General features: G+C 41.1%; 29 protein-coding genes (1 of these 29 running past the window's edge). 10 read left to right on the top strand and 19 right to left on the bottom strand.

The features are described 5' to 3' along the window. The 5 genes from C7972_RS16470 to C7972_RS16450 all read left to right on the top strand — a co-directional run. Nucleotides 1-945, top strand: partial view of a TonB-dependent receptor gene (locus C7972_RS16470; protein WP_110357273.1) — the 3' portion only. The gene continues 2,382 nt to the left of window position 1, outside the view; the window shows 945 of its 3,327 coding nt (coding positions 2,383-3,327); the start codon falls outside the window, past its left edge; its stop codon occupies nucleotides 943-945. Nucleotides 946-956: 11 nt separating this feature from the next. Next, nucleotides 957-2,636: a RagB/SusD family nutrient uptake outer membrane protein gene (locus tag C7972_RS16465; protein WP_110357272.1), complete on the top strand. Its 1,680-nt coding sequence runs from the start codon at nucleotides 957-959 to the stop codon at nucleotides 2,634-2,636. Nucleotides 2,637-2,775: 139 nt separating this feature from the next. Beyond that, nucleotides 2,776-5,265, top strand: coding sequence for a glycoside hydrolase family 2 TIM barrel-domain containing protein (locus tag C7972_RS16460; protein WP_110357271.1), 2,490 nt, complete (start codon nucleotides 2,776-2,778; stop codon nucleotides 5,263-5,265). Between the two features lie 26 nt (nucleotides 5,266-5,291). Next, nucleotides 5,292-7,739, top strand: coding sequence for a glycoside hydrolase N-terminal domain-containing protein (locus C7972_RS16455; RefSeq protein ID WP_110357270.1), 2,448 nt, complete (start codon nucleotides 5,292-5,294; stop codon nucleotides 7,737-7,739). Next, nucleotides 7,736-10,186 (top strand): glycoside hydrolase N-terminal domain-containing protein, encoded by a 2,451-nt coding sequence (locus C7972_RS16450; protein WP_110357269.1) that lies wholly within the window; start codon nucleotides 7,736-7,738, stop codon nucleotides 10,184-10,186. The genes C7972_RS16455 and C7972_RS16450 overlap by 4 nt, the downstream gene beginning before the upstream one ends. Before the next feature lie 90 nt (nucleotides 10,187-10,276). Here the strand turns inward: C7972_RS16450 and C7972_RS16445 are convergent, their stop codons facing one another. The 19 genes from C7972_RS16445 to C7972_RS16355 all read right to left on the bottom strand — a co-directional run bounded on the left by C7972_RS16445 (nucleotide 10,277) and on the right by C7972_RS16355 (nucleotide 50,265). Further along, the gene (locus tag C7972_RS16445; protein ID WP_110357268.1) at nucleotides 10,277-11,785 is read right to left on the bottom strand and encodes an alkaline phosphatase; all 1,509 of its coding nucleotides are present in this window, start codon (nucleotides 11,783-11,785) and stop codon (nucleotides 10,277-10,279) included. A 119-nt stretch (nucleotides 11,786-11,904) separates the two neighbouring features. Continuing rightward, entirely contained in the window at nucleotides 11,905-13,434 is a 1,530-nt protein-coding gene (locus C7972_RS16440; protein WP_220020920.1) for a sulfatase, read from the bottom strand. Between the two features lie 40 nt (nucleotides 13,435-13,474). Beyond that, nucleotides 13,475-15,010 (bottom strand): sulfatase, encoded by a 1,536-nt coding sequence (locus C7972_RS16435; protein ID WP_110357267.1) that lies wholly within the window; start codon nucleotides 15,008-15,010, stop codon nucleotides 13,475-13,477. A gap of 71 nt (nucleotides 15,011-15,081) precedes the next feature. Next, on the bottom strand, nucleotides 15,082-16,611 hold the full coding sequence (locus C7972_RS16430; protein ID WP_220020919.1) for a sodium:solute symporter: 1,530 nt from the start codon (nucleotides 16,609-16,611) through the stop codon (nucleotides 15,082-15,084). A 90-nt stretch (nucleotides 16,612-16,701) separates the two neighbouring features. After that, nucleotides 16,702-17,664, bottom strand: coding sequence for an aldo/keto reductase (locus tag C7972_RS16425; protein ID WP_110357265.1), 963 nt, complete (start codon nucleotides 17,662-17,664; stop codon nucleotides 16,702-16,704). Between the two features lie 6 nt (nucleotides 17,665-17,670). Next, nucleotides 17,671-18,708, bottom strand: coding sequence for an L-idonate 5-dehydrogenase (locus C7972_RS16420; RefSeq protein WP_110357264.1), 1,038 nt, complete (start codon nucleotides 18,706-18,708; stop codon nucleotides 17,671-17,673). Next, a complete protein-coding gene (locus C7972_RS16415) occupies nucleotides 18,705-21,167 on the bottom strand; it encodes a glycoside hydrolase N-terminal domain-containing protein (protein ID WP_110357356.1) in 2,463 nt (820 codons plus the stop codon). Before C7972_RS16415 ends, C7972_RS16420 begins: the two co-directional genes overlap by 4 nt. Before the next feature lie 1,080 nt (nucleotides 21,168-22,247). After that, nucleotides 22,248-23,726, bottom strand: coding sequence for a SusD/RagB family nutrient-binding outer membrane lipoprotein (locus C7972_RS16410; protein WP_110357263.1), 1,479 nt, complete (start codon nucleotides 23,724-23,726; stop codon nucleotides 22,248-22,250). 17 nt (nucleotides 23,727-23,743) lie between these two features. Next, entirely contained in the window at nucleotides 23,744-26,920 is a 3,177-nt protein-coding gene (locus C7972_RS16405; protein ID WP_110357262.1) for a SusC/RagA family TonB-linked outer membrane protein, read from the bottom strand. Between the two features lie 364 nt (nucleotides 26,921-27,284). Beyond that, nucleotides 27,285-30,311 carry a DUF6797 domain-containing protein gene (locus C7972_RS16400; RefSeq protein ID WP_220020918.1) on the bottom strand — a complete coding sequence of 1,009 codons (3,027 nt, stop codon included), beginning with the start codon at nucleotides 30,309-30,311 and terminating at the stop codon, nucleotides 27,285-27,287. Nucleotides 30,312-30,897: 586 nt separating this feature from the next. Beyond that, nucleotides 30,898-33,360: a glycoside hydrolase N-terminal domain-containing protein gene (locus tag C7972_RS16395; protein ID WP_110357261.1), complete on the bottom strand. Its 2,463-nt coding sequence runs from the start codon at nucleotides 33,358-33,360 to the stop codon at nucleotides 30,898-30,900. Nucleotides 33,361-33,687: 327 nt separating this feature from the next. Beyond that, complete coding sequence (locus C7972_RS16390; RefSeq protein ID WP_110357260.1) at nucleotides 33,688-36,309, bottom strand: M60 family peptidase N-terminal accessory domain-containing protein; 2,622 nt, start codon at nucleotides 36,307-36,309, stop codon at nucleotides 33,688-33,690. Nucleotides 36,310-36,552: 243 nt separating this feature from the next. Next, on the bottom strand, nucleotides 36,553-38,208 hold the full coding sequence (locus C7972_RS16385; protein ID WP_110357259.1) for a M1 family metallopeptidase: 1,656 nt from the start codon (nucleotides 38,206-38,208) through the stop codon (nucleotides 36,553-36,555). 80 nt (nucleotides 38,209-38,288) lie between these two features. After that, nucleotides 38,289-39,833, bottom strand: a complete 1,545-nt coding sequence (locus C7972_RS16380; protein ID WP_110357258.1) for an arylsulfatase — start codon at nucleotides 39,831-39,833, stop codon at nucleotides 38,289-38,291. A 13-nt stretch (nucleotides 39,834-39,846) separates the two neighbouring features. Beyond that, nucleotides 39,847-41,319, bottom strand: coding sequence for an aminopeptidase P N-terminal domain-containing protein (locus C7972_RS16375; RefSeq protein ID WP_110357257.1), 1,473 nt, complete (start codon nucleotides 41,317-41,319; stop codon nucleotides 39,847-39,849). Nucleotides 41,320-41,541: 222 nt separating this feature from the next. Next, entirely contained in the window at nucleotides 41,542-43,134 is a 1,593-nt protein-coding gene (locus C7972_RS16370; RefSeq protein ID WP_146216341.1) for a sulfatase-like hydrolase/transferase, read from the bottom strand. A 194-nt stretch (nucleotides 43,135-43,328) separates the two neighbouring features. Next, complete coding sequence (locus tag C7972_RS16365; RefSeq protein WP_110357255.1) at nucleotides 43,329-44,780, bottom strand: SusD/RagB family nutrient-binding outer membrane lipoprotein; 1,452 nt, start codon at nucleotides 44,778-44,780, stop codon at nucleotides 43,329-43,331. Between the two features lie 39 nt (nucleotides 44,781-44,819). After that, the gene (locus C7972_RS16360; protein WP_110357254.1) at nucleotides 44,820-48,173 is read right to left on the bottom strand and encodes a SusC/RagA family TonB-linked outer membrane protein; all 3,354 of its coding nucleotides are present in this window, start codon (nucleotides 48,171-48,173) and stop codon (nucleotides 44,820-44,822) included. Nucleotides 48,174-48,690: 517 nt separating this feature from the next. Further along, nucleotides 48,691-50,265 (bottom strand): L-serine ammonia-lyase, iron-sulfur-dependent, subunit alpha, encoded by a 1,575-nt coding sequence (locus tag C7972_RS16355; protein WP_110357253.1) that lies wholly within the window; start codon nucleotides 50,263-50,265, stop codon nucleotides 48,691-48,693. A 220-nt stretch (nucleotides 50,266-50,485) separates the two neighbouring features. On the opposite strand from C7972_RS16355, the gene C7972_RS16350 reads away from it, so the two are divergent. The 5 genes from C7972_RS16350 (at nucleotide 50,486) to C7972_RS16330 (ending at nucleotide 57,495) form a co-directional block, all read left to right on the top strand. Beyond that, the gene (locus C7972_RS16350; protein ID WP_110357252.1) at nucleotides 50,486-51,367 is read left to right on the top strand and encodes an AraC family transcriptional regulator; all 882 of its coding nucleotides are present in this window, start codon (nucleotides 50,486-50,488) and stop codon (nucleotides 51,365-51,367) included. Between the two features lie 41 nt (nucleotides 51,368-51,408). Continuing rightward, a complete protein-coding gene (locus C7972_RS16345) occupies nucleotides 51,409-52,281 on the top strand; it encodes an AraC family transcriptional regulator (RefSeq protein WP_110357251.1) in 873 nt (290 codons plus the stop codon). A 225-nt stretch (nucleotides 52,282-52,506) separates the two neighbouring features. After that, complete coding sequence (locus tag C7972_RS16340) at nucleotides 52,507-54,744, top strand: S9 family peptidase (RefSeq protein WP_110357250.1); 2,238 nt, start codon at nucleotides 52,507-52,509, stop codon at nucleotides 54,742-54,744. A gap of 85 nt (nucleotides 54,745-54,829) precedes the next feature. Continuing rightward, entirely contained in the window at nucleotides 54,830-56,230 is a 1,401-nt protein-coding gene (locus tag C7972_RS16335) for an aminopeptidase P family protein (RefSeq protein WP_110357249.1), read from the top strand. 365 nt (nucleotides 56,231-56,595) lie between these two features. Next, nucleotides 56,596-57,495: a dihydrodipicolinate synthase family protein gene (locus C7972_RS16330; RefSeq protein WP_110357248.1), complete on the top strand. Its 900-nt coding sequence runs from the start codon at nucleotides 56,596-56,598 to the stop codon at nucleotides 57,493-57,495. Nucleotides 57,496-57,671: the final 176 nt, after the last annotated feature.

The following is a 57,671-nucleotide window of genomic DNA, read 5'->3' as shown; positions in this document are numbered from 1 at the left end:
ATCAGGGGTAATGTTGAATATTATGACAATTCTACCAAGGATATCCTATATGCCATCCAAATTCCATATACTACGGGTTTTACTACCATCAATACGAATATTGGAGAAGTTGCCAATCACGGTTTGGAAGTTTCATTGACCGGACAGATTGTAAAGAGTCCTGACTTTAAATGGGAAACATCATTTAGTTTTTCAAGGAACAGAAACGAAATAGTTTCTATTTTAGGAGCGGATAATGATGGGGATGGAGTTGAAGATGATTTGGTGGCCAATAGATTGTTTATCGGAGAGCCTACCGGTGTAGTTTTCGATTATGAAATTATTGGTATGTGGCAAGAGGCAGATGAGGAAGCCGATGTTATTCCAAACGGATTTTTCCCTGGCACCTATAAGATTGCCGACTTGGACGAGAGTGGGGATTATTCTGCTACTTTCGATAAAAAGATATTGGGATACACAGATCCCGATTACCGATTTGGTATAGCCAATACATTTACCTACAAGCAATTTAGCCTATATACTTTTATTAATAGTATTCAGGGTGGCAAGGATTATTACTACGGTACGGATGCTTTGATTTTTGGGGCAACCAATACACAAAACGAACGCTATATTTCTCAAAATGTGTTTAAAGGAGGCTGGGATTATTGGACACCGGATAACCCTGATGCTAGATTCAGAGGGCTGGAAGGTCCGGGTACTTATGAGCCCAACCGTTACTTGCAACGTAATTTTGTACGAATCCAGGATGTGAGTTTGTCCTATACCTTTGATAAAGATATCTTGAAAAAGACAGGGTTTAGTAATTTAAAGTTATTTGTAAGCGGTAAGAACCTTGCCACTTTTACAAGATGGAGAGGATGGGATCCTGAAACGGGCCAAGGCTATACTCAAGGGACTCCTTTGTTGGCTAATTACACAGTAGGTCTTAATGTTGAATTTTAAAAAAGAAGATTATGAAAACTAATAAATATATAATTTTATTGTCGGTTCTTTTTTTAGGTTTTTCTTCCTGTAATGAAGAAGAATGGTTAAAAGAGGAGGCCTACGATTTTTACAGTGCTGATAATTCCTTTAGAACAGAAAGTCAGTTTAACCAGGCCGTTGCAAGTCTGTATAATTTAACTGATTTATACACAGTATGGGGGGGTGCCACTTCCCACTTTATTTTCCAGTATACTACAGATATTGCCTATAATGCAATTGGCCCTAATAGTGAACTAAATTCATACGAAGATAGGTTAACACCTGAATATGTAAGGGTAAGAACCCCTTGGCAGAGGTCTTACGAGATAATAGCTCAGGCAAATACCATAATCGGCAGAATAGATGGTGAGGATACTGAATTTTCTTCAGAGGAAAAAAGAAATGCCCTAAAAGCGGAAGCCTTGTTTTTTAGAGCTTTTACCTATAGATATCTCGGTATTCTTTATGGAGGAGTACCTTTGTCATTGGAAGAAGTAACAGCTCCTAGAAGGGATTATGTTAGAGCTTCCCAGGCTGAAGTTTTTGCCCAATGCATTGAAGATTTGAAATTTGCTGTTGCAAATTTACCGGACGTTTCAGAATTAGGTAACGAAGCTAGAATTACCAATGCCGTAGCAAACCATCTTTTGGCAGAACTCTACATTATTGTTAAGGATTATGACAAGGCTATTGCCAGTGCATCCAGTGTAATCAACAATCCTAGCTATGCCTTGATGACAGAGCGTTTTGGTTCGCATATGGATGAGCCTGGCGATGTTTATGGGGATCTTTTTAGAAGGGAAAACCAAAATCGCAGTTCCGGAAATACAGAAGGTTTGTGGATAGCCCAATACGAATACAATGTTACTGGTGGAGGTAGAGGTAGTATAATTACCCAATACTTGGGACCTCAGTATTATTTATTACAAGGGAAGGCTGATGATAAGAATTTGTTCATAGGGCCAACCAACCAAAATGGTGGACGTGGTATTGGCTGGTTTGCACCTTCGGATTTTATGCTGAACGATGTGTGGGAAAGTGTACCGGGCGATATGAGAAACTCGGAGTATAATATTATCCGTGATTTGGTAGTGGATAATCCTGAATCCGTCTATTATGGTCAAAAAATGGTTGAAAGTGATGCCATTAAAAGTATAGACACCTATAGAAGGCAATGGACAGCTATTTTTGCAAAAACTACACCTATAAATGATTTTCCTGAAGAATTGTTCGTTGATTTTGAGACTGGTGAAGTAACAAGAAATGCATCCCAGACCTTTAGGGATCATTATCAAATGCGTTTGGCAGAGACATATCTGTTAAGGGCTGAAGCCTATTTAGGGAAAGGTCAGACCGGACTGGCAGCAGATGACATCAATGAGTTGAGAAAAAGAGCGCAGTCACCCTTGGTTTCTGCAAGCGATATTGACATTGATTTTATCTTGGATGAAAGGGCAAGGGAACTTCATTTTGAAGAATACAGGTTGTTGACCCTTAAGCGTCTTGGAAAGCTAGTTGATCGTGTTACCGATCACAACCCATATTACAATGGTACTTATGATACAGGTTTTGTAATCCAGGACTATCATAACCTATGGCCTATACCCCAGCAGGAAATAGAAAGAAATACCGAGGCGGTATTGGAGCAAAATCCGGGATATGCCAATTAATTTGGAAGGTATTTAATTATGGAAATTGTACTAAAGGGCAGGACTACTATTGTTCTGCCCTTTACTTTTTTATTTTGAATGAAAAAACACAATCAACAATAAGTAGACATTTTTTCGCTAAGTTAATCAGGAATATATCATGACAAAAACCAGTACTTTTTTAAGGATTTATTTAATTATTTCCGCAATAGTATTTATTGGATGTAATACCACGAATTCGTCCGAAGATGTAAATAGGCAAAAAATCAAATTCGATTTTGATTGGAAATTTACAAAGGGCGATTTTCCAGAAGCGTCACAGTTATCTTTTAACGATAGTAAATGGGAATCCGTAGATGTGCCCCATGATTGGAGCATAGCCGGACCTTTTTTAAAGGAGAACCCTGCAGGGAATGTAGGTGCATATGCTCCTGGAGGTATTGGATGGTATAGAAAAAAATTCACCTTGGACCAATCTGATAAAGAATCCAAAGTAACTATTGAGTTTGGTGGTGTATATATGAACAGTGAGGTTTGGATCAATGGCAATTATTTGGGCAAGCGACCTTTTGGTTACATTAGTTTTAATTATGATCTAACGCCCTATCTTAATTTTGGGGGAGAAAATGTATTGTCCGTAAGGGTGGATAATTCCAAGGAACCCAGCGCAAGGTGGTTTACAGGTTCCGGTATTTATAGACATGTGTGGTTGGTAAAAACCAATAAGCTTCATATTGATAGATATGGGGTATATGTAACAACCTCTTCCATAACCGAGGACAATGCCTCGGTAGAGGTAAATACGCAGGTATTGAATGGATTGGAAGATACCAAGGAATTTACTTTGGTCAACAAAGTATATGACGCCGATAATAAATTGGTAGCCGAGCACCAATCCCAAGCCAACATCCCAGGGAATCAAGAGCAGAAAATCCGTCAGAACTTAACGGTGAGCAAGCCCAATTTATGGTCCCCGGAGAATCCGTATCTATATACGCTAAGAACAGAGGTTAGATTAAATGATGAAGTAGTGGATGAGGTGTCTACCAATATGGGGATTCGCAGTATTAAGTTTACAGCAGATAATGGTTTTTTCCTAAACGGTAAAAATATTAAATTGAAAGGGGTTAACAACCATAGTGATTTGGGAGCCTTGGGTGCCGCAATGAACGATAAGGTACTGGAAAGAAGACTTAAAATATTAAAGGAAATGGGGTGCAACGCCATCCGTACAGCGCATAACCCGCCTAGTGAAGTGTTGTTGAATTTGTGTGATAAAATGGGCTTTATGGTGATGGACGAGGCCTTTGATGAATGGATCGAATCCTGGCCATTTGGAAATAAAAAGAAAGAAGGTAAGGCAAAATACGGTTACCACCTATACTTTGAGGAATGGGCGGAAAAGGACCTTACGGAATTAATTAGAAGAGATCGTAACCATCCGTCCATAGTCCTTTGGAGTGTGGGTAACGAAATACCCGATGCCTGCTTTGAAGAAGGAACGGAACGTTTGAAAGTTCTTATGGATGTGGTAAGGCGTGAAGACGATACCCGGCCCATCACCTGCGGTATAACCCATATGCATTTGGCCAATGAAAGTGGATTTGCCAGCCTTTTGGATGTTACTGGTTACAATGGGGGGGGAGGCTCTGCTTTTATGTATGAACAAGATCGTGAAACTTACCCTGAAAGAAAATTTGTAGCTACCGAGGTACCACATACTTTCCAGACCCGTGGTGTTTACCAAAGTAAATCATGGGTCCGTGGAAAAAATCCGTTGGGAGGTATCATGGAAGTTCCAGACCTAACGGAGGAGGAAGTATTTGGTGAGATCAGTAAGTATTACAGTTCATCCTATGATAATTCCATGGTGCGTATTTCTGCCAGGGATTCCTGGAGGCGAACAAGGGATTTTCCATATATGGCAGGGGAATTTAGATGGACAGGTTTCGATTATTTAGGGGAGTCCATGTTTGGATGGCCGGCAAAACTTTGGAATTTTGGTATAATAGATATGTGTGGCTTTCCCAAGGATACCTATTATTTCTATCAAAGTCAATGGACCGAGGAGCCCATGGTCCACATTCTTCCGCATTGGAATTGGAAGGGTAAGGAAGGTGTGGAAATTCCTGTGGTGGCCTACTCCAATTGCGATAGTGTTGAACTGATTCTTAATGGCAAGTCGCTTGGCAAAAAGGAAATGGGAGATCTAATGGATTTAATGTGGAAAGTTCCCTATGAGCCAGGTACCTTGATTGCAAAAGGATATAAGGAAGGCAAGATGGTTAGCGAGAAAGTAATTACTACCGCTGACGCCCCTGCTAAAATTGAATTATTGGCAGATACCCAAGTCATTGATGCCAACGGACAGGATGTGGTTCATGTAGAGGTTAATATTTTGGACGCCAACAACAATTTTGTTCCGGATGCTTCCAACAACATAAAATTCACAGTAGAAGGCGAGGCAACCATTTTAGCCGTGGATAACGGTGACCCAAAAAGTGAGGAAAGTTTTGTGGGCAATACAAGAAAGGCCTTTAACGGAAAATGTATCATCATTGTAAAGGCCACAAAAAAGAGTGGACCCATTACCATAACGGCCGAAGCAGAAGGCTTGGAAGGTGCCAAAGTAGTAGCTAAATCAATTTAATAGGTGTTTTACAAAAAAAAGGTTGGATGAAAGAAGTTTTTCAGTTTCAAAGTAGTAGGAAATACATTTCAGGTGCAAAGACGGGCAGTACCAGTATTATCCAGGTAATTGCCTTGGGTTTTTGTTTTATTTTCTTTTTCCAGTACAATGCAATGGCCCAGACATCACATTATGGAATTGCAGGTAGCTCCGAAAACCATAATAAATTATGGTATCTGGAGCCTGCTTCCGATTGGATGGAAGCACTTCCTATTGGTAATGGTAAAATTGGAGCCATGGTTTTTGGGGGCGTTGAGCAGGAAAAACTACAACTTAATGAGGAGTCGGTTTGGGCCGGTCCCCCAATACCGGAAAATAGGGTAGGGGCATATAAGAGCATAGAAAAGGCCAGGGCGTTAATTTTTCAGGGCGATTATGCAGAAGCCAATAAATTGGTACAGGACGACGTTATGGGGCCACGAATAGCCCCTAGAAGCTATCAGCCATTGGGCGATTTGCTGCTTAATTTTAAATTGCAAGGTGCTCCTTCAAATTATAGGAGGGAACTCGATATTAATGATGCCCTTGCAAAAACAAGTTTTACGGCAGAGGGTGTAAACTACAGCAGGGAATATTTTAGTAGTGCCATTGATGATGCCATAGTTGTGGTGTTGACTGCGGACAAGCGCAATTCCATCTCTCTGGAACTGGAAATGAAGCGCAAGGCAGATTTTGAAGTAGCCAATATAGGTAACAATAGATTAAAAATGTGGGGACAAGCCAGTCAGAAGGGCAAGCACTTGGGTGTGAAATATGAAACCCAAGTTATGGTTTTGCCCAAAGGGGGCGATATAAAATCCGAGAATGGTACTATTTCCATCAACAATGCCAATTCGGTCGTACTTTTTATTTCGGCAGCTACGGATTATAATGCAGGGGATCCTTTCTCACCCTTGACCCAAAATTTAAGTACAGTGTGTGCCACTAAATTGAAGAAGGCAGCAAAAAAGTCCCTCAAAAAATTGAAGGAAGATCATATTGCCGATTATCAAAATTATTTCAATAGGGTTGCCTTGGACCTCGGTGGAATTAGGGGAGGGGAAAGGCCTACCAATGAGCGATTGGAGGCGGTTGCCAATGGAGCGGATGACCCTGGTTTAATGGCCTTGTATTTTCAATACGGGCGTTATCTGTTGATTTCCTCCTCCAGGCCAGGAAGTTTGCCTGCAAATTTGCAGGGCATTTGGAACGATCATTTGGCCGCACCGTGGAATAGTGACTATCATACCAATATAAATATGCAGATGAATTATTGGCCTGCAGAGGTGGCAAATCTTTCGGAGTGTCATGAGCCATTCTTCGATTTTATAGAAAGGTTGGTGCCAGCAGGAAAGAAAACGGCCGAGGAAGTATATAACAGTGATGGCATTGTGGTACATCATACCACAGATGTATGGCATTGGACCTCGCCCATCGGAAAGGTGCAATACGGAATGTGGCCAATGGGCGGAGCCTGGTGTACACGCCACTTTATGGAACACTACAAGTTTAATGGCGACACTGAATTCCTAAAAGAGCGGGCATACCCTATTATGAGGGAATCCGCTAAATTCTTATTGGATTGGTTAACAAAAGACCCGCGTTCCGGTATGCTGGTGTCAGGTCCTTCCACCTCTCCGGAGAATAAATTCTATACCCCAAAAGATCCAGAGGTATTCGCTAATTTGGACATGGGCAATGCTATGGATCAGGAAATTATTTGGGATAATTTCACCAATGTCCTGGAAGCGGCAGAAATACTTAAAATAGAGGGTGAATTTGTGGAAAGGGTAAAAGAGGCGCTTGCACAACTTTCCCTGCCAAAGATAGGATCGGACGGTCGTTTAATGGAATGGTCGCAAGAGTTCGGGGAGGTAGACAAAGGACATCGGCATTTGAGTCATTTGTACGGACTTTATCCAGGAAATCAGTTTACGGAGAACAAGACCCCATATTATATAGATGCTATAAACAGGAGTATAGAACACCGTCTTTCCAATGGTGGCGGACATACCGGATGGAGTAGGGCCTGGATCATCAATTTTTATGCGCGATTGGGCAATTCTGAAAAGGCCTATGAAAATATTAAGGCCCTCTTGGCTAAATCTACGGCCAAGAATCTGTTCGATTACCACCCACCATTTCAAATTGATGGTAATTTTGGGGGGACGGCAGGTATAGCTGAGATGTTGATGCAGAGCCATGAAACGGATGCAAGTGGTACTACAATTATTAACCTATTGCCAGCATTGCCATCGGAATGGCCAACAGGTAGTGTTTCCGGATTAAAGGCGAGGGGAGGTTTTGAAGTGGATATAGTATGGAACAATGGCGCCTTGGAGTCCGTGTCTATCCTATCCAAAGAAGACAAAGCGTGTAAATTGCAAATAGGGGATTCTATAATGGGTGTAGAAGTGTCCGCTGGGAACAAACAAGCAATAACAGAGTTTAAATGATATATATTAAAATGAAAGGCCAAGAATTTGGAATGCTGATCGCTATATTTTTACTTTTTAATTTGGTGGGATGCAAAGTGCAGGAAAAAGAGATTCAAAACAATAAAATGGTTTTGTGGTATCAATCACCGGCCAAAAAGTGGACAGATGCTTTTCCTTTGGGCAATGGCAAGTTGGGGGCCATGTGTTTTGGTGGTACCGATGTGGAACGTTTTCAGTTGAACGAAAAAACATTGTGGGCAGGTAGCCCCAGCAATCCATATGCCCAAGATTACCACAACAAGTTGAAAAAAATCCAGAATTTAATTTTGGAAGGGAAGATTTTGGAGGCCAATAACTTTGGATTGGAAAATATGGGCGCAGCGCCTACCTCCTTTAGGTCTTATGAACCCTTGGCCGATTTATTGATATCTTTTGACAAACGGGATTCTATACAAAATTATAGGCGGGAATTGGATATGTCACAGGGAGTACACAGGGTAACCTATAGTACCTCGGGCTCCGAAATATTGAGTGAATCCTTTATTTCCGCGGTGGATAATGCTTTGTACATCCGGATAGCTTCCAAGGGCAGGGGAAAAATAAACTGTAGTATTGGATTGGAACGTGCCAAAGATGCCATCATCAAGGCGCTGCCCAACGGATTGCTACATATGGATGGTCAGATCGTGGATGTTGAAGCGCCTAAGGCAAGGGATGAAAATGCTGGAGGATCAGGAGCTGGAGGGGAACATATGCGTTTTGCAGCACGAGTGAAAGGTGAAGTCAAGGGAGGGAGCATTACAGCAGTGGAAGATAGGTTGGAAGTGAAAGATGCGGACGAGCTTATAATTAAGTTAACGGCGGCTACCGACTATAACTTGGCCAAGTTGAATTTTGACAGCACTATAGATCCAGCTGTATTGGCCAATGAAAATCTAAATAAGCTGATAGCTGCCCCATGGTTGCAATCCAGACAAAAACATGTGGAAGACCACAGGAATTTGTTTGAACGGGTGGCACTCGATTTTGGCAATTCTCCAAAAGATTCCCTTCCTACAGACCAGCGATTATTGTTGTACAAGGAAGAAGGGCAGGATCCAGGCCTAGAGGCACAATTGTTTCAGTTTGGAAGATATCTCTTATTAGGTAGTTCACGTGCAGATGCCATTCTTCCAGCAAACCTACAAGGAATATGGAGCGATAGAATGTGGGCACCCTGGGAGGCAGATTACCATTTAAACGTGAATTTGCAGATGAATTATTGGCCAGCGGATGTTACCAATATTCCGGAGACATTGGATCCCTTGGTTAATTGGTTTGCGCTGATTGCCAAAACCAGTAAGCCATTGGCAAAAGAAATGTACGGTTCCGATGGATGGTTCTCACATCATGCCTCAAATCCGTTTGGGAGGGTAACCCCTTCGGCATCTACCTTTGCATCCCAGTTTAACAATGGGGTTTTGGACGCCCTTCCCGGCGCATGGATGACCATGAATTTGTGGGATCATTATGAGTTTAGTCAGGATAAGGTCTTTCTAAAGGAAAAGCTTTATCCCTTGTTATCTGGAGCCAGTGAATTTATACTGGATGTATTGGTAGCCGACTCCCAAGGGGTACTGCATTTTATGCCATCCTCTTCCCCGGAAAATCAATATAGGGACTTGGCTACAGGCCAAATGATGCGAATTACTTCTACATCAACCTATCACTTGTCCATTATCAAAGCCGTTTTTAAAGCGACTTTGGAGGCGGGTTCAATTTTGGGGATAGGGACGGAACAAGGCGACCGTATTCTTAAAGCGGAAGCGGCCTTGCCCGCTCTACCTGTCGATCCCAATAACGGTAGGCTTATGGAATGGCGCCAGCCCTTGGAAGAAAAGGAACCTGGACACAGACATCTGTCCCATTTGTTGGGGCTGCATCCTTTTACACTGATTACAAATGAAACTCCGGAACTTTATGAAGCGGCCCGTAAGAGTTTGGAATGGCGAGAGCAGAACGGACAAGGAGGAATGGGCTGGGCCTATGCCCATGGGTTGTTGATGCATGCAAGATTGTTGGAAGGGGAAAAGGCACATAAGAGTGTGGCAACCTTACTTTCCAAGGGGAAAAAGTCCAGTTTGATGAATACCATAGGACCTTTTCAAATAGATGGTAATTTGGGAGCTACTGCAGGAATTGCCGAAATGCTGCTACAGAGCCATACGAAAGATGAAAATGGTGATTTTGTTATTCACCTACTACCAGCTATACCAGAAGATTGGTCCAATGGCAAGGTCTCTGGCTTAAAAGCTCGAGGGAATTTTGAGGTAGATATGGACTGGAGCAATGGTAAATTGATTTCTGCCTGGTTGTATTCAAGGAATGGAGGTTCCTGTAGTATAAAATCCGGAGATAAGTTGATGAAGGTAACCTTGAAAGCGGGAGAGAAAAAGGAATTGACCCTCGAAACAATAAGTAATTAGAGGGGTATGTGTTTTTAAAAGCCTAGGAAAGGGCTTTCTTATAAGGTGTTTAAACAAAAAAGGGACTGTCATTACGGACAGTCCCTTTTTTTATTTTGCTTCTTTTACCTCTAGGTTCAGGGTATTTCCTTCCTCGTCAATGGTCTCTAACGTCATCTGTGCCATTTTTCCGTTTTCAGGAGGGGATACCTTCACTACAATAAAGCCGCCTGTAGGCTCTTCCTGAATATAGGGCTGTTTTATTAGCCCTAAGGGGTCTGTTGAATTGGGGTCACCGGGTTTTCTTCCTGGTCTCGAATTCTGCCCATTTATAGAACCTGTACCAAATTCTTCAAAACCTGCTGGATGGATGGAGTGGTACTGCCAATGACGATCCCCGGTTATTATATAAAAATTCCTATCTAGATTATTTTTTTTGAGCCAATGGAAAAAGGCATCGCGTTCGTGTTGAAAACCGCCATAGCTCACGTGGTTGTCGTGTTTGGAAGCATCATCGGGCCCAACGAGGGGAGAGGCGACAATAAAGAGTTTAAAGGTGGCTTCGCTCGCCAAGAGCGACTGTTTTATCCACTCTAATTGTTCCTTGCCCCAGATAGATTTGTGGGGCCCATCGGGTTTGTCATTAGCATCTCGGTAATCCCTCCCTTCGGGCATCCAGATCTGGAGATGTTTGTTTATTTGCCTGGTACGGTAAGTAACTGGCTTTTCATCTTCAGGGACAGCAATTGGCGCTTGTTCCAAAAAGGTGGCCCTGGCAGTCTGTGGGGAAGGCTGCTTGCCATTCTCTACATTGTCGCTATCATTGTATCTGTATTCATGGTCATCCTTCATTAAATAAACGGGCACATGGCGTAAAAAACGCTCCATACGCGGCATGCCCATCTGTCGGTGCCACTTGGCCCGCAATTCTGGAACTGTTTTTGCAATTCCTTTATTTGGGTAATCGTAATAAACCGTATCACCTGTCTGCACCCAGAAAGATGGTTTTAGATTTTCCATGGCCTCCAAGGCAGGATATCCCAGTTTTCGATCTTCACCTTCAGCGGCCCTACTTTTACTACCGGCCCTAAGTATTCCTCCTCCCAAGAAAAATTTGCCCAAATTTAGACATGAGGTCACTACAAACGAAGTAGGCTTTTCCGAATCAAGGGATTGGAGGGTGCTAAATTCGCTTACTGGACCTTTCTTGGTAAGGGAGGTAGTGGGACCATAATGTACACGAACATAATAATGGGTATCGGCATTAAGCCCTTTTACCCGAAACTTGATTATAAAATCCCGATCCGAAGTGGCCTGCAACCAGGGTGATACTTCTGAATTTTTAAACTTGGGATTATCTGCTATTTCAAATTTGGCCGTTCCCTCTGCTCCCGGAATGTCGAAGGCCAAAAGCGCCTCTGGGGTATCAAATCCATTCTCGGGCATCTTGTTGGTAGCTGTTAATCTGGTCTGTAAAATGGCAGAGGTTTGGGTAACTTCCCCTACCATTTGAGGAAAACTGTACATTGAGGGATTGGCCTCCATAAATTCCCAGGAAGGCTTAAACGAAAGGGCCGTGACTCCAGCTCCTGACAATTTTATAAAATTTCGACGTTGCATATTTTTGAATTTTAGCTCTATAGGGTAGTGGCATCAGACCCGGAATTTTATTTCTTTTGTAAGTTGTATAAAAAGGACAATTGTAGACGTGAAATATTTTAAAACAGTGTCCAGGTGTTCTAATTCATATTCTCCCAGATAGGCCCTTCATCCCTAATTTCAATCCATTGTTCCAGCATTAAGGGCTTTAGTATGTCTACCATTTTCGGTTTAGAAGAAGCCAGGTCGTTTGTTTGTTCCGCATCGTTCGATAAATCGTAAAGTTCAAATTTTGCGGGTACGGAGGTTTTCATCCATTCCATTAAAGTTTCGTTTTCCGATTTTTCAGGTAACCAACCCAGCAGGGTATAATGGTTATAGCGCAAGGCCATATGGGGCATTCTAAAATAGGTGTCCTCATGGGTGGGAAATATCCATAAATAGGGTTTATTTCTTTCTGTTTTTTGACCTAAAAAGGCAGGAAATGCATTTGTGCCATCCAAATTTACACCACTGGGCACATTTACTTGAGCCAGTTCGGATATAGTGGTCAAAAAATCAGTAGCCACCACCAATTCGTTACTGGTAGTTCCTGCAGGAATTTTGCCGGGATAACGCACAATACCGGGAACCCTATGGCCCCCTTCATAAGGGTATCTCTTCATACCCCTAAAATTACCGGGCGTTCCAAAACAATAATCCCTAGTGGGCGCCTCCCATTCCCCCTTGGATTCTTCCAAGTTTACTGGATGTTCCGGACCGTTGTCACTGGTAAAAATAACCATTGTGTTATCCTTTAAGTTTTCCTGATCTACGGTTTTCATTAAATTGGCAAAGGCATTGTCCAATTGTGATATGGTACCGTAATATTCTTTTTTGTTCTGGCTAATATCGTACTCAGGTCTATCAACACCCCCGTATTTAATACTGTGCTCCAAAGAATCAACTGCCTTGTTGTTGTATGCATTGCTGTATTTTTCAGGTGGCGACAACGGAGCATGGGGCTCGTGTGTGGAAACAATAAGAAGGAAAGGTTTGTTCTTATCCCTTTTGTTGGTCAGCCAGTCTGTGGCCTCTTCCGTAAGTACATCACAATACCAACCATCAACCTCTCCTACCGCTTGGCCGTTTCGAATGAATTTGGTGAAATTTTTAGGGCCCTCATAGGCGTTATGGGTAGAGGCAAACCAATAGTCAAAACCTTGGTCGCCGGGATCGGGTTCTTTTACCTTTTCCGATCTTTCCAATCTTGATAAATGCCATTTCCCCATAAAGGCTGTTTCATAGCCCCCGGATTTTAGCATTTCGGCAATGGTGGTTTCACTATCCCTTAAATGTGCTCCCTTATAGCCTTGCAAATAATAGATTCCACTTCTGTAGGGGTGCCTACCTGTTAAAAGGCCTGCTCGTGATGGAGAACACACAGTTCCGGCAGAATGGCAATCGGTTAGTAAAACCCCTTCCGAGGCAAACTTGTCTATTGCGGGGGTGTTCGTAATGGGATTGCCATAGCAGCCCAAGTCCCCATAACCCATGTCATCGGTTAAATAAATGATGATATTGGGTTTTGAGACTTTCTTGTCGGAAGTATTGTCATTTTTAGTTTTGCAACCCATCAATGCAGTCGCACAAAGAAATATGCAGCTAATTAATCTTATTCTTTTCATCATTAATTTGAAAGGGTTCTGCATAAAGGTGATTTTGTACAAATTACTTGGATTTTCCCCAGTCCGGTCCTTCATCCCTAATGTCTTTCCATTGTTCCAACAACAAGGGTTTTAGTTGGTCAATTATTTCCGGCTGTGATTCGGCCAGATTATTTTTTTGTTCTGGATCGGTTGATAGATCGTATAGTGCAAATTTTTCGGGAACGGACGACTTCATCCATGCAATGAGGTTATTCCCGTCTCTGTTTTCAGGGAACCAACCCAACAAGGAATAGTCGTTATAGCGCATGGCCATATGCGGCATTCTAAAATAGGTGTCCTCATGGGTTGGGAAAAGAAATAGATAAGGTTTGTCCCGCTCCGTTTTTTTGCCTAGGAATGCAGGAAAGGCATCAATGGCGTCCATGGTTATATCACTGGGAGTATCTACGTTGGCAAGTTTGGTAGCGGTAGTAATAAAATCTGTTCCTACGACAAATTCATTGCTAGTGGTTCCTGCTGGTATTTTGCCTGGAAAACGTACTATTCCCGGAACCCTGTGCCCACCTTCATACGGGTATCTTTTCATACCTTTATATATGCCAGGAGTTCCAAAAGACATATCCCTTATGGGGTCTTCCCATTCTCCTTTGGACTCTTCCAGGTTTACGGGGTGTTCGGGGCCGTTATCACTTGTAAAAATGACCATGGTATTGTCGGCCAGATTTTCCTTATCAACCGTTTTCATCAAATTACCGAAAGCCTCATCCAGCTGTGTCACGGTACCATAATACTCTTTTTTATTTTGGGTAATATCATATTCAGGCCTTGCTACACCTCCGTAACGAATAGATTTCTCCAAGCTATCCACTTTGGCATTGTTGTACATCTCGCTATATTTTTCTGGAGGTGCAATGGGAGTGTGGGGTTCGTGGGTGGAAACAATAAGTAGAAAAGGTTTGGATTTGTCCCTGATATTTGTAAGCCAGTTGGTCGCTTCTTGGGTAAGTACATCGCAGTACCAACCGTCCACTTCTCCAACAGCTTCTCCATTCCTTATGAATTTATCAAAATTTTTAGGTCCCCCAAAGGCATTGTGGGTAGAGGCAAACCAATAATCAAAGCCTTGGTCACCAGGACCGGGCTCATCGTGTTTTTTACTTTTTTCCAATCTGGATAGGTGCCATTTTCCCATAAAAGCCGTTTCGTAGCCACCGGATTTTAAAAGCTCGGCAATGGTAACTTCATCTTTCTTTAAATAGGCTCCATAGGCTCCCTGAATATAATAAAACCCACTTCTATATGGATTTCTCCCTGTTAATAGACCTGCCCTTGAGGGGGAACATACGGTTCCTGCCGAATGGCAGTCCGTCAACAATACCCCTTGCGAAGCAAATTTATCTATAAAAGGTGTTTTAATAATGGGGCTTCCGTAGCAACCCAAATCCCCATACCCTAGATCGTCCGTTAGGTAAATGATGATATTGGGTTTTTTCTCTTCTTCTTGTTGAGGCGTCTTCTCTTTACAGGAAGAAAAAAGAACAAACAATGTAAATGTAAAGGTGAAAATTTGTAAAATCCGTATACTTGATTTTCTCATAATGGGGACTATTTTTGGAATATCAATTTTTTTAGAGCTATTTTTTTGGTAATTGTAAATGCTAAAAGTGATTATTGAAAAATGGTATAAAGGATGATTAGGGTTAAAAGTAATGCGCCGGCATAAAGTCGGACATCCTTAACACCTTTAAATTCCTTATCGGTAAGAAATTGCCATGGGTTGTCCCAGGTATACTGAAGCTGGTCCGCACTTGGTCTAGGTGTTAAATAGCTAATTATAAAATATACTACGGAACAAATACAGAAGAGCCACCATGCCTGCATCATAAAGGGTATTCCCCAAGTATCCGTAATTATACTTGGTTTTCCATATAGTGCCGGGATAAAATCTGCGGCAAAGGCACTAATACCAAGAATAAAACCAAAGATCAAGGTGACCAGGGAAGCTTCCTTGGTGCCCCTTTTACTGAATACTCCAAATAGAAATACAGTAGCGATTGGAGGAGCCAATGCTGCGGCTATCTTATTGATGGCCTCAAATATACTGTTAAATTTGCCGCCTTGGGTAGACCAGGCCATGGCTAAAATCATGACGACCACTGCGACATATTTTCCTATTTGCACTTGTTTTTTATCGGACAGGGATGGTTTAAGCCTTTTGGCTATGTCGATGGCCACCAAAGTGGAACAGCTATTAAGTGCAGCAGCTATAGTGCTCATGAGGGCAGAGAGCAATGCGGCCGCAAAAATTCCTTTTATCCCGATGGGCAATAGTTCGTTGATCAGTACCGGCAGGGTTTCATTACTGGTGGTAATTTTATCTTTAAATAAAACGTAACCAATAACTCCTGGCAAAACCATAATGAATACGGGAAGTATTTTTAAAAATCCTGCAAAAATAGGCCCTTTTTGGGCGTCGTCCTCGCTTTTTGCAGCCAAAACACGTTGCACAATGGTCTGGTCCGAACACCAGTACCATAGTCCCAAAATTGGATACCCCAGGAAAATGGCGTACCATGAAAGTCCGGAATTACCGGCATTCTCCCCAGATCTTAGCATACTCAATTGATCGGGCCTTATTTTATCTTTAAATTCGGCTAAGGTGTTTACGCCAATGTCCGGCAGTGCATTAATTGCAAATATGGTCAATATTACAGCACCAATAATCAATACAACCGTTTGAACGGTTTCAGTGATTACCACGGCCTTTAATCCTCCAAGTATGGTATAGGTGGCGGTTATGACCGATATTATTAAAATGGAAACAAATACATCTATTCCAAAAAACGACTTAAATACAATTGCACCTGCGTAAAGGCTCATGCCTATATGTACAAATAGCGCCCCCAATATGGCCATAAAGGCCAAAAAAGATCTTGAAGGAGAGCTATATCTTTTTTCCAAAAATTCAGGAAGCGTCGATATTTGGCTTTTAAAATAAAAAGGGGCAAAAATAAGCCCTAGAAATATTAGGACAACGGAGGCCATCCATTCAAAATTTCCCCAGACCAATCCGTCCTCAAAGCCAGAAGCCGCCAAGCCGACCAAATGTATGGTGGAGATATTACTGGCAAAAAGGGCGGCGCCAATTATAACCCAATTTAAACTGCGTCCTGCAAGGAAATAATTGTCGGACGTCATTTTTGTCTTTCCGGTGGACATTATACCAAGAACTAGGATTCCAACAAGGTATAATAAGATTATAATTAGATCAATTGTACTCATATTGGTTTAGTCGTTATATGCTCCAAAATCGAAATCTTTGTTCCTTATGGGCTCTAGATATTTTCGTATGTCTTCAATTATATCTTGTGCTACAGGTTCCTCGATCCAATCAATATTTTTGTTTAAGATACTTCTTTCCGTACAACTAAATAAGGTAGTCGGAATTTCCGGGTTACTTAAGGCGTATTGAAGGGCGAGTTTTTCAATTGGGATATTGTTTTCTAAGCAAAAATTAAGGGTTTTGTTTATTACACACAAATCTTTTTTGTCCACGGGATACCAATCAGGAGGTCCTTGGTGGGTGAGCAATCCACTGGCGAATGGGGAAGCACTTACCAGACCCATTCCCTTGGCCTTGATTTTAGGCATTAAACCTAGGAGTTCATCATTGATAAGTGTATAGTGATTGTGCACCAATACGGTATCCAGATCAACATTGGGAATAACTTTATTGAGCACATCCATAGAATAGCAGGAGATTCCAACAGCCCTAATTTTCCCCGCCTTTTTTAGATCCCTCAAGGCTGAAAGGCCTTCGTCTAAAGCCGTTTCCAAATGCCTTCCTTTGTTGTATTCTATGTCGTGTAAAAAAAGTAGGTCTATATAATCGGTCTGTAGCCTATTTAGGCTGCCCTCTACCGATTTTAATATTGCTTGGTAACTAAAATTTAACTCAGGAGGCAAAGAAGAAATTTTTCCGGCCTTGCTCGAAAGGATTATTTCCGAACGCTTTATATCTTTTAATGCTTGGCCCAATATTGTTTCCGAGGTAACTGGACCATATGTTGAGGTATTTCTGCCATATGCTGGGGAAGTGTCGAAGTAGTTTATGCCCCTGTCAAAAGCAGCGTGCACGGTTTTTATGGCTTCATTTTTTTCCACCCCATTGAACATACCGCCTATTGCTGAAGCACCAAAGCCCAATTCGCTTAATTTTATATTGGTGTCACCTAAAGTATTATACTTCATACTTTGTTAATTTTGTACTACGATTTTTATATCTTCATTGGAATCGGAAGCTTTTTTCATGGCTTCTGGTATTTCGTCAAAAGGAAATCGGTTTGTAATTATTTTTGTCAGGTCTATTTTTTGTTCTTCCAAAAGTTTCAGCGCCAAGGTATATTCTTGGTTAAAACGAAATGACGGCTGAAACGTAAGTTCGTTTTTCATGAAAGCTGAAAATGGAAATTCCGCATTGTCATGGTGCATTCCCAATTGAACTATTTTTCCGCCCTTTTTCATAAATTTTACGGTATTGGTCAAAATAGTACTGGCGCCAGAGGCTTCCAGTAAAATGTCGAATCCGTTGGGGGCCAAAGAAAATAGTTCCTCCTGAAAACCAGGTTTCAACGGATTTAAGGCTGCGGTGACCCCAATCTCGGTCGCTTTTTCCAATGCCGCTGTTCTTATGTCCGTTATAACTACAGGCTGTGAAGTATATAGGTTGGCGGCCATATGGCATAGTTGTCCTATGGTACCTGCACCAGTGACAAGTACAGATTTCCCCTTTAAGTCGCCTGCTATTGTTAAGGCATGTAGGACTACTGAGAGTGGCTCCAATAGGGCGGCCATTTCATAGCTTATAAAATCCTTTAAGGGCACACAGTTTTCGGCAGGTATCTTAATGTATTCTGAAAATCCGCCATTGAGATGGGGAAATACGCTAGCCGATCCCAAGTACTTCATGGAAGGACAAAGGTTTTGTTTTCCAGCTTTACAATGTATGCAGGTTTTGCAAGGCCTGGAGGGGTTGATACTTACCCTGGTCCCTTTTTTTAATTTGGGATATAAGGAAGATTCTTTTTCAATTTCCCCTGAAAGTTCATGTCCTAGGGCAAATGGTGCTTTAGGGATAAAATCCCCAATTTTGCCATCTTTATAATAATGGATGTCCGAACCACAAATACCGACAGACCTTACCTTTACGATAACTTCATTTTCGGCGGTATCTTCAGGGTAGGGGATGTCACTATACCGTATATCGGTTTTTCCGTACAATAAATATGATTTCATATTTCTGTGATGGTGTAAGTTTTACCCTTTACGGTGTTGAATTCAATAATTTGGTTCGGACGTTTTTTAATTCTAATCTGCTTTCCATCAAGGAATACCCTTATCTTATTATTGGTTTTTAATCTAAACTTTTCACCTGTCTTTGAAAGTACTTCGGTGGTGATAAGCTCCTTGTTTTTCCAGCTAAAGTCGAGCTCAAATCCGCCTCTGGCGCAAACTCCCTTGAATTCGCCCTCCGACCATTCAGTAGGTAATGCTGGCAATAATTCTATATATCCTTCATGGGATTGGATGAGCATTTCGGTAATACCGGCGGTAACTCCTAAGGAGCCATCGACCTGCAGGGGCTTTCCACATTTGGCAAAAAGGGAGGCGTAGCATTGCTCCTTTAAATATCCTTTAAAGATAGAGTTGGCTCTATCTCCATCGTTTAAACGGGCCCAAAGTGCCATTTTCCATCCTCTGGAGAACCCTGTGCCGCCATCACCACGTTGTTCCAGCACTTTTTTGACAGGTTCTATGAATTCGGGGGTACGGTTGGGGGAAATAACATTACCGGGATAGAGTCCGTATAAGTGTGAGAAGTGACGGTGTTTGTCTTCCATTTGTTCATAGTCTTCCGTCCACTCTTGAAGCATGCCATCCCTTCCTACCTGTGAGGGAGGAAAGCGATCTCTGTAGGCAAGAACCGCCTTGGCATATTCACGGTCTATATCCAATATTTCGGTGGCTTCTCCATAATAGGCGAATAGATCCTTTAATATTTGCATATCCATAGTGGCACCGGCTACAATGGTAGTGAAATAATACATTCCTGTTACTTCATCATAAAAGTATTCGTAACCTTTGCCCTTAGGTGGATTTTCAGGGGAATTGGAGGGATTGGTAACCAACCAATCCTTTTCTGGGTATTCAACCAGGAAGTCCATAAAAAAATCGACTGAACCTTTAATGATCGGGTATACTTCTTTCAGATATTCCTTATCCTGGGTAAACAGATAATGTTCCCATAGATGGGTGGTAAGCCATGCGCCCCCAACGGTATAAGTTCCCCAGGTTGGACCGTCCATTGGGGCTGCGACTCTCCATATATCGGTGTTCTGATGAAATACCCATCCCCCAGCACCGTAATGTTCCTTGGCAACTTCCGCTCCCTGATCGGTAAGTTCCCTTACCATGGTAATCAAAGGCTCCGACAATTCGGATAGGTTGGCCGTTTCAACGGGCCAATAATTCATTTCTGTATTTATGTTGGTTGTGTACTTTGAATCCCAGGCCGGGTTCATGTCATTGTTCCAGATTCCTTGAAGGTTGGCGGGCTGGGTTCCAGGTCTTGAGGAAGCTATTAGAAGGTATCTTCCAAAATTATAGCAAAGGGTAGCCAGTTGTGGATCTGGCTCTGTTTGAATTTTGGACATACGTTCGTCCGTTGTCAAGTACGAATTGTGGGTAGTTGGCAGTGTAAGTGTAACCCTGTCATAATACTTTTTGTGGTCCTCAACAGCACTTTGTTTTACCTCTGTAAAGGAACTTCCTTCCAAATGGGCCATCATTTCCTCTACTCGGGCATGCTCATCGCCACTAACATCCTTGTAATTGTTAAAGTTTGTGGCTGCAACAAAATAAAGGGTAACCGCATTGGCATTTTCAATCTTTAGTCTACTGCCTTTCAGTGTCATACTACCTCCTTCTGGAAGGGCTTTGATTCTTGCCTCGTATTTTAATTTACCATCAACACCCAGATAATCGGCAGATTTTCCAGTGAGTTTTAATTGGTTGCTGCCCAGACCATCCATTCGGAAATAATCTGTAGCATAGTTGGAATGGGAGTTGTTTCTAACTCCTCTTAGTTCTGCATCCAAAGAAATACTTCCCGCTTTATCGGCGGATATACGTACTGCAATCGTTTGATCAACGGCCGAAGCAATTATTTCCCGTACATAGTTTATACCGTTGGCTTTATATTTAACCGTAACGACACCTGTTTTTAGATCAAGGGACCTGCTGTAGTTGGTTACACTATCCTTTCCGAAAAAAAGATGTAGGTTGGCCATGGACTGATACTTTTGTTGCTCTACCGGGTACCCCATTAAGGCTCGGCCAAATAGCTTGTGGGCCTCTATAGGTTTACCTTCAAAAATGTATTCCTGAATTTTAGGAAGCTCTTTATAACCTCCTTTTACTACGGTTGAATAGGGGCCTCCCGTCCAATAGGTCTCTTCGTTGAACTGAATTTTTTCCTCTCCATATTTTCCATAAACCATTGCGCCCAATCGCCCATTGCCCACAGGAAGGGCCTCTTCCCATATGGATGCAGGCTCATCAAACCAAAGCGTATTTGCGGGATCAATTTTTTGGTCGCTTATTCGGGTGCTAGTAGTTGAAATCCCTGGAGATTGGCCAAAAAGCTGAACCCCCACAAAAAGGATTGAAAGGAATAGTTTGGATTTTAGTTTCATATGGCTCAAATTATATGTGGTTTTTTCTTTTTTGAAGTGTTTCTGTTCTGCATTCATACTCATAAAAAAGGAGTAGCAGCCTTTAATGTTCTGCTACTCCCTGACTAACTCAAACTAACTCAATAAACAATATATTTTATATGTTTCAATGTAAATGATCTTTTCAGGCCTTATTACAACAATCATTTTTGTAAACAACGATTTCCTAATAAAGTTTCAAGTCATCAGAACTCGAAACTCAATGTTCTGAACATTATTAATATAAGTTTAATAATGATGTAAATCTAATGATTTATAAATGATTGATTGCAATTAATATTAGCTTTAATCTATACTATTTTAACAATATCTGGAGTTTTTGCAGAAAAATATGAATGTGATAAGTTTGTAGATATTTTTTAATATGCTGTATTTTAGTTATTTAGGTAGTTATTTCTTTTTTATGTTCCGAATTGGACATTTTTTGGTGTGATCCTTATTAATATAATATAAATAAGTATTTTAAATTGAGTTTTTGGTCAATTCGTATAGCAGTTTAATTCTCTTTGTAAAGTGGTTGATCTGTTAGTTAAAATGATGGGGTTCGGTATTATTGATTCCATAGGGTACTATCAATTGAAAATTTGGCTTTAATGTATGGGTGTCTAAGGGGATTTTTTTATATAGGGTATTTTATTCAAGGTTCAGGGGAAGGGGGCAATTGCGTTATAGTGATGGGACTTTTTTTATAATTTGTGGGCTTATAGGTCATGATCGTGTGTATCCAAATTGAATATATGGGTTTTGGAAGCTTCGTTTGAACCACTGGATGGAACAAAAAAAAGGCAGCATAAATATGCTGCCCCTTGTCAAGTCATCGACTCTATCTTTATTTTATGGTTTATTAGTGAAACTCAATTTTGAGAAGTCGGTAAGACGCACTTAAAATTGAAAGTTGAACTAATCCCGCCATTTTCGGCGGGATCTAGGTTCAATACCTCGACCCTAGGGTCGATTCCTATTATTGGGTTCCGGGCCTGCCTTTGTCGGCAGACAGGCCTGTCTGCCGACAAAGGCAGGCCTGCCCTGAGGTTTGGCCTTTTATTGAACACCTGGGCGCTTGTCCCACCACAACTGGGTGCCATAGAAAATATCTTTCTCAACTATGTCGAACGGAAAATTTGTGTTCAATGATTTTTCCGAATCAGGATAGGCCAGCCTAAAGGGGTGTCTATTGTGGGAACCTGCATAGTCTTTGGAAACCTCGAGGATCAAGGGAACATCTGTTCTTCTTACTTCGGCCCATCCTTCAACACTTTGCTTAAAAAGGGAAATCCATTTTTGAAGCCTTATTTTGTAAAGGTTGGTGGTTGTTCCGCTATCCCAGGCAACTTCTGTTTCCGCCATAAAAGTAGCGATATCGGCAGGCTCAATTCCATTTTCTTCCAAAGACATTGCAACAGCTGTTTCGTAAGCTGATTGGGCCGAGCCACCTGTAATTAAGTTTCGTTCATAGGCTTCGGCAAGTATAAAGTATGCTTCTGAGGAATTCATAAAAGGGGAAAATCCAGCAGGGTTGTTGCCAAACCTGTCCCCAATATGTGAAACATTATTCCCGTTGTTCAGGGTATCATTCAATTGGTTCGGCCCAAATTCGTATCCTCTGTAATTTCCATATTTATTTTTGTCGGCATATACTGGCAATCTTGGATCATCGTTGTCGAGCAATGCGGTCACTAAGGCGTTGCTTACACGATAGCCATCTGTTTTATTGCCGTCGGCGGCTCCCATCCTTGCATACCAAGGTTCTACGTCTGGTAAAACTCCTGGCCACCATAAATAGGCATTGTCATCATTGGTTTGCATAATGGGGTAGCTGTTTGGGTTTCCAACTACGCTGGCTATTTCTAATTTTGCCGCCGCTTCATCCGCTGAAGACATTCTAATGGCAACTCTCAGTCTCAATGAATTACAGAATTTACGCCATTTTGATACATCTCCCTTGAATAGAAAATCTCCTTCGCCAAGTTCCCCTCCATTCGTGTCGAATAGGTCTGCGGCAGTTTTAAGTTCACTGAGTATCTGTTTGTAAACCTCTTCTTCGGTGTCGTATTTTGGATAAATGATTTGGTTTTCCGCCAAGGAGAAGGCCTCTGAGTATGGAATGGATCCCCATAAATCTGTGGCTTTGTGACCCATATAACTTTTGAGGGTTAGGGCGGCGGCATATAAATTGTCGTTGTTTTCTTCTTTTGCAAGCTTCATGGCTTCAACGGCATAGGTCATTGAAGAGTACATGGCATCCCATTGACTGTTGTTGATACCAACTCTATATTCGTAGTCACCCGCCCCAATTGCGGCATTGTAACCTGAAAAAGACCCTGCATAATAGACATCAAGTCTTTCTCCGAAAAGTATTTGCGAAGAGTTTAGTAATGATTTCCCCAATACATTGGACGCAGGAACCGTAGTAGCGCTGTTGGGGCTTATGTTCATGGTTTCAAAATCCTCTGTACAGGATCCTAGTAATAGCATAAATAGAAGCAGTACTAGAAATGAATTTTTTGTGTTTATTTTCATGATATTTTTTTTTGAAATTAGAAACTAGCTGTTAATTTAAATCCGTAGCTTCTTGCGGTGGGTATTTGGAAATTCTCATAACCTATACCGGCTTCTCCGCCGCCAAAACCTACTTCAGGATCAATTCCGTAATCTTTGGTGTCCTTGTCCCTGTAAAGAATGGCTAAGTTTCTTCCAACCAGGGAAAGGTTTAATTTGGAAATGGAATTGATTTTAGAAACATTGAAATTATATCCAATGGCCAGTTCCCTTAGTTTTACATAGGTAGCGTCCAAGATGGAATACTCGTGATTGTTCCATACCCAAGAACCATTGTAATAATCTTGAGCCGAGACACGGATGTTGTTGGGTGTCCCATCTTCAAATACTCCGTCAACAATTAATCCTGTTTCCCTTACGTTGTTCTTTACTGTGTTTTCGTAGGCGCCTGTAGGGTATGAATGCCATGCTGTTGTACTGAACATGTCACCTCCAATTTGTGCATCTACCAAAAAGCTTAGGCTAACCCCTTTGTAGCCAAATGTGTTGGTTATACCACCTGTCCAGTCGGGTGTTACGTTGCCTAGTTTTACGGCCGCGTTGGTAGTTGTGGGGATACCGTTGGCATTTACTACGATTTTTCCATTGTTATCCCTAACAAATGGTAGGCCCCAAAGAACACCCCATTCTTCGCCTGGAATACCTAGTGTCTTTACGCCTCCAAAACCGCTGGAAATCTGATAGGATTCCAAATTGCCGTACAGGGAATTTACTATACTCTTATTTTTGGCCCAGTTAACCACAACATCCCAATTGAAACCTTTTGGGTTTTGGAATAAATCTGCTGACAACATAAGTTCTACCCCTTTGTTCTCGATTTCACCTGCATTTAACAGCATTCCATTGTATCCTGTGGTGGTAGAAGTGGTAACGGATAGAATTTGGTTAACTGTTGTTTGTGCATAATAGGTAAAGTCTAAAGCTATACGATTTTTCCAAAAACGTATATCGGCTCCTATTTCATAGGAAGTGGTTTCTTCCGGTTTTAATCCTGCTGGTGGTAGGGTGCGTGAAGGAGTGAAAACGGATACTCCGCTAAACGTCCCTGCCGAATACGTCGTATTTAACTGATAGGGGCTGGTGTCGCCACCAACTTTGGCCCAGCCACCTCTAAGTTTGGCGTAGGATAGTATGTCCGATTTTAGGGACAAGGCTTCGGTTACGTCAAAACCAGCACTAACGGATGGGTAAAAATAGGACCAACTCTCTTGAGGAAGGGTTGAGCTCCAATCATTTCGGCCGGTAATTCCTAGGTAGAAAATCTTCTTATACGATCCATTCACTGCAAAGTAGGCACTGTTTGTTTCGTACTGACTTTCATACATTCCGGTTCCAGGTGTGCCCTTAACGTTGGAAATGGTGTACAGATCCGGTACGGTAAGGTCGGATGCACTTAGGCTAATGGAATTGTATGTATTGGTTCTTTTGTTGGCTCCGATCAATCCGTCTACGCGAAAATCGTTGAAGGTCTTGTCGAAATTTAAGGTAACATCTGTATTTGTTTCCTTTTTGTTGATGTGGGATTCACTGAATTGCCCGCCAAGTCCCAATCTTTTATTCCGGGTTGTTCCTGCCTGGGTTATACTTTTTCTTATCTCATTGTAAAAATCAATTCCCACTTGGCCATTGGCTGTAAGCCAGTCATTTATTTTGTAGGACATTGAAACGTTGCCATAAATTCTTTCCCTGTCAAAAGCATTGGTGTTTCTAAGACTGTAGAAAGGGTTGTCCGCGTTGAACATATATTCGTCATTGCCTTTTTCGTAAAATAGGTCCTTTGCGTATTGGGTGGGGAAATCCCTTTGTAACCAGGCAAATATATCAGCCCATCTATATCCATTGGCAGGAAGGTTGTCACTCTCTTTTTTTACATAGTTGAAATTCACGGAAGCCGTTAACTTATCGGAAGGGGTTAGGTTGACATTGGCAGAAAGAACGTTTTCTTTTTGCCCCGTGTTGTCTATCATACCTTGGGTGTCTACATTGGTGTACGAAATTCTCCCTGAGGATTTTTCGCCGTTAGCCGTTACGGAAACATTGTTTTGTATGGTAACACCGGTGTCGAACCATTCCTTAATGTTGTTCGGTCTGGAAATCCAAGGGCTGTTGGGGCCAGTGGACCATTGGTCCAATAATAAGCCGGCATCCAATCTTGGTCCCCAGTTTGTTGGGTACGAGTCGTTTATTCCCCCTCCATTTCCATTCACATAATTGTATGAAAATTGTTTGGCATAATCGTTATAGCTCAAATTAGTATTGTTGTTCGTATTGTATCTGTTATAGATAAATTCGCTTCCATCTCGACCCCCACCGTATTCATTTTGAAGATTTGGGAAGTAAGAGGCCTTGTCCATAACCACGGAGGAACTAAAGTTAACCCCTAGGGCTTTACCGCTTTTACCTCCTTTTTTTGTTGTAATTATGATTACCCCATTTGCAGCACGACTCCCGTATAGGGCAGACGCGTTGGCTCCTTTTAGTACTGATACGGATTCAATGTTGTTGGGGTCTATATCCGACGCGGTGTTTCCCCAGTCCACACCACCTGCTCCTGCAAGGTTGGGTGATGAGTTGTCTATTGGGGTGCCATCCACAATAAAAAGCGGCTGATTTCCTGAAAATGATGAATTTCCACGAATTACTATCCTGGAAGATGATCCAACGGTACTTCCTCCATTTGTAACCTGTATACCGGCAATTTTCCCGGAGAGGGAGTTGATCACATTGGCTTCAGGAGTTGTGGTCAGTTTATCGCCGCCCAATTCTTGTACGGCATAGCCTAGAGTTTGCTTGTCCCGGCTAATACCAAGAGCGGTCACTACCACTTCGTCCAAGGCCTGGGTGTCAGGTTCCAGACTTAAGTTTATACTTGTTTTTGTGCCTACGGGTATCTCTTGGGTGATGTACCCTAAATAGCTAAAACTTAAAACGTCGTTTGGAGATGCTTTAATGGTGTAAAGACCATCAAAATCTGTTGTGGTACCTGTGGAGGTATCCTTGATCAATACTGTTACGCCCGGTAGCGGATTACTGTTTTCGTCACTGACAGTTCCGGTAATATCCAGGTCTTGGGCATTTGCGTTGCCTGGAGTGAAAAGTACGATCCCTAGTAGCAGTAACCATGACATCGCGTTGAGTTTAAATCTGTTTTTCATAAGTTATTAAAGTTATCTTAATAATGTTATAAAATTAGTTAAATAGTTGGGGATGAAGTTGTTTGTATTTAGCAAAAGACTATACTATTTTAACTTGTGCGTTCAATCAAGATAGTACATAAATGATTAAATATGCTTATAATTTACTGAATTATAATTATATATGAAAAATCATCTTGTTTTTTTAACTTTCTGTTGATTAAATTTTGTATATACCTATGATAAGACTTTTATAATTATTAAAAATACTTATTTGTACAGTTATTGTGATATCTTATGATATTATATTTAATAAGTATTGTGCAAGCCAGTCGATGAGGCGCAAGTGATTTGGTCAAAAGAGGTAATTAAGGAGCAGTACGCACTACTCCTTAATTGTTACTTCATTTAGATGATGAATAGTGTTCTGTATTTTTCCCTTTAATTCATTGCCATGGGAATCCGTAACCTTGTACGTAATTTTCATGATATCTACCGGGGCAATGTCGGGTAACAGGAGTTTTACTTTTCTTCCATCCTCGGTTACCCTCACCTTCGAAATATCGAGCGTTTTAATATTGTATCGCTTGGAACCGTATTTATGGCTCCTAAGTAGTTCCCAAGTTTGCACTTCGAAATTAGAACCGACTTCGGTTTTTTCGGCATCCAATTTGGAAGCGAACGTTAATACCATACCGTTTTTTTCGGCACTTAGGGCAATAGGTACCGACAGTGGTTTTCCTGTATAACGAAGCCTATAGAATTCGCCCCCTTTCATATTTTGGGAAGTTCCCCAGGCCGACATTCCACACGCATATAAATCCCCATCCTGAGGATTGAACCTACCTCTCATGACCCCGGTAAGAAACTTTACTCCCGGAAGGTCCACTACTCCTGCCTGTCTTTGTCCCATAACCTTTTCATGGAGAACCAGTTGGATCTTACCGTATCCATATGAAAAGCTTAACAATCCTTTATCCAAGGGTCCCCATTTTTTGCTGTCTACCCATAGCAGTTCTGAGGGCGACCTGTCAAACTCCATGTCTATCCAAGCCATTGGCTGTTCCATCCCCAATCTTGTAGTGTCTTTGGGTGGATTGTATCCCCAGATGTTTCCATAAAATTTTCCTTTTCCTTCTACCCAATTTATACGGTTCATAGGATTCCAGAAACCCTGCTGATCGGTGACTATAAAACTACCGTCAGGATTTATACATACACCGTTTGCAGCCCTAAAGCCATTGGCGATGATGTCCGTCTTTGTACCGTCTTTACTAACTTTAAGTAAAGTGCCGTGTTGGGGAACGAGGGCTTCCCTGGCATGACGACCACTTTTGGCGTAATAAAAGTTGCCTTCTTGGTCTGTCTGCAATCCCATGGCAAATTCGTGAAAATGATCGGTCACCTGGTGATCATTATTGAAATTCTCGTAAAAATCCGTTTCCCCATCCCCGTTAAGATCGTTCAATTTTACAAGTTGGTCCCTGCAAATGACATATATTTCGTCTTCCACTACTTTGATGCCAAGAGGTTGAAAAAGGCCAGAGGCAATTCTTTTCCAATACAGTTTATCAGTATTGTCCGTAAGCCCTTTTACTGACCATATGTCGCCATCGGTGGTACATAAAATTCCAATATTGGCATCCTCAAGAAAATCGATTCCACTCAATTTTAATCGGCTGTCCCAGGGGTTTTCGTAGGGAGGTGTAAGTTGGTCCATTGCTATTGGTCCCTCTTCTTTCCCCTTGACTATGGCAGTAACAACTTCTTGGTTGTAATGCGGCTCCCCTCCGTGGAGATATTTATCCAGGTTTTCAGGGCCTGGGGCATTTTGAACTGTCTTGGCCAAATCCCTTACATCTGCTCCTGCTATGAACAATTTGATATTGGCAGCTGCGCCTTTATGGACTTCAAGGACAACGAAGCCATTGGAATTTATAAGGGTTGCTCCTTCTCCTTTAATTTTTACTTTTACATTTTGAGGTGCCACCCTCATTCGCAATACTTTATCTGAGGGGTCAATGTTCAATGTTCTAGTAAAGATTATTTGCCCACTGGATTGCTCCATACCAAGCCGTTCCAGAATGTTGGCTTTTCCTACGGTGTAGGAGATAATGATATTTTTACCACTGTGGTAAATTCCTTTATAATGGGACCATGCTTTTGGCAATGGGCCAAATCTTCGACCATCGCGGGCCTTGAAACGGGGGTCTTGAAATGATCCGGTATCTGGATTTGCCCATGCCGGACCTACCGGGGTTTCAAAATGTAGTTTACCAATGGTTCTAGGGTAGGTTTCATGTTTGTCGTTCAATAGAATTCCTTCCCAGTCTATAAAGCCGTCTCCGGACCAGCCACCTGCCACGCGCATCAGGTCGTGGTCGAATATCATCCAGGCATTTCCTTTGGAAACTCCGCCAGGACCGTCGTCCAGTCGGACCGCTATTCCTTTATAGGCAAAATTGTTCTTTAAATAATTTTCGTCTGCGTAGGGTCGTGGTCCGGGCGAATGAAATCGTTTAATTCCGGTTTCAGAATCTGCCAATTCATAGGTGTTGATTAAAAAATTGCCATAATCCATATCGGACCAGGGATGATATGGTTTGGACTCGGGACCTTTTGAGGTTCCTTTGGGCAAGCTGGACAAATACTCGGAATCAACATTAAAATAAGCAGTTTCGTTTTGGTCCTTGACATAATTTTCCCTGATAAATGCGATAACATCATACTTCTCCTGAGGAGTTAAAGCCATTTGTGGCGGCATTAATCCAGCTCCCTTGGTTATTGTTTGGTACATTGAATAAGGGTCGTTGCCGTACTTGAAGGGTTGTGCCCAAAATTTAAGGGAGTTGGGAATAGATCCTTCCACTTCTGGCACACCGTGACAATTTATACAGTTCGAGTTATAAATTAGACTACCGCGTTTAAGGGCCTTTCCATCGAAGGCTTCGATCATTCCTTGGTGATCAAGGTCCTTTTCATAGTCGTTTAAATCGGAATCGTCTAGGACGTAAGCTATCTGGGATTGGTCAATTGGACCTTCTTGGTCAACAGACCTTGTTGCGGTTAACCTAACTTCTTCTCCATTATATGTACCGGTACCTGAAAATAAATTCTCCTTAAATTCACCGTTTATCGTAATTGTTTTATTGTTAAGCACAATGTCCATGGTCATGGAACTGCCTTCAATAGTTATATTATGGATAGAGGTTTCCTTTAATTCCTTAGAAACCATGCTTCCTATATAGTTATCGCCGTTTTTTTGAAGTTTAAAAGTGCCCGTATGTATATCCTGTTGTGGTATATGAATTTCATAATCCCAAATGCCTTGATATTCCCTTTCGGTTGAACAGTTAAGACAGGTACTGAACGCAATGAACAACGAAATAATAGATAGAATTTTACTTTTCATATGAAAATCAATGTGTGTTAATTTATACTTCTTTATACAATTATATCTTAAGGAAAATCCCAGTTTTCCGAGCCTTATGGACGATCAAAAACTTTTGTAATTTCTTCAAGTGTGCTGTAGGTTGTTAGATAGGTTTGGTAATACGCTCAAATTATCCAAATTAAATTGGGTATTAGGTATGGATATTAGCTTTAAACTGTACTATTTTGACAAATTGAAACAAGTAAAAATAGGAAATATGTAATTGTTCCATAGCCAAGTGGTTGATTGTCAGTATCTATGATCGTATATAGTGATGGGCGTTTTACTTCAATTGTTGCTGTCAATGGTTTGGCCACCTAAAATATGCATGTATTCGATTTTCATTTGGAACAAATAGGTTAGTTATTTAGAATTGCTTGGCATTGTGCTTTGTTGCAATATTATTAGATGCACTAGGGTTGTGGCAGAGATGGTGTTTCTTCATTTTTCCTATACCCATCCAAGTAGCCTTTTAAAATGAAAATGGTCCTTCAGGGATAATTTCCCAAAGGACCATTAATTTTTATATTTGGAGTTTTATCCAAACAAAACCAGGGCAGACAGTCTATAGGCCGGTAATTGTATAGGTCTTGTCTTTTGTGGTTTTGAATTCCACTATACCGTTCTTAAGTTTTTTTAGCTTGATTGGCGTGCCATCCGATAGAACTTTTATTTTTCTATCTGTTTTTAGTTTACATGGCATACCTGCTTTTGACAAAATCTCCAGGGATGTTAGAGCTTTGTTCTTCCAGCTAAAATCGAGTTCAAAACCTCCTCGGGCACATACGCCATCAAAATGTCCATCGGTCCATTCGGAGGGAAGTGCGGGCAACAAATCTATATACCCCTCATGGGATTGTAGCAACATTTCCGTAATTCCTGCTGCTACGCCCAAGGAACCGTCCACTTGAAATTGTCCTGCACATATGGCAAATAATGAAGGAAAACATTGTTCCTTTAGATAGCCTTTAAAAACTTTATTGGCTCGGTCTCCGTCTCCCAATCGAGCCCATAGGTTGGTTTTCCAAGCTCTGGACCAGCCCGATGCGCCATCGCCCCTTAATTCCAGAACTTTTTTCACGGGTTCAATTAATTCCGGTGTCTTGTTCACTGAAATTACCTTTCCGGGATATAGGCCATACAAGTGGGAAGCATGTCTGTGGTTTTTCTCCATTTGACCATAATCTTCCGTCCATTCCTGAAGGGTTCCATCTTTGCCTATTTGGGAGGGTACCAAACGTTTTCTGGCTTCAAGAACTTTTTTTGCATAGTCAATGTCCTTGTTTAGGATTTCAGAAGCTGATCCATAATAGCTGAATAGGTCCTTTAGAACTTGCATGTCTATGGTAGATCCTGCAGCAATGGTAGTAAAGTAGTACATTCCTGTTATTTCATCATAGAAATATTTATATCCCTTTCCCTCTGGAGGATTTTCTGGAGAATTGGACGGATTGGTTACCAACCAGTCCTTACCGGGATACTGAACAAGGAAGTCCATAAAGAAATCTACCGAGCCTTTCATGATTGGGTATATTTCTTTCAGATATTCCTCGTCTTGGGTAAAGAGGTAATGTTCCCACATATGGGTGGTAAGCCATGCTCCCCCAACGGTAAAGGTACCCCAGGTAGGTCCATCCATTGGAGCTGCAACCCTCCAGAGATCGGTGTTTTGATGAAAGACCCAGCCACTGGCGCCATAATGCTCTTTGGCTACTTGGGCACCTTGATCCGTTAACTCCTTTATCATAGTGCTCAAAGGCTCTGATAGTTCCGATAGGTTCCCAGATTCAACGGCCCAATAATTCATTTGGATATTGATATTGGTGGTGTACTTGGAGTCCCATGCCGGATTCATATCATTATTCCATATACCTTGTAGATTGGCGGGTTGGGTACCCGGCCTGGATGAGGAAATTAGAAGATATCTTCCAAAATTATAACAGAGGGAGGCCAACTGTGGGTCTGGGTTGTTTTGGGCATTGCCCAAACGCTCATCGGTCGGTAAAAAAGAACTTGGGGTGGTCGGCAAGGTTAAGGAAACCCTGTCAAAGAAACCCTTGTAATCGGTCAAGGCACTTTCTTTAATTTTGGTAAATGTATTTTGATCCAATTTCGCCAGCATTTCTGCAACCCGAGCTTGTTGGTCCCCACTTACGTCCTTGTAATTCACAAAATTAGTGGCGGCTACAAAATAGAGGGTTACGGCATCTGAATTTTTTATACTTAGAATGGTGTCGTCCATATCCATACTACCGCCTTCTGGATAGGCCTTGATCTGTGCCTCATATTTTAATTTGCCTTCAATGCCAAGATAATCGGCAGATTTCCCTGTAAGCCGTAATTGGCCATTTCCAATACCGTCCATTTGAAAGTAGTCCGTGGCATAGTTGGAGTGGGCAGAATTTCTGACCCCTCGCAATTCGGCGTCAAATGAAATACTACCAGGTTTGTCCGCTGTTATTCGGATGGCAATGGTTTGGTCTATGGCAGAGGCAAATACTTCTTTGGTGTAGTTTACATTGTTTACGGTGTAGGTGTCCGTAACAATTCCGGTTTTTAGGTCTAGGGATCTTTTGTAGTTTTCAACACTATCATTGCCAAAGAACAAATGTAAATTGGCCATGGATTGGTACTTCATTTGTTCCACAGGGTATCCCATCATGGTGCGCCCAAAGAGCTTATGTGCCTTTATGGGTTCCCCGTTAAATATGAGTTTCTGAATCTCAGGTAAGTGCTTATAACCTCCTTTTACCACACTATTGTAGGGACCTCCTGTATAATAGGTGTCTTCATTGAATTGTATTATTTCCTCTCCATATTTGCCATATACCATTGCGCCCAGGCGTCCGTTTCCAACAGGAAGGGCCTCTTCCCACTTGGTTGCGGGTTGATTGTACCAAAGCACTGTGGCAGGATCAAAAGAAGCCTGGTCGGTTTTGGACAGCCGGTCCTGATTTGTGCTATTTTGGGCAATCAAAAAATTCCCCATAAGGAAGGTTGTACAAAGTAATAGTTTTTTTAAATCCATAATGTGTATTTGTTAATTGATGCTGCTATTAAATTTTTGTTTTATTATGAAACTCAATTTTGAGAAGTCAGTAAGACGTACTTAAAATTGCAAGTTGAACTACTCCCGCCTTTTTTGGCGGGATCTAGGTTCAATACCTCGACCCTAGGGTCGATTCCTATTATTGGGTTCAGGGCCTGCCTTTGTCGGCAGACAGGCCTGCCCTGAGATTTAATACCTTTTATTACTACGATGAATCTTTCAGTCCCTTATCAACTATCCAATTATTTGATGGTGTTTTGGTCGTTAAAATGATGAAGGCTATACAGGTTCATTTTTTTATCTATTCTAGGGGGTGCTACTTTGTTTATGATAAACCTTGACCTCATTTATGCCATTCCAGTCATCGGTTTCATTTCCACGGCCAATAATCTTTATGAAACGTGCTTTTCTGGAAATGGAATAGGTGTCAAAAGCAGCTGTGGTTTTGGTATTGGATAAACCTTGTTTAACTGCCAGATAGGTTTGATTGTCCCTAGAGATTTCTATGTCAAAATAATTAAACTTTGTCTGTCCATTTTTAAAGTTGATCCCTAAATCACAAAGCTCATAGACTTCCCCTAAATCATAAAGGAGGTATTCGCCATCCCCTTTGGCAGTCCATGCTGTAGCAGGGTTGTCGTCCAAAGTGTTTTCTGGGTCGGTTGTGGAACTGGATTCCACTGAAATGGGGGTAACTTCATCACAAGTGGTATTGGCTACCTCTGGCCTGCCATCCGGGAAATACAAGGCTATAATGTTTTGAATTCTATTTACAGCTGCCAGCCCTTCAGCTTCACCGTAGTCATCCCACCATTTTTTAAGGAAGCCGGGATAATAACTTTGTGAAGCATGATCATAAAAGGAACTGTTCAGGATTTTGGTTTCAGGGAAATCTTCCAATCCAAAATTCCTAAATGTGGTGTTGTCCAAAGGGACTATGGTTTTATAAAATGATAATTGATCGTATACGGCAGTGGATTTTTTTAAATTACTGTTATGTATTTCTGCTTCCAAGTTTTTAAGATCTACAGGGTGAATTCCCCAAAAATGGATAAGTGGGCGTAAATCATATCCAGCTGCCTGAGACATTCTTAAGATTCTATCATCTGTTGGAATCTCGTTTACGCGGTTGGGGAACGAATAATTTATCTCTCCTCTGTCCCACATTTTACTAGTGTTTGCATAGAAATGCTCAATAGCTTCCCAGTTAAAGAGTCGGACTATGTCCGCATATTTTGCATGCCCCCTTGGTTGGTATGAGAATTCTTGGCGGTATTCACCAGTTTTGGAACTCATGGGGTTCCCTGTTCTGAAATTTTCAGTGATCATCCAACTTATGGCAGCCTCCTCAATGGAATGTGATATTCCATAGCCGTTAAAGGATTCTTCAAAAGCCTTGTTCAGCTCTACACCAAATTTTTTGTTATGAACAGCTACCCAAAGGAAATTGATCATAGATTCAATTTCACCCTTAAACTTATAGATTTTTTCTGCGTGTCCCTGTTCGTGGAACAATACATTGGTCAAATACCCTCTTTCATTTCTGGGACCATCTGTTAAATAGCTGCTGTGATAACCTTGGTAATCAGCATAAGGGTCGTAATCTACATTTGATTGTGGATACCCAGGGAAGTTTGCCTTGCCTCTTTTGATGACGTCTACTTGCATGTAGATTACCGTCTTGGATCTTAGGAGTGGCCGTCCAAGAAGTGTTGAAATGGCATCCATGGCTATATCCCAATCATTCATGGTTGTTTCAATGCCATCAAAAGCATAAATCCATGAAGTTGGTACCTGCATCATTACTTTGTCCGTTTCAATATCCGTCCAGGGAGCAGCGCGCAACCTTTCTACATTTAACCAATCGCTCAAACTTGTCTTATTGGCTACGGTTCTTGCATAATAAGGGGAACGAACCACATTCTCTAAGGTAATATTAAGGATGCCCAAATCATTTTGATATGGTATATTTATATATACACCGCCTCCCAGCGGATTGGCAATGGTAGTTGTAGTACTGTTTATTGTATACTTTGTTGTTACGCGATCCATTCTTTTAATGGTCGGTTTTTTGGTTAAATCCCAGGTATGTGCACCCACTAAAATCGTTGCCCCAATACCCACCAATGACGATGGAACGGTTACTTTTGCAATACTTCCCGGTGCCAAATAGCAACCTGTTGGCCTCCTTGCATCTTCGGTTTCATAGTTGGCCGGTGTACCTGGTTTACGTACATGGGTTCCATTAATTTTAATAGTGAAACTTTTGGAGGCATCAGCTGGTGGTGCAACCGATCCTGGGAAATAAGAAGAGGTTTTAAATAATCTATTGTTAAATAATTGGGGATATGCCACTAGGTTGGCTTCGGTGTACGAGTAATCAATGACAGATTGCATAATTACCAACATTAAGTTCTCAAGTTCGTAACCCGATGCTGTTCTGTCAAAACCTCCTTTAGTTCTATTATTTGTAGTAAATAGACCGCCGTATTTGGATTCGTACAGTGCAATTGCCTCTAAGCCTAATTTGATAACCTTAATATTATCAGTAAATAATTCACTTTCCTTGGCAATAGCACTGCCCAATGCTTCCAAATCGGTTGCCGATAATGTGGTTTTACCTAAAAGATGCCTTTTAACTTTTTTTAATTCAACTAAAAGTCCAGTATTGTCTGGTGCATTAAAATTGGTTGCACCAAGTAAATAGGGATCTTCAAAGGTGTCGTGGTTTACCTTGTTATTGTAGGTCCACAAAGAATTGGAACTATTCCCTGTTTTTGCGGGTAGAAGGACCATGTTTGCCAATGGGCCGAATGTGTTTGCAGTGCTATGGGCCTTCTCCAAGAACAAGTCATGAGCAAAAATTGATGTTGTTAGTGCTAACAGGTGCAAAGTTAACAACTGTTTGAGCCATAGGTTGTTTTGCATATCTAAGCTTTGTTTAAATTATGGTTTAAGAAGCTTACAATTGGTTTATTAAAATAACTTCCGTTATAGAAAATCCTTAGTGTTTTAGAGGTACAATATTATAATTATAAGATATAAAACAAGCATAACTTATTGGCACAATACTATACTATTTCAATAAAAAAGGATCCGATGCGGGGTATGGTCATTTAAAGAGAAATAGCTGTAATAGCTTCAGTAAAATTCCAGTTTTAAACACACCATTCAATTCTTACGAGTAAAATCCCACTGTGCCAATAGTTTTGTTTCAGGATCCAATTTTATATTCTTAGGTTCTGATTCGCAGGGAATCGATATTTTTATTTTTCGCTTATTTAGTTGTATTATTTCCTTTTTTATAGAGTTGTTTTCTTGGAAAAGTATATCCAATTCCAGGGGCATATTAAAGGTGAATTTTTTAGGCTGTATTTGGGTCAATTCAATTTCGACGGCCTTATTTTTAGAATTATAACTCCATGTGCCTTTAAGATTAATGTTGCCCCCTTGGAAAAGCCATTGGTTAAAAAATTGGGTAAGATCCTTACCCGATGCCCTTTCTAGGGCCATTCTAAGGTCCATTGTGGTTGCATTTCCATTATAAAATCTATGATAGTAATCCCTTATTCCCTGTTGAAAGGCTTCTTCCCCAACATAGTTGCAGATCATATGGGTAATCCATGCCCCTTTTTGATAAGTAAGTCCAGAAGAAACCTTTTTCATATCCGTAAGGTTATCATGCACTATTCGGTAATCCTCATTGTCTTTGGATAAATTGAAAACGGTATTCCTTGATTTTTTTAATTCCTCCACAAAGGCATCCTCTCCATAGGCATGTTTAATAAACCTCATAGTGAAGTAGGTGGTAAGCCCTTCGCTCAGCCATACATCGTCCCAATCGTATTCGGTAACGGCATTGCCGAACCATTGATGGGCTATTTCATGGATCACTACATTTCTCCACCGAATACTTCTATTCCCATCAACCGATTTGTCCCCGTATAATATGGCCGATGCGGCTTCCATACCCCCACCAACACTATTGGATTGAATGTTGGCCAGTTTCTCATAGGCAAAAGGCCCAACGTAATTGCTGAAAAATTCAAGGGCTTGCTTTGTAGGGGTTGCAAAATCATAAAAGCCGTTTACTCTATCTTGTTTGTAAACCCAGGTTTGAATGGATTTTCCGTTAAAAGTGTCTACGTATTGCACGGCAAATTCAGCAACACCCAGCACATATAGCCAACAGGCAATGGGAACCGATTGTTTCCAATGGGTCAACTTTTGTCCATCGTTTAAGATGCTTTCCTCCATTTTTAAGCCGTTGGAAACCACTTGATATTTAATGGGGGCGGTAACAATAAATTCGCAGGTAGCCTTGTCGTAAGGATGGTCTACAGTTGGCAGCCAGTTTCTGGCCTTGTTGGGCCAGTTATCACTAAAAAATGTTCGATCCCCATATTTGTTCGGAGCAATCTTTAAACCTTCATTTGGAATTCCTTCATATTCTATAGTGATGCTGCGCTCTTCGTTTTCGCTGATAGTTGGCAGGTTTATAAGGAGTACGTCCAAATCATGGCTGTATTCCAAGGCCTTGCCATCTGATAGGATCTGTTTAACCAACATGCCCTTATTGGCCAATTTTTCACTTTTATTGATCAGGTCGAGGCGCAATGTTTTGATGCCCTCGGTTTTAAATTTAACCAAAAGGGTAGCGGTTGCCTTAATTACATCGGTCTTATCGGATAAGGTGATGTCAAAGGTATAGTGAACCACATCTATATTCGGGTTTTTGGGATAATTATCCGCAAAGGAGGTATACGGAGCGACCAGACAACCGATTAGCACAAGTGTCCTTATGATATTTTTTTTCCAATTTTTCATTTTATATCCTTTTTAAATTTTCAAATCAATAATATGATCTACACTTATTTTTTTAATATCAGAATAATTTAGACTATATGTCAAAGATTTACGACAGATTCTGATTCCTTGCATTCCAATAAAAGTTTGCTCAACTCCAGCACTTTTTGGGGGTTGCTCTCCCATAGATTGTTGGTTTCATATGGGTCCGTGGATAAATCATAAAGTTCCCCTAAGGTTTTTGTTAGGTCCTCGGAATCCCCTGGGACATCTCCCGATGTCTCACCTTCTATATATTTCCATTTTCCCATCCTAATGGCAAAAGTACCCTTATAGGAATGAAATATTCTTATTTGTTTGTCCGATTCCTCTACCTCTTGACCAAAAAAGGCAGGAAGTACATTGTAGCTGTCTTCCCCGCCGGCAGCTGTGGTTCCGGTAAGTTTGGAGAATGTTGAGAACATATCCGTTAAGCTAATTATTTGCTTACTGGTAGTTCCTTTTTTTATATGGCCCGGCCATCGGGCTATGAAGGGAACACGATGGCCTCCTTCCCATATGCTTCCTTTGTACCCTTTAAAATTTCCTGCCGAAAGATGGGTATTGGCACCTTTTCTAGGACCATTATCACTGGTAACTATAACCAAGGTATTTTTGGAAAGATTGTACTGTTCCAAGGTTTCCATGATTCTGCCAACACTCCAATCCACAACGGTTACCAAATCGCCCCTTGGACCTTCCTTGCTTTTTCCCTTGGCAAACCCAGGGGGTAAAAAGGGGATATGGGGAGACGATAGGGCAAGATAAAGAAAAAATGGTTTTTTGTTGTTGGTCTTTTGGGTTCTATCAATAAATTCAGTTGCCTTTTGTGTAAATTCCAAGTCTACATTTTCTTCAGACCAATTTGGAACCATCAATCCTTTTACCACTCCAGGAAGTTGGTCCAATGAGTCTGGTATTAATATGGAAGGAATGCCTACGGTGTGTTTGTTTTCTATAAATGTATAGGGAGGGTCGCTTGTGGAACATCCGAAAGTGCCAAAAAAGTAATCAAATCCCAAATCGAGCGGTCCCCCCGAAACTGGTTTGGTAAAATCAATATTCTCTTCGTTCTGCCTTACAATACCTGAATAATCTTCCGACTCGTTTAAGTCGTCCTGCAGCTCATACCCATTTTTTGTTTGCCAATTCAATCCTACATGCCATTTTCCTATACTGGCGGACGTATATCCCTTTTCTTTGAGTAAGGAAGCAAGGGTTGTTCTATCTTCATCTATCAAGGGAGTTTCGTCATAGCCAAGTAAAACAGCTTTTTTTAATCTTGTCCTCCAGGAATAGCGCCCAGTTAAAAGGCCATAACGGGAGGGCGAGCAAACGGAGGAAGGACTATGGGCATCGGTGAACATTATACCTTCCGAGGCAAGTTTGTCCATATTTGGGGTTGGTATGGCAGACTGGGGATTGTAACGGCCAACGTCGCCGTAACCCATGTCATCGGCCATGATGAATACTATATTTGGTAATTCCTTTGTTGTGTCTTTTGACTGCTTGGAATTGTTGCAGGCCAACATCAATAAAAATATGGTGAAAAGGCTATATAATTTATAGTGACAGCGTACTCCTATTTTTTTGCGTGTAATTTTCATTGTTCATTATAGGTTATTTATGTGGTGGGGATAGAGTGGCCGGACGAAATTCGGTCAATCCTTTTTCTTTAATGGTTCTTTCAACATCTTCAATTTTTGAGGGAACAAAGTCACTTAAATTTTCGACCCCGTCCTTGGTTACCACAACAACATCTTCAATCCGGATATAAAGTTGTTCCTCAGGAATGGGAAACATGGGGTCTATTGTAAAAACCATACCAGGTTTTAGGGGAATGTTGCGCACATTGCCTACGTCATGTACCGCCATGCCAACAGGGTGTTGAAAATGGGCAGTTGATGACAAGGCTTTTTCTACAGCTTTTAAATGTGAAGGATTTGCAAATGTTTTGCCAACGAGGTATTGTTTCATATCGGTAGAGGCAAGCTCTAGTACTTCACTAGAGGTAACCCCCGGTTTAATATACTTTAATAAGGCATCCCTATAGGCTACTACAAAATTATAAAGTGCGCTCTGTGCCTTATTGAATTTTCCATTTACCGGCCATATGCGTGTAACGTCGCTAGTGTAATAATGGTAATCAGGGGCATAATCCATAAGTACAAGATCACCGTCGTTTAACTTATCTGTCTTACGGTAATAGTGTCCCATACTGGCATTGGTGCCACCACCAATTATGGAAGCATACCCATCACCTCTTGCTCCATTTACGTGAAAAATATATTTTGCCGCAGCATCCAATTGATATTCATAAATACCGGGATTTGTAGATCTCATGGCTTCCATTATGCCTAGACCTGCTATCTTGGTGGATTTCCGAATTACCTCTATCTCCTTTTGGCTTTTGATGATCCTCATAGAATCCAAAATGGGGGAGAGGTCCTTAATGACAAATTGAGGGAAACGTTCATTTAACAATCCTTTAAATCTAGCCTCACGAGAGGGGCGGCCATCCCAGGGATCAGATGAAATACGGGCCTGCAATGCCAATAATTGGTCTCTACTGTCCGTGCCCTTTTCAGCGGGGCTTAAAGGTACGTAGAGTATTGGTGCAGGCGGTGTAATTAATCCGCTACGAATAAGGTCAGAGGATAAAAATTCCAAGCCCTTTACAAAATTGACACCCGTAAGCTGCTTTATCAAATCGGCATCTTCGGCCGAAAGGGTTTTTCCTTCACTGTTGTCCTTTCCCTTGTTTTGATGTGGTAGGTAAAGTGTAGAGGTTTTGTTTTTTCCATTAAGTAGTAAATATGAATGGGGGGACTCAATACCGCATAAATAATAAAAGTTATTGGACTGTCTAAAAATACCAAAGGAGGCGGTGCCTTCCGAACCTTGAACCAGTGCCAAAGCATTTGCGCCGATTTTATTGAAAATGATTTCTCTACGTTGGGAAAAATCCTCAGCAGAGAAATCAGTTTGAAAAGTGGGCTTGTTTTGGGCAAAACCAAGATGGGTAGATATGATTGTTAGAAGCAGTAATAAAGGAATCAATGCTTTTTTATTTTTTTTACATCTGGCGTTCATAATTTATCTCTTTTTATTAATGGTGGTTTGTTTGATCATAGATTCTATGCATGCATTTCCTAAAATTGATTTTCGACGGTATATTGGGGGGCAAATAGAAAATTTATTGTATCTGACCACTGTTTACTGAAATACAGATATCCCGTCTTTTTCATATTCTTTTTAGGCTAAAAAACAACCGGGTTTATTAGGCCCAAAAAGAAAGTGCATTAATAGGGGTTCCTATCTAGCCTTTATGGCTAAAGGGTTGGATTGGACGTATCTCTTCCTTTCCAGATTCTTTTCTTCCGAATATTTTGCTGTTTTGGTTCTTAATTCACTTAGAATTTTCGAGCCCTCGTATTCACTTATCAAATTGTGCATTTCCCGAGGGTCGTTCTTTAAATTGAACAGTTGTTCAAATTCTGGTTTTTTGTTTTTAAAATCTACATCCTGTTCCTCCCAACTCCATTGATGGTGTCCGTACATTCTTATATATTTCCAATCTCCCATTCTTATTCCTTCGCTAAAAGGGGTGTCCCTACCTGTAAACAGGCTTTCTAGAAAAAGTTCATTTCTCCATTCTTTTTCAGTGCCATCTATTAATGGCAGAAGACTTTTTCCCTGCATGTTGGCAGGAGGTTCTATTCCGGCATAGTCGAGAATTGTTGAGGTAATATCAAGACTGGAAACTAGATTATCTATTGTAATTCCCTTTTTGTCTTTGGGGAGCCTGGGGTCATAAATAAAAAATGGTATTTTCTCTACCATATCGTACAGAAGTGCTTTTCCGGACATTCCATATTCACCCATTAAAAGTCCATGGTCGCTGGCAAAAACAATAATGGTGTTCTCACTCAACCCTTTTTTTTCCAGGGATTTCATCAAATCTCCGATTACCTGGTCCATCCCCGATATTTGCTGATAATATCGTATATAATGTTCCTTACAGGATTCTCTGCTATAATCATAAATATAGGTGCCCGTAGCCCTTCCTTTACTTTGGTCCAACATTCTCTTGGGGATGTTTACATAGGGATCTGTACCTGTTTCAGCGGGAATAGTGATATCCACATCCCTATACATGGTATCATAGAAAGGTCTACCTTTTAATTTGGGGTATTCATTTGCCGGAATCCTAGCTTTTGCGGCCAATTCATTATTGGGGTACATGGAAACTATTTGGCTACCATGTGGAACTGAAAAACTGACCGATAGGCTAAAGGGTTTGTCCTCAGGAATCCCATCCAGGAATTCCTCAATTTTTTCGCCCATAATAGGTGTAATAATATCTTCTTTGGAATCGGCATAATCTTTACAATTCTCAAGTTCTTTAGGCCAAAATTCGGACCATCCGTCATGAGCGCTCCAAAAGTCGAATTTTTCGGAAGCCTTACCTTTAAAGGTGTAATATTCAATCCCGAATTTGCCAACAAACCCAGAATAATATCCATTGGACCTAAGGAGTTGGGGGTATGTCTGCATCCATTGGTCCTCGGTCAATTGATACTTGGTGGAGAAGCCAACTCCATGGACCCGTTCATACATTCCGGTAAAGAAAGATACCCTACTGGGACTGCAGACCGGAGCGGCAATATAGGTGTTCTTAAATCTGACCCCCTTTTTTATCAATTTATCCGCATGGGGTGTTTTTAATACGGGGTGCCCCATGGCACCAAAAGTATTGTCACGTTGATCATCACTTAAGAGAAAGATGATGTTGGGCTTCTTTTTTATTCGGTTTTCTTGTTCGTTCTTTTTAAAGGAAACGCTGTTGATCCACAATATAACCAATCCAGTAGTCAATATTAAAGGTATAAATTTATTAAACTTCATTATTAAGGATTTTGTAGGCTGATAGTTTTTAAGCACCGCAATTGGGTTGTCCAATAAATTAAAAAGAGTAGCAGAGAAAAAAATCTGCTGCTACTCTTTACTAACTCAATTCTTTGAAAAATTCAATTCAACTTGTATAATATTTTGATACTATATCATTGCAATGATATAACATTCACTGTTCGGGTTTTTGTTTAATCAACATCCCACCAAACGCCGGCACCAAATTTCTCCTCTATAATTCCTGGTTGCGCACTAATTGCTCCATTAAATCCGTCTGGATTGGATATGGCCTCACTATGAGGGTAAGGTTTTCTAACGATTGTGCCTTTTCCTGGATATAAGGATTCCACGGGTTCTGTTGTGGCTACATAAGTAGGGAAGCCCGTACGGCGTACTTCGGCCCAACCTTGGTTACCGTCAGGGTAAAGAGCGCACCATTTTTGTTCTCCGATCAACTCCCTTTGATCAACACCTCCATTGAAATCTACAAGTGGTTCTGAAAGATAGGTCCCAACATCCAAACCGTACTCTTCAAAGCTGGCGGTAATAGCGGCTTCATAAGCCTCCTCTGCCGTCATACCAACATTCCAGCCATTGAGGGCCGCTTCGGCAAGTATAAAAAGTACTTCTGAATATCTCATAATTCTCGTAGGTGAATCGGCAGAACGAAATTCTGCAACTCCCATGATGGAAAGATCAGGAGTGTTCTGCCCTAGCGTGCCAAGGGGAAGTCCTACATACTCTCCGCTCGTGGCTGCTGGATCGGCATATACTGCGAGCCTACCTAAATCGTTTCTTGTTTTTAGGAAATCTATCATATAAGCCGAGGTAACGTTCTCTTGTTTGGCAGCTTGGGTTGGATCCATATAGTATGGACTACGATAGGTGGCATCCTCGGGAAGCCAATACTTGAAGGCGGCACTTTCGTTGGAATCAATAATAGGATAGGTACTGGGATCTGCCATAATTTCCTCAATACCACTTTTGGCCGTTGTAGGATCTACCAAGGACATACGCATATAAACGCGCAACAACAGGGAGTTGGTAAACTTTTTCCACATGGACATGTCGCCATTAAAGATTACATCTGCCGTACCCATACTCTTGGAGGTATCTATCATTGCGTTGGCAGCTTTTAATTGTGCAATAATATCCATGTATATGCTCTGCTGTGAATCATATTTAGGGTATATGGTTGCGTTATCGCTATCATCTGCCAAAAGTGCTTCCGAATAGGGAATATCACCATACCAATCCGTCATATTTTGAAAGGCATAAGCTTTCATTATTTGAGCTACGGCAAGGGCATTGTCATCCCCGGCCTCTTCGGCCAGTTTAATGGCTACCTGTAAATTTTTTAGGTGTCCGCTATAAACATTAAAATTTGTTCCAGCTCCGGTTTGCTCATAACGGTCGTTCTGTACATACACATCGCGCACATTATATCTGGCCCAACTTACCTCAAAATTAAGAATTGGGTTGTACGTTTTTGCAATACTTATTTCCGCATCGGTAATCATGGTTTTATAAGGAACCGATGTGAGGTCGTTGGGGCTGGTGTTCATTTCTTCAAAGTCCTCCGTACAGCTATAGGTCAAGGAACTTAGGATAATTGCTGATAATAATTTTATATTTATGTTCATCTCATGTTAAGTTTAAGATTACAATTAATTATTTGGTTTTTAGAAAGTAATTTTAGCCCTGAATCCAATATTTCTTGCCGATGGATTGGATGCAAATTCCGATCCTTGGGAGGATAAACTGGCATCTTTATTGGATACCTCTGGGTCAAAATTCTCATTTTTCTTGTAAAGTAAAGCCAGGTTTCTTCCAAAAATTGAAAGATCCATAGCCTTAAGGCCAATTTTACTGATCAATGTTTTGGGTAGTGAATAGGATATGGTAATCTGTCTTAATTTCACATAAGAAGCATCATATAGCCATCTTTCCGCCCTAGCAAAGGAATTCCATCTAAAACCGTCCAGGTCTTTATAGATGTTGTTAGGGGTACCGTCTTCAAATACCCCATCAAAAAGGTATCCACCTCCGTCTGCCAAGGGTTCTCTTACACCCACTCCGTTAGGGTTTAGACCCACGGTGCTTGTCAAGGCTCCAGTGGCCCAACCATCTTGGTTGGTCCTGGAATATACATCACCACCTATTTTGGCATCTATAAGTACACTTAAATTGATATTCTTATAATTGAAGGAATTATTAAGTCCACCTATCCAATCCGGCATTAGGTTCCCCAATTTTTTTATTTCACTGGTCAAGGGTACGCCACTGGCATCCACTATAGGTTTTCCATTTTCGTGGTATACAAAACCTTTCCCCCACATATCACCATAGGAACCACCAACATCTGCTACTACATTGATCTGATTGCCTTCCGTTTTGAAGAGTTCCAAGCGTTTGATGTCGCCATTTAAAGCAATAATTTCACTTGTGTTTGTGCCGTAATTGGCAGTTACGTCCCATGAGAAATCTTTGGTCTGTATCGGGGTTCCGTTCAAAATCACTTCAACTCCCTTGTTGTCTACCTGACCGGCATTGATAATTTGTGTGTTATATCCAGAGGTTGGAGATACGGGAGCGCTCAAAATTTGATTTTTTGCAACCGAGTTATAAAGAGTTACATCAATTCCCAATCTATTGTTGAAGAACTTCAGATCCAATCCAAGTTCTTTGGAGGTAATAAGCTCATTTACCAGATCGGCAGGGGGCATTGTGCTGCTGAGACTAAAGGCTGGGTTTTCTCCATAAGGTGTAGCGGCACTATACGTGGCATCCAATCTATACGGATCCGTATCGTTTCCAACTTGCGCGATACTTAGACGAACTTTTCCAAAACTAAGTATGTTTCTATCTGTTTTAAAGGTTTCGGAGAATATCCAACTCGTAGTAGCTGAGGGGTAGAAGTAAGAGTTGTTACTACTTGGTAAAGTAGAGGACCAATCATTTCTACCGGTCAAATCCAAATATACCTGACTCTTATAACCAAGAGAGAGGGAGGCGAAGGCACTTTGAATTTCCTTTTCCCTTTGGTAATAAGTGGTAGTAGGTGTTTCCTTGGCATTGGACAAGGAATAGATGTTGGGTACTACCAATCTATCTACGGATGAAGTTTGTAGTCTATATTGGTTGTTCATGATATTGGCACCCAAGTTGGCGTTCAATGACAAGTCATCTGTGATGTTCTTAACGGCAGAGAGCAATACATCTGCATTTATTTCCTGTCTAAAGTAATTGCTTACACCGTATCTTCCTTCTGGGTCATTGTTACCGTAATAAGCCCTTATAAGCTCAACTTGTTCATTGGAATAATCTATACCCGCTCTCGTAGATAGGCTTAACCAGTCGTTGAACTGATATTTAAGGGAGCTTGAACCAATAAGTCTGTTTTTGGTCTGTGGGTTTAGGTTTTTATACTGTATCCAATAAGGGTTGTTATGCCATCTGTTGATCCAGCTAATTTGGGTTCCATCGGGGTTTTCTATGTTGTTTTTCATATAGTCCCAATCCACTTGTCTTGCCGTCCATATAGTCTGCATCCCGATGTTGTTGAAGGTATAACCTGCCCCGTTCAAATTGCCATTGGAATTGATATAGGAAGCCTTGGCTTCAAATGAAAGCTTATCCGTTAAATTGGTATTGCCGGAAAAGTTAATGGTATTCTTAACCTGATTGGTGTTCGGTACCATACCGGTTTGATCCGAGTTGGTTATGGAAAGACGCATATTGCCCCAATCGCCACCGTTGGTAAGGGCAACATTGGTAATCCTGGTAATCCCGGTTTCATAAAAGTTCTTTATGTTATTGGGATGGGAGACCCAAGGAGTAGGTGTACGCTCTCCGGTCACAGGGTCTACGGGCGAGTTAAATTGTGGTAGGGAAAGAATTTCCCCAGGGGTTTGTGGAAAACCGGCCTCTACTGCCCAGTATAATTTTCCGCCAGGCGCAATATCTTCGGCCTGGACCGTATAATCCAATCGGGGACCAAAACTTTCATCCACACCGTCATTACTACCTCCGTTCAGACCGTCTTTATACCAAAATTGTTGTCCACCACCTTGTCCGTATTCATTTTGATAATCAGGAAGTAAAAATGGACTGCTGAGGGTAACTGTGTTCTCTACGGCTACTGAGAATCCTTGTCCTTTTCCAGATTTGGTGGTAATCAGTACAACTCCATTGGCTCCTCTGGAACCGTAAAGTGCAGCTGCGTTTCCACCTTTTAGAATAGTCATTTCAGCAATATCGGACGGGTTGATGTCCGCCGCACCGTTACCCATATCGGTAAAGTCATAACCCCCTCGAGTACTGGATACGATGGTGTTGTCTATTGGTATTCCATCTACAACGAAAAGCGGTTGGTTGTTACCGGTAAGCGACTGGTTTCCCCGAATTGTTATTCTGGAAGAAGCTCCTACGTTACCATTTGAATTGTTTATTAAAACCCCCGCCGATTTTCCTGCCAAAGCATTGATCACATTGGTTTCGGAGGTGTTTTTAATGTCGTCACCGGAAAGCTCCTGAACTGCATATCCAAGGGCCTTTTTCTCCCTTGTTATACCCAATGCCGTAACTACTACTTCCTCCAATTGGGAGGCATCTTCCTCCAAGGTTACGGAAATATTGGATTGTCCGGATACACTTATTTCCTTATTGACGAATCCTAAATAGGAAACGATCAATACCGCGTTTGGACTGGATACTGAAATAGAGAATTCCCCGTCAAAATCAGTTTGGGTGCCATTGGTAGTTCCTTTTTCCAATATGTTGGCTCCAGGTAAGGGAAGTCCATTGTTGTCTAAAACCACCCCGGTAATTTGTTGTTGGGGGGTAAACAGTTTATTGGAATAGGTCGTGGCCGTTGGGCTTGTTGCCTCATTAAGGGCTCTTGTTTCCGAGGCGTAATTCTTACCGCTGGGAAAGGCCACCATGGCACTTAACATAAGTGTTAAGGATGGCTTTATGACCATGTCAAATTTAAACTTCCGGGGTAATTCTTGCCTAAGCTTGGTTTTTTTTGTCATACCATAAAATGTTTAATGTTAGATAATGTTCTGTTGTTGTCCGTTAGGTGTTCTGCGTAATTGCATTTTTCCGGTTCAATAGGTTTTCAGTATGATACTTGGGCCAATGTTAAGCGGTCTGGAATTATTATCCCTTTAAGTTGAAAGATTTTGTTGCTTTCAATGGTGGGAACAAAATATAACCAATTGCTCCATGTTGCAGTTTGTATAATAAGAATCTTATTAAACCTAAATTAATAATGTGGTAAAATTAAATATTTAGTTGCAGTGAAATGGGCGGTATCTTAGCATATTGATATACAATATTAACAAAAGGTTAAGAAGTGTGTGGGGAGGAGAAAAATTGGATTGAATATTGTATTTGCGGTAATAGCAATAGGGGTCTTCCAATATTTGTTTTATACAAAAATTATAGGGGCTAAACTTTGAATATTATAAAAAGTAAAGCCCTGTGCAATTTTGTAGCGAAAAAATGATGGGACAAGCGTTGTCTTCCAAAGATGGTAGCTGTGTTGGATTAACAGGATTTATAGGAGGCCGATTTGTTGCCCTGTAGGGCAGCTTCGATTTTTTTTGCGGTCTTGGTTATGGCCAGCCCGCCAAGGCCCGTACACCTTAAGGTGTGTGGAATGGCGTCTCCCACTCGTTTCATGGTTTCTATCACTTCATCCAGTGGAATTACTTGGTCGTAATCGGATAGGGCCATATTTGCACAGGATATGGCAGTAGAGGAAGCCATCACATTCCTGTTTAAACAAGGGGCTTCAACCCTGTCCGCGACGGTGTCGCATATTAGACCTAAAGAACTTTGTAAAGCCATGGACGCTGCGGCAAGTGACTGTGAAAGGCTTCCGTTCTTTAAAACAACGACTCCCGCGGCCGCCATTCCTGAGGCTGATCCGCATTCGCCCATACAGCCACCTACTTCGGCCGAAAATGTGGCATGGGCAGTTATAAAGACTCCAATTAATCCAGCGGCCAGCATGGCTTGTACCATTTGTTCCCTGGAAAGCCCCAAGGTGGTGGCGGTGCCTATAATTGTTCCTGGAAGGGCTCCGCAAGAGCCTGCTGTTGGTGCGGCCACTATAACCCCCATAGAGCTTTTTATCTCCATCATGGAGGAGGTGAACATAATGGAGTTATTTAGAACATCACCGGGAATCAGCTTTTTTTCTTCCTTGTTTTTTTTGAAATTGAGGGATTGACTGCCCAATATACGGTCTTTGTAATGGGTGCCTTTGAGACCAAGGTGGATGGAGTTTTCCATGATGTCCACTATGCGTCCCATTTTCTCTATTACCTCCTCTTTGGTGATGTTGCCCCTTTGGCTTTCATAATCGGCAGCCAATTCCCAGAGATTCATGTTTTTGTCTTTGTTGTATTCCAATAATTGCTCTACTGTAATAAAGGGTACGGAAAGATTTTTTCTCGATTTTATTGGGAGTACAGGGTCTAAAGTCCGGATTTTCGTTGGTGTTTGCAGTGAATTGACCTGTTCCATGAGTTGCTGCTGCTGCGATGCGTTGGATTGGACCAGGATGAATTTATGGGCACCGGAATGAAGCGATACCTCCCCTAGATTCATTTTTGAAACCGACTCCATGAGATCAGGAGCGGAATCACTATAAATTAGGGTTAGGTTAAAATCGCCCATCAACGATACGGGACTTTGGTCTATTTCTATGATTTCAATCATTCCACCCCCCGTAGAGAGACCAATCACTTGATGCGTCTCAGTCTTGTTTTTTAGGGTGATTTTATAGGTGTTGGGGTGAGTGGCGCCTATAGGATGAATGTCTATTTTTATTTTGATTCCGGCATTATTAATGTGCATTTCATAATCCTTCAGCCGCTCATCGTCGGCCTCCCAGCCCAGCAGTCCCCCGAAAAGCCCCATGTCCGAGCCTTGCCCGGAGTGGGTCGTGGCCAAAGAACCATTAGGGTCAAATTCAATATAGACCTCCTCGATGTGGTTGTTCATTAAATCCCTGCAAATTCGTCCTATCCTTAATGCTGCTGCACAATGGGAACTGGATGGCCCCCGCATTACCGGGCCTATTACGTCATTAAAAATACTAGGAAATGTTTTCATGGATTCAATTATATAAGATCTTAATCTGAATTGGAATTATTTGCTTTTTTGTATTCTTAGTTTGCAAATCCTAAAATTGGAATTTGCTAAATGGTGTCGTAGTTATTTATCTATTGTTCAAATCTATTAATTTACTGACATATTTTCATGTAATATTATAGCTGAAGTTAAGACTTTTTTTGTAAATTAACTTTTTAATTTAATATTAAAAAGTGATTTTATGTCAAATGTAATTGCTTTTAAGGTGCCAATGCAGCAAAATATGTCGATTCGCGTTGAAGAATGTGATGATGGTCGTAATTACGATTTGGTCCATTTTCATGAGGAATGTCAACTTACCTACATAAGGGAAGGTGGTGGTTGCCTTATGGCGGGTTCGGAAACCTATAGGATTAAACCCGGGGAGGTGTATTTGTTTGGTAGTAATCTGCCACATGGATTTAAAACGGAGGATACAACGGATGAGAATGGCATGGGGCAAAAGGGTAGAAGGGTCAGCGTTTTTTTTAACAGGAATATTTTTGAATCCCTGTTTCAGCAAAACCCCGAAACTGGCTCTATTAAAAATTTATTGGATAATGCCTCTTTGGGCTATAAGTTGAGTGCAGGGAATTGCCGGGAAATTATTTCCAAAATCGACGGGTTGCGGAAGATGGACGATTTTGATAAAGTCCTCGAATTGTTGAATATATTGGACTTCATTTCCAAAGGCAATCGAGGTGATTATCTATCTACCCGTGAAGATTTGGAGACTAATTTTGTTGATGAGGATATTGAAATTATCAATGAGGTATTTGCGTATACCGAATCCAATTTTCAAAAAAGAATTTCGTTGGCAGATGTTGCCGGTTATTTTAAAATGACACCGCCTACATTTAGCAGGTTTTTTAAGTCTAGGACGCAAAAAACCTACATACAATTTCTCATTGAATTGCGAATAACCAAGGCTTGTGAGTTTATTAGGGCCGGGACCCATAATACAACGGAGAGTTGTTTTAATTCCGGATTTACCAATATCTCAAGTTTTCACCGGCATTTTAAATCTATTAAAGGTATGACGCCTACAGAATTTAAATTGCGGGTTTCGTCCAAATTTAATTAGAAAGGAATTTTTTACTGAGAATTTTTAAAATCCAAAGTATTATGAACGCACAACCTTATAATGTCCTGTTGCCAGAGAGCGGTACGCCAGTGGTGGAAAAGTGGAATGTAAACAAGTTTTATCAGCAGATTCATTTTCACAAGGAATTTCAAATTACCATGATACAGGAGGGAAGTGGATTTCTTTTTGTCTCGGACAAGGTAGTTCCATATGAAAAGGGCGATGTGTATTTCTTTGGCAGAAATTTGCCCCATGCTTTAAAGACCAACAAAGATTCCTTTGGGAATTCCAATAGTGGTTCCAAAGCGATTTCTCTGTTTTTTGATCAAGATAAAGTAAAGGAATCCCTCCGAAATGTGCCTGAAGCCTATAGGATAAATAAATTAATTGAATCCTCACACTATGGGATTAAGGTAAATAGGGATAGTGCAAGGTATTTAACGGATTATATCGAAGAGCTGACCACTAGCACCGGTCTAAATAAATTTTTATTGTTTTTAAAGTTGCTCAATGTTGCATCCAGGGATAATAACGTGATGATATTATCACCTAAGGCAGCGCCCGTTAAGATAGGTGTTGACAATAACCCTAAAATTACAAAGATCTGTGCATTTGTAAAGGAAAATTATAGGGAATTGATTACACTTTCCGAAATAGCCGATTTGGCCCATATGTCGCCTACGGGCTTCTGTAGGTTTTTTAAATCCAAAACCAAGAAAACCTTCTCCCAATATTTGGCCGAGGTGAGAATTGGAAGTGCCTGTGAACTGCTCCATAATGAGAATTATAGTATTTCGGACTGTGGATATGGCAGTGGATTCAATAATTTATCAAACTTTCATAAGCATTTTAAAAAATACACAGGGATGTCCCCTATGGAATATCGGTCCAATATAAATAATGACCAGGGGTAGCGGTGGACGCTTTGGCCGATCGTGTTGCTTATCCCTATAATACCAAGGGTGTTTTGTAGCTTTCTAAAATCGTTTTCTAAAATAGTATCACTATTTGCTAATTTGGGCAATATCCACTGCCATGGGACTTTGTAATATTGTTGTGCCGAAATATGTAGGATTTTCTTGGAAGTGTTACTTTTGGTTTGGCCTTATGAAGAATAGTATTTAGAAATAATAAAAGTTATGAAAAAAGGGATTTTGGGAAGCATACTATGCTTTTTGTTTTTTATCGGTACCAGTCTGGCACAGAATGGTTCTAGCTTACAGTTAAATGATATTTACAAAAACAATGTTTACGGTCAAAAGGGGTTTGGTCCAGTTCGTTGGATGAAGGACAACAAAGGATATTCTACCCTGGAGTCCAACAAAGAAATCGGAGGAAGGGATATTGTTAAATATGATGCAAAAAGTGGGGCAAGGTCGGTTTTGGTCTCTGCAGCCCAATTAATTCCCAAGGGAGAAAATAAACCTATTACCATTTCGGATTACCAATGGTCGCTGGACAACAACAAGCTGCTTCTTTTTACCAATACGCGTAAAGTTTGGAGGTATCATACAAGGGGCGATTATTGGGTGTTGGATCTTAAGACCAATAAATTGGCAAGATTGGGACAGTCCTTACCATCCGCGACCTTGATGTTTGCGAAATTTTCTCCGGACGCTTCCAAAGTGGCTTATGTGAGCGAATTGAATATATATTCGGAAAATCTTGAAGACCATAAGATAGATCAGCTTACCAAGGATGGGGGCGATAATATTGTAAATGGTACTTTTGATTGGGTCTATGAAGAGGAATTAAATTGTAGGGATGGCTTCAGGTGGAGCCCTGATGGCAAACATATAGCCTATTGGCAATCGGATACTAAGGATGTAGGGACCTTTTACATGATCAACAATGTAGATTCCATATACTCCAAACCTATCCCAATGCCTTATCCCAAGGTAGGGACTGAGCTTTCAACCGTAAAAGTGGGGGTGGTATCTGTGGAAAATGGTACTTCAAAATGGTTCAAGGTTCCAGGTGATCCAAAGAACAACTATTTGGCAAGAATGGATTTTATTCCCAATTCCAATGAGGTAATGATTCAGCAGCTAAATCGTAGACAAAATACCAATAAGGTTTATATTGGGGATATCCAGACAATGGACCTAGTTAATATCCTAACGGAAAAGGATGATGCCTTTTTGGATATTCATGACGACGTACGCTGGTTGGATAATGAAAAGTACTTTACTTGGTCCAGTGAAAGGGATGGGTGGTTGCACCTTTACAAGGTCTCAAGGGACGGCAGTGTTGTCCAGCCCATTACAAAAGGGGAGTTTGATGTGGTGGAGATAAATTGTATTGATCCAAAGGGAGGGTATGTTTATTATATCGCTTCCCCTGACAATTTCACCCAAAGATATTTGTATAGGAGCCGTATAGATGGAAAAGGGGAAGCCGAAAGGATTACCCCTAGCTCAAATGCTGGGCAGAGCTCTTATCAAATATCCAATGATGCCAAATGGGGAATCCAAGTGTTTCAGAATGCGGTTACCCCTCCCGTATATTCCCTGATAAGTCTTCCCAATCATAAACAAAGGAGAATTTTGGAGGATAACAAAGAGCTAAAGGCCAAATTTGATGCTTTGGAACTGAATCCCAAAGAGTTTGTAAAGGTAGACATTGGTGATGAGGTATTGGATGCCTGGATGATTAAGCCGAAGGATTTTGATGCTACAAAAAAATATCCTTTGTTGTTCTATGTTTATGGAGAGCCTGCAGGTGCCACCGTTCAGGACAATTGGGGTGGGGGTAGCCTTTGGGATCAGTATATGGCCCAGCAGGGGTATATTGTAATGAGTGTGGACAATCGTGGAACTAAAACTCCTAGAGGTAATAAATGGCGCAAATCCATTTATGGGCAAATAGGGATTCTGGCTTCTGAGGACCAGAGCAAAGCGGCTAAAAAAATATTGGATACCTATAATTTCTTGGACCCGTCCAGAGTTGGTATTTGGGGTTGGAGTGGTGGTGGCCAAATGACACTGAACTGTATGTTTAGGTATCCGGAGATCTATTCTTCAGGTTTGGCCGTTTCCTTCGTTTCCGACCAAAGACTTTATGATGCTACCTACCAAGAGAGATATATGGGATTGTTGGAGGATAATGCCAAAGGGTACCACGATGGCTCTCCAATTAATTTCGCGCAGCACTTGGAAGGAAATTTAATGATCATACACGGTACCGCAGACGATAACGTACATTATCAGAGTTTTGAGATGTTGGTCAATAAATTGATAGAACACAATAAGATGTTTAATATGATGTCTTATCCCATGAGGGCGCATTCAATAAACGAACGGGAAAATACCTCGTACCACCTAAGGGAAACAATGGAAGTTTTTTGGAAAAAGAACTTGCCGGCCGGTGGTAAATAAGTTAAAGCGTTTATTGCTAATTATTATTGGATAACATCAGTATCCTCAATGGAATTATTTTTTTTCGGTATAAATCATCAAATATATGTTTGCAAAGCAGGAATATGTAACTAGAAGGGAAAAGTTAAAGGAATTGCTGGGCGATGGATTGGTTCTTTTTCTAGGAAATGACGAAAGTGGCATAAACTTTAAACACAATACCTATCCATACAGGCAGGATAGTTCCTTTATTTATTTCTTTGGACTTCAAATACCTGGATTGAATGCTATAATGGATTTGGATGAAAACAAGGAGATTGTTTTTGGAGATAATTTATCCATTGATGATATTGTCTTTACGGGGCCTATTGAATCTCTGGAAGAACAGGCCCAAAAGGTGGGGGTCCATGTTGTAAATCCAGCTAATAGTCTTGAGGGCTATGTAGGGGATGCCATTGCCAAAGGGAGGCAGATCCATTATTTGCCGCCTTATCGTCCCGAACATGTTTTGAAATTATCTGAATTGTTCAAATTATCGGCTACCGAGGTATCAAAAAAGATTTCTACCAATTTGATAAAGGCCGTGGTAAAGCTGAGGTCTATAAAGTCTACTGCCGAAATAGAAGAAATTGAAAAAGCGGTAAATACAACTGTAGAAATGCAGTATAAGGCCATGGAGATCGCTGAAGCAGGAATGACCGAAGCGGATCTTTTCGGGGCGGTTCAGAATATTGCAATGGCCAACGGAAATAACACCTCATTTCCTTCCATAGTAACTATTGATGGACAAATTCTTCATAATCACTACAGGGGAAATCTACTTAAAGAGGGAGACATGGTCCTTTGCGACTGTGGTGCGGAAAACTTTTCGGGATATGCCGGGGACCTTACACGGACTTTTCCTGTTAATATGACATTTAGTGTTAAGCAGAAAGAAATTTATGATATTGTCTATAGCTCCTATAAAACTGCGGTGGGTATGCTTAAGCCCAACCAGTTATTTAGAAATGTGCATCTTGCTGCCTGTAAAGATATAGTTGTGGGCTTAATGGAACTGGGACTAATGAAAGGAGATGCGGACAAGGCGGTGGAGGCTGGCGCCCATACTTTGTTTTTTCAGTGTGGATTGGGACATATGATGGGATTGGATGTCCATGATATGGAGAATTTGGGAGAACAATATGTTGGATATACCAATGAAATTCAGCAAAGCAAGGATTTTGGGTTTAAATCCCTTCGCCTGGGGAGGGCCTTGGAAGAGGGAATGGTCCTGACCGTAGAACCAGGAATTTACTTTATCCCAGAGCTTATAGAACTTAGAAAGAGTGAAAATAAATACTTCGAATTTGTCAATTATGATAAATTGGAAGAATACAAAAGCTTTGGTGGAATCCGTGTGGAAGATGATTTCCTTATAACCAAAAATGGTAGCCGTTTGTTAGGGGCCAAACTCCCTACTACCTCAATGGAAATAGAAGATTTTAGAATTTCCAAGACTCGGCTCTAAGGGTTCAATTTAGAGATATTTGTGTCTCGGGAATCCAGGATCCGGTACGATACCAAGATTGAACAAACCCCTCCGTTTTTGGTGGGGTTTTTCTTTTAATGCCCCCTAGTTACTTTGTTCAACATGCAAAGGGAAACCCGAGCACCTACTATGGCGGTATCTTTTATGAAAAATAGGTGGTAGTCTATAAAATATCAACATGATATTTGTTTATTTTTTAGCACAGGGAATATACTATAATGGCCTGGGTGAAATAAGCCCCCCTCCCTGATTATTTAGGAAGTAAAATAGTATGATGACTTGCTAATTTATGCGATAATTTCCTTGTTGTTATCATCTATTTTTGTTTTAAAACAATATTTATCATGATAAAATGGGAAGGCGTAATGCCAGCAGTAACAACGAAGTTCACTGAGGATGATCAGCTAGATCTTGTGATGTTTGAAAAAAATATAAAAGCTCAAATGGCAGCAGGTGTTAATGGGATTATCCTAGGTGGAACCTTGGGGGAGGCCAGCACACTAAAACCTGAAGAAAAGGAAATTCTTATCAAGACTACCCTATCCATTACGGATCAAAAAATTCCGGTAATTATCAATATCGCGGAGCAAACTACCGAAGATGCCATTGCCGTGGCCAAACATGCAGAATCAATTGGTGCCAATGGATTAATGCTTTTGCCTCCAATGAGATACAAAGCCACGGATTTTGAGACCGTAACTTATTTTACGGCGATTGCAAATAGTACTTCCTTACCGATTATGATTTACAATAACCCCGTAGATTATAAAATAGAAGTAACTCTGGATATGTTCGAGGAGCTAATAAAGTGCGATAATATTCAGGCGGTAAAGGAATCCACTAGGGATATTACCAATGTAATAAGGCTTAAGAACCGTTTTGGAGATCGCTTAAAGGTTATGACCGGGGTAGATACGCTAGCCTTGGAAAGTTTGCTGACCGGTGCCGATGGATGGGTGGCAGGCTTGGTTTGTGCCTATCCTGCGGAAACAGTGGCCATTTATAATTTGGTAAAAGCTGCTAAGGTTGATGAAGCCTTGGAAATCTATCGCTGGTTTATGCCTCTATTGGAGTTGGATATTAGCCCGCAGTTGGTCCAAAATATTAAGCTGGCGGAAGTAGCCACAGGTATTGGAACGGAAAATGTTAGAGCCCCTAGGCTGCCCTTGCAGGGAGCGGAAAGGGAACGTGTTTTGAAAATAATTGATACCGCTATGAAAAACAGACCAATATTGTCGGCTTAAAGAGCCCAATAAATGGTTCTGGCGCAGGTAATCATAATAATACAGGAATGAATAAAGAGGCTGTCTAAAAAGGCAGTCTCTTTTTTTTTGTTTATGATTTTAAAAAAAGTATTGATTTTCTTATCTTAATGGTATGAAAAGCAATGTCGTTTGGAAGACCAATAATCAGACGCAAT

It is taken from the genome of Arenibacter sp. ARW7G5Y1 (genome assembly GCF_003201775.1).
Lineage (GTDB): Bacteria > Bacteroidota > Bacteroidia > Flavobacteriales > Flavobacteriaceae > Arenibacter.
This window is presented reverse-complemented; position numbering and strand designations above follow the sequence as displayed.

What these genes read in the sequence shown, in the direction of transcription:
- C7972_RS16465 (WP_110357272.1), top strand. Translation starts at nt 957, where the DNA reads ATGAAAACTAATAAATATATAATTTTATTGTCGGTTCTTTTTTTAGGT.
- C7972_RS16460 (WP_110357271.1), top strand. Translation starts at nt 2,776, where the DNA reads ATGACAAAAACCAGTACTTTTTTAAGGATTTATTTAATTATTTCCGCA.
- C7972_RS16455 (WP_110357270.1), top strand. Translation starts at nt 5,292, where the DNA reads ATGAAAGAAGTTTTTCAGTTTCAAAGTAGTAGGAAATACATTTCAGGT.
- C7972_RS16450 (WP_110357269.1), top strand. Translation starts at nt 7,736, where the DNA reads ATGATATATATTAAAATGAAAGGCCAAGAATTTGGAATGCTGATCGCT.
- C7972_RS16445 (WP_110357268.1), bottom strand. Translation starts at nt 11,785, where the DNA reads ATGCAACGTCGAAATTTTATAAAATTGTCAGGAGCTGGAGTCACGGCC.
- C7972_RS16440 (WP_220020920.1), bottom strand. Translation starts at nt 13,434, where the DNA reads ATGATGAAAAGAATAAGATTAATTAGCTGCATATTTCTTTGTGCGACT.
- C7972_RS16435 (WP_110357267.1), bottom strand. Translation starts at nt 15,010, where the DNA reads ATGAGAAAATCAAGTATACGGATTTTACAAATTTTCACCTTTACATTT.
- C7972_RS16430 (WP_220020919.1), bottom strand. Translation starts at nt 16,611, where the DNA reads ATGACGTCCGACAATTATTTCCTTGCAGGACGCAGTTTAAATTGGGTT.
- C7972_RS16425 (WP_110357265.1), bottom strand. Translation starts at nt 17,664, where the DNA reads ATGAAGTATAATACTTTAGGTGACACCAATATAAAATTAAGCGAATTG.
- C7972_RS16420 (WP_110357264.1), bottom strand. Translation starts at nt 18,708, where the DNA reads ATGAAATCATATTTATTGTACGGAAAAACCGATATACGGTATAGTGAC.
- C7972_RS16415 (WP_110357356.1), bottom strand. Translation starts at nt 21,167, where the DNA reads ATGAAACTAAAATCCAAACTATTCCTTTCAATCCTTTTTGTGGGGGTT.
- C7972_RS16410 (WP_110357263.1), bottom strand. Translation starts at nt 23,726, where the DNA reads ATGAAAATAAACACAAAAAATTCATTTCTAGTACTGCTTCTATTTATG.
- C7972_RS16405 (WP_110357262.1), bottom strand. Translation starts at nt 26,920, where the DNA reads ATGAAAAACAGATTTAAACTCAACGCGATGTCATGGTTACTGCTACTA.
- C7972_RS16400 (WP_220020918.1), bottom strand. Translation starts at nt 30,311, where the DNA reads ATGAAAAGTAAAATTCTATCTATTATTTCGTTGTTCATTGCGTTCAGT.
- C7972_RS16395 (WP_110357261.1), bottom strand. Translation starts at nt 33,360, where the DNA reads ATGGATTTAAAAAAACTATTACTTTGTACAACCTTCCTTATGGGGAAT.
- C7972_RS16390 (WP_110357260.1), bottom strand. Translation starts at nt 36,309, where the DNA reads ATGCAAAACAACCTATGGCTCAAACAGTTGTTAACTTTGCACCTGTTA.
- C7972_RS16385 (WP_110357259.1), bottom strand. Translation starts at nt 38,208, where the DNA reads ATGAAAAATTGGAAAAAAAATATCATAAGGACACTTGTGCTAATCGGT.
- C7972_RS16380 (WP_110357258.1), bottom strand. Translation starts at nt 39,833, where the DNA reads ATGAAAATTACACGCAAAAAAATAGGAGTACGCTGTCACTATAAATTA.
- C7972_RS16375 (WP_110357257.1), bottom strand. Translation starts at nt 41,319, where the DNA reads ATGAACGCCAGATGTAAAAAAAATAAAAAAGCATTGATTCCTTTATTA.
- C7972_RS16370 (WP_146216341.1), bottom strand. Translation starts at nt 43,134, where the DNA reads ATGAAGTTTAATAAATTTATACCTTTAATATTGACTACTGGATTGGTT.
- C7972_RS16365 (WP_110357255.1), bottom strand. Translation starts at nt 44,780, where the DNA reads ATGAACATAAATATAAAATTATTATCAGCAATTATCCTAAGTTCCTTG.
- C7972_RS16360 (WP_110357254.1), bottom strand. Translation starts at nt 48,173, where the DNA reads ATGACAAAAAAAACCAAGCTTAGGCAAGAATTACCCCGGAAGTTTAAA.
- C7972_RS16355 (WP_110357253.1), bottom strand. Translation starts at nt 50,265, where the DNA reads ATGAAAACATTTCCTAGTATTTTTAATGACGTAATAGGCCCGGTAATG.
- C7972_RS16350 (WP_110357252.1), top strand. Translation starts at nt 50,486, where the DNA reads ATGTCAAATGTAATTGCTTTTAAGGTGCCAATGCAGCAAAATATGTCG.
- C7972_RS16345 (WP_110357251.1), top strand. Translation starts at nt 51,409, where the DNA reads ATGAACGCACAACCTTATAATGTCCTGTTGCCAGAGAGCGGTACGCCA.
- C7972_RS16340 (WP_110357250.1), top strand. Translation starts at nt 52,507, where the DNA reads ATGAAAAAAGGGATTTTGGGAAGCATACTATGCTTTTTGTTTTTTATC.
- C7972_RS16335 (WP_110357249.1), top strand. Translation starts at nt 54,830, where the DNA reads ATGTTTGCAAAGCAGGAATATGTAACTAGAAGGGAAAAGTTAAAGGAA.
- C7972_RS16330 (WP_110357248.1), top strand. Translation starts at nt 56,596, where the DNA reads ATGATAAAATGGGAAGGCGTAATGCCAGCAGTAACAACGAAGTTCACT.